This window comes from Thalassolituus alkanivorans, from assembly GCF_020447205.1.
GTDB lineage: Bacteria > Pseudomonadota > Gammaproteobacteria > Pseudomonadales > Oceanobacteraceae > Venatoribacter > Venatoribacter alkanivorans.
The window spans coordinates 331,142-382,146 of record NZ_JAJAEL010000035.1; the positions used below are offsets into that span (position 1 = coordinate 331,142).

The 51,005-nt window shown below is 55.0% G+C and carries 47 protein-coding genes (1 of these 47 cut by a window edge); 27 read left to right on the forward strand and 20 right to left on the reverse strand.

Features of this window, described 5'->3' with window-relative positions:
• Nucleotides 1-99, reverse strand: partial view of a DNA/RNA nuclease SfsA gene (sfsA, locus tag LGT44_RS12055; RefSeq protein WP_230332641.1) — the start only. It extends 660 nt beyond the left edge of the window; 99 of the gene's 759 nt are visible here — the first part of the coding sequence; it begins with the start codon at nt 97-99; its stop codon lies off the left edge, out of view.
• The gene (locus LGT44_RS12060; protein ID WP_230332640.1) at nt 99-1,307 is read right to left on the reverse strand and encodes a pyridoxal phosphate-dependent aminotransferase; all 1,209 of its coding nucleotides are present in this window, start codon (nt 1,305-1,307) and stop codon (nt 99-101) included. Before LGT44_RS12060 ends, sfsA begins: the two co-directional genes overlap by 1 nt.
• Before the next feature lie 254 nt (nt 1,308-1,561).
• Here LGT44_RS12060 and dksA point away from each other — a divergent pair, with 254 nt between their 5' ends.
• From dksA to sph, 17 genes are all read left to right on the forward strand, one after another.
• Nucleotides 1,562-1,996: an RNA polymerase-binding protein DksA gene (gene dksA, locus LGT44_RS12065; RefSeq protein ID WP_145469840.1), complete on the forward strand. Its 435-nt coding sequence runs from the start codon at nt 1,562-1,564 to the stop codon at nt 1,994-1,996.
• A gap of 66 nt (nt 1,997-2,062) precedes the next feature.
• Complete coding sequence (gene gluQRS, locus LGT44_RS12070; RefSeq protein WP_230333616.1) at nt 2,063-2,989, forward strand: tRNA glutamyl-Q(34) synthetase GluQRS; 927 nt, start codon at nt 2,063-2,065, stop codon at nt 2,987-2,989.
• 45 nt (nt 2,990-3,034) lie between these two features.
• Complete coding sequence (locus LGT44_RS12075) at nt 3,035-3,211, forward strand: hypothetical protein (protein ID WP_186435975.1); 177 nt, start codon at nt 3,035-3,037, stop codon at nt 3,209-3,211.
• Entirely contained in the window at nt 3,201-6,131 is a 2,931-nt protein-coding gene (locus LGT44_RS12080; protein ID WP_145469842.1) for a sensor histidine kinase, read from the forward strand. Before LGT44_RS12075 ends, LGT44_RS12080 begins: the two co-directional genes overlap by 11 nt.
• A complete protein-coding gene (locus tag LGT44_RS12085) occupies nt 6,128-7,525 on the forward strand; it encodes a sigma-54-dependent transcriptional regulator (RefSeq protein ID WP_145469843.1) in 1,398 nt (465 codons plus the stop codon). The genes LGT44_RS12080 and LGT44_RS12085 overlap by 4 nt, the downstream gene beginning before the upstream one ends.
• A gap of 1,435 nt (nt 7,526-8,960) precedes the next feature.
• Nucleotides 8,961-10,337 (forward strand): polynucleotide adenylyltransferase PcnB, encoded by a 1,377-nt coding sequence (pcnB, locus tag LGT44_RS12090; RefSeq protein ID WP_268866452.1) that lies wholly within the window; start codon nt 8,961-8,963, stop codon nt 10,335-10,337.
• An 18-nt stretch (nt 10,338-10,355) separates the two neighbouring features.
• Nucleotides 10,356-10,850 carry a 2-amino-4-hydroxy-6-hydroxymethyldihydropteridine diphosphokinase gene (folK, locus tag LGT44_RS12095; protein WP_230332638.1) on the forward strand — a complete coding sequence of 165 codons (495 nt, stop codon included), beginning with the start codon at nt 10,356-10,358 and terminating at the stop codon, nt 10,848-10,850.
• Between the two features lie 88 nt (nt 10,851-10,938).
• Complete coding sequence (gene panB, locus LGT44_RS12100; RefSeq protein WP_230332637.1) at nt 10,939-11,748, forward strand: 3-methyl-2-oxobutanoate hydroxymethyltransferase; 810 nt, start codon at nt 10,939-10,941, stop codon at nt 11,746-11,748.
• Nucleotides 11,745-12,605 (forward strand): pantoate--beta-alanine ligase, encoded by an 861-nt coding sequence (gene panC / locus LGT44_RS12105; protein ID WP_230332636.1) that lies wholly within the window; start codon nt 11,745-11,747, stop codon nt 12,603-12,605. Before panB ends, panC begins: the two co-directional genes overlap by 4 nt.
• Before the next feature lie 110 nt (nt 12,606-12,715).
• Nucleotides 12,716-13,096 (forward strand): aspartate 1-decarboxylase, encoded by a 381-nt coding sequence (panD, locus tag LGT44_RS12110; protein WP_145469848.1) that lies wholly within the window; start codon nt 12,716-12,718, stop codon nt 13,094-13,096.
• Nucleotides 13,097-13,261: 165 nt separating this feature from the next.
• The gene (pgi, locus tag LGT44_RS12115; RefSeq protein WP_230332635.1) at nt 13,262-14,920 is read left to right on the forward strand and encodes a glucose-6-phosphate isomerase; all 1,659 of its coding nucleotides are present in this window, start codon (nt 13,262-13,264) and stop codon (nt 14,918-14,920) included.
• 178 nt (nt 14,921-15,098) lie between these two features.
• Nucleotides 15,099-16,715 (forward strand): methyl-accepting chemotaxis protein, encoded by a 1,617-nt coding sequence (locus LGT44_RS12120; protein WP_225692126.1) that lies wholly within the window; start codon nt 15,099-15,101, stop codon nt 16,713-16,715.
• A 92-nt stretch (nt 16,716-16,807) separates the two neighbouring features.
• Nucleotides 16,808-17,824 carry an S-methyl-5-thioribose-1-phosphate isomerase gene (gene mtnA, locus LGT44_RS12125; protein ID WP_230332634.1) on the forward strand — a complete coding sequence of 339 codons (1,017 nt, stop codon included), beginning with the start codon at nt 16,808-16,810 and terminating at the stop codon, nt 17,822-17,824.
• 9 nt (nt 17,825-17,833) lie between these two features.
• On the forward strand, nt 17,834-18,457 hold the full coding sequence (locus LGT44_RS12130) for a methylthioribulose 1-phosphate dehydratase (protein WP_230332633.1): 624 nt from the start codon (nt 17,834-17,836) through the stop codon (nt 18,455-18,457).
• 9 nt (nt 18,458-18,466) lie between these two features.
• On the forward strand, nt 18,467-19,012 hold the full coding sequence (locus LGT44_RS12135; RefSeq protein WP_230332632.1) for a 1,2-dihydroxy-3-keto-5-methylthiopentene dioxygenase: 546 nt from the start codon (nt 18,467-18,469) through the stop codon (nt 19,010-19,012).
• 12 nt (nt 19,013-19,024) lie between these two features.
• Nucleotides 19,025-19,735, forward strand: a complete 711-nt coding sequence (mtnC, locus tag LGT44_RS12140; RefSeq protein WP_230332631.1) for an acireductone synthase — start codon at nt 19,025-19,027, stop codon at nt 19,733-19,735.
• 99 nt (nt 19,736-19,834) lie between these two features.
• Nucleotides 19,835-21,340, forward strand: coding sequence for a sphingomyelin phosphodiesterase (sph, locus tag LGT44_RS12145; protein WP_230332630.1), 1,506 nt, complete (start codon nt 19,835-19,837; stop codon nt 21,338-21,340).
• A gap of 107 nt (nt 21,341-21,447) precedes the next feature.
• Here sph and LGT44_RS12150 read toward each other — a convergent pair whose 3' ends face one another.
• The 13 genes from LGT44_RS12150 to LGT44_RS12210 all read right to left on the reverse strand — a co-directional run bounded on the left by LGT44_RS12150 (nt 21,448) and on the right by LGT44_RS12210 (nt 34,988).
• Nucleotides 21,448-21,900 (reverse strand): acyl-CoA thioesterase, encoded by a 453-nt coding sequence (locus tag LGT44_RS12150; protein WP_225692121.1) that lies wholly within the window; start codon nt 21,898-21,900, stop codon nt 21,448-21,450.
• A 262-nt stretch (nt 21,901-22,162) separates the two neighbouring features.
• A complete protein-coding gene (locus LGT44_RS12155) occupies nt 22,163-23,455 on the reverse strand; it encodes an adenylosuccinate synthase (RefSeq protein ID WP_225692120.1) in 1,293 nt (430 codons plus the stop codon).
• A 24-nt stretch (nt 23,456-23,479) separates the two neighbouring features.
• A complete protein-coding gene (locus LGT44_RS12160; RefSeq protein ID WP_230332629.1) occupies nt 23,480-24,646 on the reverse strand; it encodes an ATP phosphoribosyltransferase regulatory subunit in 1,167 nt (388 codons plus the stop codon).
• A gap of 11 nt (nt 24,647-24,657) precedes the next feature.
• Nucleotides 24,658-24,855 (reverse strand): DUF2065 domain-containing protein, encoded by a 198-nt coding sequence (locus LGT44_RS12165; protein WP_145469859.1) that lies wholly within the window; start codon nt 24,853-24,855, stop codon nt 24,658-24,660.
• 114 nt (nt 24,856-24,969) lie between these two features.
• Nucleotides 24,970-25,839, reverse strand: coding sequence for a protease modulator HflC (gene hflC, locus LGT44_RS12170; RefSeq protein WP_225692118.1), 870 nt, complete (start codon nt 25,837-25,839; stop codon nt 24,970-24,972).
• The gene (gene hflK, locus LGT44_RS12175) at nt 25,839-27,020 is read right to left on the reverse strand and encodes an FtsH protease activity modulator HflK (protein ID WP_225692117.1); all 1,182 of its coding nucleotides are present in this window, start codon (nt 27,018-27,020) and stop codon (nt 25,839-25,841) included. The genes hflC and hflK overlap by 1 nt, the downstream gene beginning before the upstream one ends.
• Before the next feature lie 97 nt (nt 27,021-27,117).
• A complete protein-coding gene (gene hflX, locus LGT44_RS12180) occupies nt 27,118-28,428 on the reverse strand; it encodes a ribosome rescue GTPase HflX (protein ID WP_145469862.1) in 1,311 nt (436 codons plus the stop codon).
• 17 nt (nt 28,429-28,445) lie between these two features.
• Nucleotides 28,446-28,700: an RNA chaperone Hfq gene (hfq, locus tag LGT44_RS12185; RefSeq protein WP_230332628.1), complete on the reverse strand. Its 255-nt coding sequence runs from the start codon at nt 28,698-28,700 to the stop codon at nt 28,446-28,448.
• Nucleotides 28,701-28,805: 105 nt separating this feature from the next.
• Nucleotides 28,806-29,765, reverse strand: a complete 960-nt coding sequence (gene miaA, locus LGT44_RS12190; protein ID WP_230332627.1) for a tRNA (adenosine(37)-N6)-dimethylallyltransferase MiaA — start codon at nt 29,763-29,765, stop codon at nt 28,806-28,808.
• Nucleotides 29,765-31,648, reverse strand: coding sequence for a DNA mismatch repair endonuclease MutL (gene mutL, locus LGT44_RS12195; protein ID WP_230332626.1), 1,884 nt, complete (start codon nt 31,646-31,648; stop codon nt 29,765-29,767). The genes miaA and mutL overlap by 1 nt, the downstream gene beginning before the upstream one ends.
• Nucleotides 31,649-31,666: 18 nt before the next feature.
• A complete protein-coding gene (locus LGT44_RS12200; RefSeq protein ID WP_145469866.1) occupies nt 31,667-32,995 on the reverse strand; it encodes an N-acetylmuramoyl-L-alanine amidase in 1,329 nt (442 codons plus the stop codon).
• A complete protein-coding gene (tsaE, locus tag LGT44_RS12205; RefSeq protein WP_230332625.1) occupies nt 32,992-33,468 on the reverse strand; it encodes a tRNA (adenosine(37)-N6)-threonylcarbamoyltransferase complex ATPase subunit type 1 TsaE in 477 nt (158 codons plus the stop codon). The genes LGT44_RS12200 and tsaE overlap by 4 nt, the downstream gene beginning before the upstream one ends.
• Nucleotides 33,468-34,988 carry an NAD(P)H-hydrate dehydratase gene (locus LGT44_RS12210; protein ID WP_230332624.1) on the reverse strand — a complete coding sequence of 507 codons (1,521 nt, stop codon included), beginning with the start codon at nt 34,986-34,988 and terminating at the stop codon, nt 33,468-33,470. Before LGT44_RS12210 ends, tsaE begins: the two co-directional genes overlap by 1 nt.
• Nucleotides 34,989-35,053: 65 nt before the next feature.
• Between LGT44_RS12210 and queG the strand changes: the two genes are divergently transcribed.
• Complete coding sequence (gene queG, locus LGT44_RS12215; RefSeq protein ID WP_230332623.1) at nt 35,054-36,151, forward strand: tRNA epoxyqueuosine(34) reductase QueG; 1,098 nt, start codon at nt 35,054-35,056, stop codon at nt 36,149-36,151.
• A gap of 112 nt (nt 36,152-36,263) precedes the next feature.
• Nucleotides 36,264-37,313, forward strand: a complete 1,050-nt coding sequence (locus LGT44_RS12220) for a sensor domain-containing diguanylate cyclase (protein ID WP_230332622.1) — start codon at nt 36,264-36,266, stop codon at nt 37,311-37,313.
• A gap of 77 nt (nt 37,314-37,390) precedes the next feature.
• Here the strand turns inward: LGT44_RS12220 and orn are convergent, their stop codons facing one another.
• Entirely contained in the window at nt 37,391-37,933 is a 543-nt protein-coding gene (orn, locus tag LGT44_RS12225) for an oligoribonuclease (RefSeq protein WP_145469871.1), read from the reverse strand.
• 99 nt (nt 37,934-38,032) lie between these two features.
• On the opposite strand from orn, the gene rsgA reads away from it, so the two are divergent.
• Nucleotides 38,033-39,064: a small ribosomal subunit biogenesis GTPase RsgA gene (rsgA, locus tag LGT44_RS12230; protein ID WP_230332621.1), complete on the forward strand. Its 1,032-nt coding sequence runs from the start codon at nt 38,033-38,035 to the stop codon at nt 39,062-39,064.
• 71 nt (nt 39,065-39,135) lie between these two features.
• Here the strand turns inward: rsgA and motB are convergent, their stop codons facing one another.
• Complete coding sequence (motB, locus tag LGT44_RS12235; protein WP_145469873.1) at nt 39,136-40,161, reverse strand: flagellar motor protein MotB; 1,026 nt, start codon at nt 40,159-40,161, stop codon at nt 39,136-39,138.
• Nucleotides 40,161-41,012, reverse strand: a complete 852-nt coding sequence (motA, locus tag LGT44_RS12240) for a flagellar motor stator protein MotA (protein WP_145469874.1) — start codon at nt 41,010-41,012, stop codon at nt 40,161-40,163. The genes motB and motA overlap by 1 nt, the downstream gene beginning before the upstream one ends.
• A 205-nt stretch (nt 41,013-41,217) precedes the next feature.
• Between motA and LGT44_RS12245 the strand changes: the two genes are divergently transcribed.
• From LGT44_RS12245 to LGT44_RS12265, 5 genes are all read left to right on the forward strand, one after another.
• Nucleotides 41,218-42,846: an HDOD domain-containing protein gene (locus LGT44_RS12245; RefSeq protein WP_145469875.1), complete on the forward strand. Its 1,629-nt coding sequence runs from the start codon at nt 41,218-41,220 to the stop codon at nt 42,844-42,846.
• Between the two features lie 82 nt (nt 42,847-42,928).
• Nucleotides 42,929-43,765: a sulfurtransferase gene (locus tag LGT44_RS12250; RefSeq protein WP_230332620.1), complete on the forward strand. Its 837-nt coding sequence runs from the start codon at nt 42,929-42,931 to the stop codon at nt 43,763-43,765.
• A gap of 8 nt (nt 43,766-43,773) precedes the next feature.
• Complete coding sequence (gene asd / locus LGT44_RS12255) at nt 43,774-44,631, forward strand: archaetidylserine decarboxylase (RefSeq protein WP_145469877.1); 858 nt, start codon at nt 43,774-43,776, stop codon at nt 44,629-44,631.
• 145 nt (nt 44,632-44,776) lie between these two features.
• On the forward strand, nt 44,777-45,643 hold the full coding sequence (locus LGT44_RS12260; protein WP_230332619.1) for a DUF2167 domain-containing protein: 867 nt from the start codon (nt 44,777-44,779) through the stop codon (nt 45,641-45,643).
• 220 nt (nt 45,644-45,863) lie between these two features.
• Entirely contained in the window at nt 45,864-46,334 is a 471-nt protein-coding gene (locus LGT44_RS12265) for a GNAT family N-acetyltransferase (protein ID WP_230332618.1), read from the forward strand.
• 1 nt (nt 46,335) lies between these two features.
• On the opposite strand, the gene epmA is transcribed toward LGT44_RS12265, so the two are convergent.
• Together epmA and efp are read right to left on the reverse strand one after the other, a co-directional pair.
• Complete coding sequence (epmA, locus tag LGT44_RS12270; RefSeq protein ID WP_230332617.1) at nt 46,336-47,259, reverse strand: EF-P lysine aminoacylase EpmA; 924 nt, start codon at nt 47,257-47,259, stop codon at nt 46,336-46,338.
• Between the two features lie 86 nt (nt 47,260-47,345).
• Nucleotides 47,346-47,912: an elongation factor P gene (gene efp / locus LGT44_RS12275; RefSeq protein WP_145469881.1), complete on the reverse strand. Its 567-nt coding sequence runs from the start codon at nt 47,910-47,912 to the stop codon at nt 47,346-47,348.
• Nucleotides 47,913-47,959: 47 nt separating this feature from the next.
• Here efp and epmB point away from each other — a divergent pair, with 47 nt between their 5' ends.
• Both epmB and LGT44_RS12285 read left to right on the forward strand, forming a co-directional pair.
• Nucleotides 47,960-48,982, forward strand: coding sequence for an EF-P beta-lysylation protein EpmB (gene epmB, locus LGT44_RS12280; RefSeq protein WP_230332616.1), 1,023 nt, complete (start codon nt 47,960-47,962; stop codon nt 48,980-48,982).
• A gap of 133 nt (nt 48,983-49,115) precedes the next feature.
• Nucleotides 49,116-50,933 carry a GTPase gene (locus LGT44_RS12285; protein ID WP_230333618.1) on the forward strand — a complete coding sequence of 606 codons (1,818 nt, stop codon included), beginning with the start codon at nt 49,116-49,118 and terminating at the stop codon, nt 50,931-50,933.
• Nucleotides 50,934-51,005 lie beyond the last annotated feature (72 nt).

Genomic DNA, 51,005 nt, shown 5'->3' on the forward strand with positions numbered 1-51,005 from the left:
GGCGGTAATTTCCTCACCACTGTCGAGCACGATATCGGCCAGAAAACGTTTATAGCGTTTGATTAAACGCCCGCCGACCAGCGCTGAATCGTAACGCATCAGCGTACTCCGCCGGCCGCAGTGAGCCAGTTCTGCAGGCGGGCAACCGCTTCCTGTAAACGCTCAAGGCGGGTGGTAAAGGCAAAACGCACATGGCTGCCGGCTTCGTGTTCACCAAAGTCGACGCCCGGCGTAATGGCCACGCCGGTTTCACGCAGCACCTGTGAACAGAAGCTCAGGCTGTCGCTGGTAAAACGGCTGGCATCGGCATAGATATAAAACGCGCCGTCGGGTGCGACCGGCACGCCAAAGCCCAGTTGCGGCAGAGCTTCAAGCAGATAATCACGGCGTTCGGCCAGCTCCGCCCGGCGCTGCTCAAGAATCGCCATCGTCTCCGGCTCAAAGGCCGCCAGCGCTGCGTATTGCGCCGGTGTTGGTGGCGCCAGAAAGAGGTTCTGCGCCAGGGTATCCAGATCCGGCACCCAAGACTCCGGCACCACCGCCCAGCCCAGACGCCAGCCGGTCATACCAAAAAATTTGGAAAAGCTGTTCAGCACCACCGCATCCTCCGCCACCGACAGGACCGTCTGCGGCGCACTGGTGTAATTCAGCCCCTGATAGATTTCATCCACCCAGAGTTCGCCCTGCTGCTCACGTACAGCCGCCGCCAGAGCGCTGAGTTCATCCAGCGACAACACGGTGCCGGTCGGGTTGGCCGGTGACGCCACCAACGCCACTTTGGTATCGGCCGACCAGTGCTGACGAATATCGGCCGCCGTCAGCTGAAACTTCTGCGCCGCACCACAGGGCAGCAGTTGCCCGCGGCCTTCAAACACCCGGGCAAAATGACGGTTACAGGGATAACCCGGATCGGCCAGCAACATCTTCTGCCCCGGATTCAACCGTGCCGCAGTTAACAGCAGTAAGGCGCCGGAGGCTCCCGGTGCCAGCACAATACGCTTCGGGCTGATGCTGACACCAAAACGGCTGTAGTAATAATCCGCCAGTTTCTGGCGTAATTCGGGCAATCCCAGCGCCGGGGTATAGCCGGTTTTGCCAGCGTTCATCGCTTTGATGGCGGCATCAATCATCGGCTGTGGGGTCGGGAAGTCAGGCTCGCCAACCTCCAGATGAATAATGTCCTGCCCCTGCGCCTGCAGCGCCTGGGCTTCGGCCAGAATGGCCATTACCTGAAAGGGTTTGATATCCGCACAACGGCGGGCAGACGAAGAGAAATCAGGGGTGGCCGGGGCCTGTTCGGAGGACATAACAACTCAACTATCAATAAATACAGATAAAAACGGCTAAAGAAGACAACAAAATAACCGGCCTATTGTGCCAGATGACTGACTGGCAGCAACCAAAGCCAACAAAACCCTGCGGAAATAGTTGGCGCTTGGCAGGTTATCTGATAGTTTCCCCGCCTTATCATTTGGAGCCTAGGGAAGAAAAGTGTTGTTTTCCCGGGGCGCATGGACCCGATGTCCGGTTAAACCGGTTTACCAGGTGAGGCAGTAACGCAATGCCGCAAGATAAAAAAGAATTTGCCCTGTCCGATTTCACTCCTTACGAAATTGGCAAAGATGAAGAATACATGAGTGATGCTCAGCTGGAGCACTTCGCAACTATCCTGCGCAACTGGAAACAGGAGCTGATGGAAGAAGTGGATCGCACCAAAGAGCACATGCAAACCGAACTGAATAACTACGCCGATCCTAACGATCGTGCCAGCCAGGAAGAGGAGTTCAACCTGGAACTGCGCACCCGTGACCGTGAGCGTAAGCTGATCAAAAAGATTGAGAAAACCATCGACCTGATCGGCAAAGGTGACTACGGCTACTGCAGCGCCTGTGGCGTAGAAATTGGTATTCGCCGTCTTGAAGCCCGCCCTACCGCCGATCTGTGCATCGACTGTAAGACGCTGGCTGAAATCAAAGAAAAACAGCTGGGCGTCTGATCCGGCTGAATGCGCGACCGCCAGCGGCGGTCGCGCTTTCTTTTTCCTCTGATGACTGACCCTTTCATGTCAGACACTGCCGTCATGGCCAATCCCCTTTCTTCTGTTTCTTATACCGGCCGCTTTGCGCCTTCTCCCACCGGACCATTGCACTTCGGCTCACTGCTTGCCGCAGTGGCCAGCTATGTCGATGCCCGTGCTAATAACGGCCGCTGGCTGGTACGCATCGAAGATCTCGACCCGCCACGCGAAGACCCCTCTGCCGCCAGTGCGATTCTGCATATTCTCGATGCCTACGGCCTGCACTGGGATGGCGAGGTACGCTATCAGAGCGAACGTCATGACGCCTACCAACAGGTACTGCAGCAACTGATCAGCAACGGTCTGGCGTTTCCCTGCCAGTGTTCGCGCAAGCAACTTGGCGGCCTGCCGCATCAGGGGAATTGCCACTGTCAGGCAACAACGGATATCGCCTGGCGTTTTCTGTGCCCGGCAGGTGAGCTGTGCTTTGACGATGGTTTACAGGGCTGCTGGTGCAGCGATCTGACACAGGATATTGGCGATTTTGTTATCAAACGCCGCGATGGTCCCTGGTCGTATCAGCTCGCGGTGGTCACCGATGATATTGATCAGGGCATTAGCCATATCGTGCGTGGTATCGATCTGATCGACTCCACCGCACGCCAGATCCTGCTCTACCACGCGCTGCAGCACCCCCTGCCGTGCTACAGCCATATACCGGTGGCGCTGGAGGCTAATGGGCAAAAGCTGAGCAAACAGAATCTGGCACAGCCGCTGACCACAGAAAATATCAGCCAGACCCTGTGGATGGCGCTGAGCTGGCTCGGCCAGCAACCCCCGCCGCAACTGCAGTCATGCCCGCCCGGCGAACTGCTGCACTGGGCAACACAACACTGGCAACCACAGGCACTGACCGGCCAGCGCGAGCGCCCGGCCCCCGAGAGCTTTCAGCGCGAAGCGTCTGCCGGCTGAGAACTTTGTGGTACGCTTGCCGCTTTCATTTACGACGGCCTGGTTATGTACGATTACCGCCTTGGATTGGCACTGTTGGTGGGGATTTATCTGTTTTCCCCCATCATGATGGACTGGTGGCTCGATGACCGCGGCGCCTGGTATCGCCCCTTTGCAATCTGGTTGTTACTGATCGGCTTTTATATCTGGCTGAATCATAAGCGGGGTGACGATGAGCTTTAGTCTGGGTCAGCTGGGGCTGATCGTTTTAGGCTACCTCGGCGCACTGTTTACCACCGCTTATGCGGTTGAACGCGGCTGGGTCCCGCGCCGCTGGGTACGTCACCCACTGGTGTATATTTTCTCGCTCGGCGTGTATGCCAGCGCCTGGGCGTTTTATGGTTCGGTGGGCATGGCCAACCAATACGGCTATGGTTTCCTGGCTTATTACCTGGGCATCTCCGGCGCCTTTGTCATGTCGCCAATCCTGCTGCGTCCCATTCTGCATATTGCCCGTATTTATCAGCTGGGATCTCTCGCCGACCTGCTCGCCTTCCGTTACCGCTCGCGTCTGGCCGGTATGCTGGTATCAGTGTTTACCCTCGCCGTCGTTATTCCGATGCTGACGCTGCAGATCAGTGCCATCGCCGATACCCTGCATTTGCTCAACAGCGAGTGGCCGGTGACCACGCTGGCATTCGGCTTCTGTGTCACCATGATTATCTTTGCCGTACTGTTCGGCGCGCGTCATGTTTCACCGCGGGAAAAACACGAGGGGCTGGTCTTTGCCCTGGCCTTTGAATCGCTGCTCAAACTAACCGCCATTCTGGTGCTGGCCGGTGTGGCGTTGTTTGGTATTTTCGATCAGGTCGGTGGTCTGGAGCAGTGGCTGATCGATAATCAGGACCGCCTGTCCAACCAGCAGATTACCCTGCAGGAAGGGCCGTGGCGCACGCTGCTGCTGGTGTTTTTTGCCGCGGCCATCGTCATGCCACACATGTTCCATGTGACCTTTACCGAAAACGTCAACAGCGATGCACTGAAACCGGCAAGCTGGGGGTTCCCGCTGTTTCTGCTGGCGATGAGCATGGCCGTACCGCCGATTCTGTGGGCCGGTATTTACCTGAATGTACAAACACCGGCCGAGTACTTTGCCATAGGTATCGGCCTGAAACTGGAATCGCCGTTTCTGGTCATCCTGACCTTTGTCGGCGGTCTGGCCGCCGCTTCAGGCATCATGATTGTGATAACCCTGGCCACCGCCGCCATGTTCCTCAACCATCTGGTGCTGCCTTTCCACAAGCCCAGTCCGCGCCATGATTTTTATCGCTGGCTGCTGTGGATGCGGCGCTCGCTGATCGCCGGCATTCTGCTGCTGGCTTACGGCTTCTACCGTTCCGTCGGCGCCGATCTGGATCTTAACCGCCTCGGTATTCTTGCTTTTGTCGCCGCGCTGCAGTTTTTACCCGGCGTACTGGGATTGCTGTACTGGCCCAAGTCCAACCGCAAAGGTTTTCTCGCCGGTCTGATCGCCGGTATTCTGGTATGGATCTACGGCATGCTGCTGCCGTTTTCTGAGCTGGCGCTGGGCTGGAACGTACCGCTGCCACTGGCGGCCATTGATGAAAGCAACTGGCATCTGGCCGCGCTGTCAGCCTTTGCCATCAACCTGTTGCTGTTTGTTTTGGTGAGTCTCAGCAGCAAACAGAAGGCCTCGGAAATGTCGGCTGCCGAAGCCTGTTCCATTGACACCGTCTCACGCCCCAGCCGCCGGCCTTTGATTGCCGGCAACTCCAACGATGTGATTATGTCGCTGAGCAAACCGCTTGGACGCTACGTCGCCGAGCGCGAGGTCTATCAGGCCCTGACCGATCTCGACCTGCCTTCTTACGAAGACCGTCCCTACGCCCTGCGCCGTCTGCGCGCACGTTTAGAGGCAAATATTTCCGGCCTTATGGGACCAACCGTGGCGCACGATATCGTCAGCCGCTACCTGCCGTTTCAGGAAAATGCCGAGCTCAGCGAAGACATTTATCAGATTGAACAGCGTCTTGAAGGCTTCCATGACCGTCTCAGCGGTCTCGCCGGCGAACTGGATAACCTGCGTCGCTATCATCGGCAGACACTGGAGCGTCTGCCGATGGGGGTATGCTCACTGGCTGACGATGGTGAGATTCTGATGTGGAATCAGGCGATGACTGAGCTGACCCAGATCGATGCCGCTCAGGTCACCGGCTCACATCTCAGCCGTCTGCCACCACCGTGGAATACGCTGCTGCAGGATTTCGTTCTTAACGAACCCATGCACGAACACAAAAAGCGTGTCGATATCGGCGCCCGTCCGCGCTGGTACAGTCTGCATAAATCGGTAATCAAGCCCAGTGGCGGCCAGCCCGGCGGTATTGTCGTGCTGATGGAAGATCAGACTGAAACTCAATTGCTGGAAGACGAGCTGATGCACAGCGAGCGTCTGGCATCCATTGGCCGTCTGGCGGCCGGTGTGGCCCACGAGATCGGCAACCCCATTACCGGTATCGACTGTCTGGCGCAGACGATCCGCTACGAAACCGACAACCCCGAACTGCTGGAAATGGCTAACCAGATTCAGGAGCAGACCAAGCGGGTTACCCGTATCGTGCAGTCGCTGATGAACTTTGCCCACGCCGGCCACCACTCCACCGAACATGAACCGGTCAGCCTGGCGCATGTTATTGACGAAGCCATGCAGCTGTTGCGTTTAAGCAAACGCAGCCAGGACATTGCCTTTATTAATGAGTGTGCCGGTGACGTGATGGTGCTTGGCGATGATCAGCGCCTGGTTCAGGTATTTGTGAACCTGTTAAGCAACGCACGCGATGCCAGCGGTCCCGGTCAGAACATCCGCGTTACCGCCGATACCGACGAACATCAGGTGATATTAAGAATTATCGACCAGGGGCACGGCATTCCCGCCGATAAAGTCGACCGTATTTTTGAGCCTTTTTTCACCACCAAAGACGTCGGTAAAGGCACTGGACTGGGGTTGTCACTGGTGTATTCCATCATCGAAGAACACTATGGCCACATCGCCATTGAAAGTCCGGTCGCCGACGGCCGCGGCACTTGTGTTAAAGTCAGCCTGCCACGTTATCATCACATTGAAGAATCGGAACCCGTTGCATGAGTCACATCCTGGTTGTTGAAGACGAAGCCATTATCCGTCAGTCCGTGCGCCGCCTGTTGCAGCGCCACGACTACGAAGTCACCGATGTGGATTCCCTTGATGCCGCCAAAAATGAAGACCTGAGCCGCTACAGCCTGATCATCAGCGATCTGCGCCTGCCCGGCGGCATGGGCACCGAACTGGTCGAGCTGGCCGGAGACACCCCGGTACTGATCATGACCAGCTACGCCAGCCTGCGCTCGGCGGTTGATGCTATGAAGATGGGGGCCGTGGATTACATCGCCAAACCCTTCGACCACGACGAAATGATTCAGGCGGTACAGCGCATTCTGAAAGAATCCAGCCTCAGCCATAAGCCAACCAACACCGATCTGCGCAAAGAAGTCAGCAAAGAATATCCGGTCAGCGGCATTATCGGCAGCTGCGAGCCTATGCTGCTGCTGTTCAAAAAAATCAGCAAGGTAGCCCCCACCGACGCCACCGTCCTTATTCAGGGCGAATCCGGTACCGGTAAAGAGCTGGTCGCACGGGCGCTGCATAATCAGAGCCGTCGCCATAACGCGGAGATGATTTCGGTTAACTGTGCTGCCATTCCTGAAACCCTGATTGAATCGGAACTGTTTGGCCATGAAAAAGGCGCCTTTACCGGCGCCAACGCCATGCGTCAGGGTCTGGTCGAAGCCGCCGATGGCGGCACCCTGTTTCTTGATGAGATCGGTGAACTGCCACTCGAAGCCCAGGCGCGCCTGCTGCGCGTATTGCAGGAAGGTGAAATCCGGCGCGTGGGTTCAGTACAAAGCAGAAAGGTCGATGTTCGCCTGGTTGCTGCAACCCACCGCAATCTGAAAGATCTGGCCAGTCGCGGCGAGTTCCGTGAAGACCTTTACTACCGTCTGAATGTTGTTGAGCTGCATCTGCCGCCACTGCGCGAGCGTGGCGACGATGTGGTCGAAATTGCCAATGCCATGCTGACCCGTGCCTGCGAGAAAATGCAGCAACCGCCGATGCATTTTACCGCCGAAGCCACCCAGGCTATCCGCCAGTACAACTGGCCGGGTAACGTGCGCGAGCTGGAAAACGCCGTCGAACGTGCTGTGATCCTTGCCGATGATGACAGCATTCAGGCTGATCTGTTGGGTATTGATCTGTCACCGGATCGTTATGTCAGCCCGGCGATGCGTGAAAATCTGCTGCAGAATGAACAATATGGGCCAGTTGATGGTCAACCCCAGCAGGGCGATCTATCTTTGGACGACTACTTTGTGCACTTTGTGCTGGAAAACGAACACAACATGACCGAGACCGACCTGGCGCGTAAGCTGGGCATCTCACGCAAAAGCCTTTGGGAGCGCCGCCAGCGTCTGGGCATTCCACGCAAGAAGAGCGGGAAATAAACACCGCTTCCGCCAGCATCACCACGATGTCATCTGTATCACAAAGTGTAACCTTCGGGTTACACCCCTCTCAAAAATCAGTCATTTACCGCCACCACTGGTAACACTTTAGTGGAACGCAATTCGGGCCAACGTTCTTAACAATCCATAAGCTACTGATTTTAAAGGGTTTTCAAAGAAACCAATTAGTTGGCACGGCATTCGCTATATAGTGATCAAAGCAATAAAAAATGCGCCTCATAAAATAAAAATAAAAAAACGAGCGCGACAGGCCAGACAATAAAAATAAAAACGGCCGCTGAGTTAAAAACAATAATAACAAGCCCCGACTCACTGAAAGACGATTGCTTTGCCCGCGACGCAGCCGGCAAAGCAATCATCTCTCTTATCTGCAAGACCCCAGTACTTCTGCCAACTCCCCTCTGAAACAGCCCCGGTAACAAAATTCTGTAACAGGCCCGGACAATCCCACCCGTCCTCAGCTCTCGTCAGTATTTTCAGCGCAACCAGCAATAAACCGTAAAAACCAATACTTTCCCCTGACTTAAAAAGCGTCAGCCTCGACCAGAAGCGACGTCGCCCCCAATAAGGTTACACACTGTTACCCAGAAACATCTTTTGTTACCTCAGGCCTCGCTCCAAGTAACACTTTAGTCGAAGTCTCGGGTAACAAACGTCACGTAAAATGCATAAAGCATTGATATTAAAGGACTTTTAAAAACTGGCACGACGAATGCTATATAGATATCAGAACACTGAGGCGAACAATAAAAATAACAAACGTCCTGAGTGTAAAACCGGCGACTTATAAAAATAACAAAGCGCCGGGCAAAACGGTCTTCGATAACAACAACAATAAAAGACCGGTGTTATGAACACGCTGTTTTGAATGCACAGCTCTTGGCTGTGAAGAATAAGAAAAATAAAGGGCAGGAACCTGTCCATTCAAAACAGTCGGTTCGCCTGGTTGAAAAATAACAATAATAAAAAGAGAAGACTCACAAAGCCGCCAATGCGGCTTTTTGTTTATCTGCCCCCCGCAAACAGACTTCGCGGCCATTGCTGGCAGACGAGACTATTCAGAGGTTCCTTAAATTCAGGTGAACCGTTACACTCGCCTGCTTATCTGCAAGATCAGGGCCTGTTAACACTAAGTGAACAGGGCCTGCTGAGAACCAGCTTTTCTCAGAACAAGGAGAGAGGAGTGATATTAGCGGGCTAAATGAATGACGAACGACGACGTTAATGGGGAACACTGGCCTCAGCCCGCAGGGTTATGGCTAAAATTCCCTCATACTGCGTTACTGTTCGTTCGCTTAACCCGTTAGGCCACACTCTCAGTGCCTTGTCTGAGGAAATTTTAGCCAATAACAGGCCTGTTTAATTAGTGTTAACAGGCCCTAAGACTTCTGAATCCGTGAAACGGCCAACCAATTTGATCAAATCTGTTATCCGCCTGTTCGGCAAAAAGAAACCACGTACCGATGTGCAGCTGACCATCGTGCCACGTGACGAGCACAGCATCAGTCGCAGCAACATCAGCGAAAATGCCCTCAAAGTACTGTACCGGCTGAACAAAGCCGGACACCAGGCATTGCTGGTTGGCGGTGGCGTTCGTGACACCCTGCTGGGCCTGCATCCAAAAGATTTCGACGTAGCAACCGATGCCACCCCTGAACAGGTTAATCAGCTGTTCCGTAATTCCCGTCTGATCGGCCGTCGTTTCAAGCTGGTGCACGTGGTCTTTGGCCGCGACGTGATTGAAGTAGCCACATTCCGCGCCCCGCCCACGGAGGAACACTCCAGTAAGATTGCCGCCAAGGGCGATCAGGGCATGATTCTGCGTGATAACGTTTACGGCAACAAAGACGAAGACGCCGTACGCCGCGATTTCACCATCAACGCTCTCTATTACGACATTGCCGACTACAGCGTGCATGCTTATGCCGGCGGTTGGGATGACCTGCAAAACCGTCGTCTGCGCCTGATCGGCGATCCGGAAACCCGTTACCGCGAAGATCCGGTGCGTATGCTGCGCGCCATCCGTTTTGCCGCCAAACTGGATTTCAGCATTGAGGCGCATACCGCCGAGCCAATCCCGGTGATGGCGCCACTGCTGGAACAGATTCCGGCCGCACGTTTATTTGAAGAAATTCTCAAACTGTTTCTGCACGGCAAGGCGCTGGATACCCTGCGCCTGCTGCGAGAGTACCAGCTGTTTGGCCCGCTGTTCCCGGCCACCGAGCAATGCCTGCGTGATGATCCGCAGGCACTGATCATGGCAGAGAACACCATGCGTAACACCGATGAGCGCATCCGTGCGGGTAAATCGGTAACACCTTACTTCTTCCTCGCTGCTCTGCTCTGGCCACCACTGGCACGTATCCAGAAAGAATTCGAGGCCAAAGGCATGCCACCGCATCCGGCACTGCAGAAAGCGGCTGACCGGGTTCTCGCACAACAAATTCAGAGCACCGCCATTCCCAAGCGCTTTTCCATTCCGATGCGTGAAATCTGGGAGATGCAGTTACGTCTGGCACGTACCCAGAGCCGCAAGGCTGAAGACCTTCTGACCCACCCGCGCTTCCGTGCCGCTTACGATTTTGTACTGCTGCGCGAGCAGTCCGGCGAAAACCTGAATGGTATCGGTGGTTTCTGGACACGCCTGCAGCAGGAGCATCCGGATCTGGTACAGAGCCGTCCGCCACGCGATTTCGAACGCACGGGCGACGCTGACGGTCAGGGCGAGTACAAAAAACGCCGCCGCCGTTCACCGCGTAACCGCAACCGCCGTCCTCCCCAGGCGAACTGACGACGGCCGTTCATCCTTATGATTCGCTGCTTTATTGGCCTCGGTGCCAACCTTGACGATCCTGCCGCGCAGATCACTATCGCTCTGCGCGCGCTGGCTGCATTACCGCACAGCCGCCTGCTGCGCTGCTCCTCACTGTACGGCAGCAAACCATTAGGGCCGCAGGATCAGCCGGATTACGTAAATGCCGTTGCTGAGCTGGAAACCAGCCTCGAACCTCTGGCCCTGCTGGATGCCCTGCAGGCTCAGGAACGCGAGCAGGGCCGCATCAAACGCCGCCACTGGGGAGAGCGCTGTATCGATCTCGATCTGCTGCTGTATGGTGATCTGACCATGCGCAGCGAACGCCTGAATATTCCCCATCACGAGATGCATAAGCGCAGTTTTGTACTGTTGCCGCTGACTGAAATTGCCGCCGATCTGCACCTGCCCGATGGCCGCGCCATTGCTGAGCTGACGCCGGAATTCGGTGGCGATCTGCAACGCATCGGGCCACCGCCACAGGTTTGTTGACTGCTCTGACAGTTGACTTATAAGCGCCAATCCGCACCATACGCCCCAGATTTGTTTCTAAACGAAACGCTGTAACCGGAGAATGACCATGAGTCCCATCAGTATCCGCTCACTGCAGGCAATGAAAGCCGGGCAGGAAAAATTTTCGGTCCTGACCGCCTACGACGCGACCTTTGCCCAACTGGCAGCCGATGCCGGTGTCGAAGTGCTGCTGGTCGGCGACTCCCTCGGCAATGTGATTCAGGGCCAGGACAGCACACTGCCGGTCACGGTTGAACATATGGTTTATCACACTGAGGCTGTTGCCCGTGGTAACCGCCGCGCCAAGCGCCCGGCATTCATTATGACCGACCTGCCGTTTATGAGTTACGGCACGCTGGAACAGGGGCTGGAAAGCGCCCGTAAGGTGATGCAGGCCGGTGCCCATATGGTCAAGCTGGAAGGCGATGACTGGCTGATTCCGCTGGTCGAATCTCTGGGCCGTCAGGGTGTGCCGGTGTGCGTACACCTTGGCCTGACACCGCAATCGGTGAACAAATTCGGTGGTTACCGCGTACAGGGCCGTGAAGACGATAAAGCCGAAGCCATGCTGGCCCACTGCATCGCGCTGGAAAAAGCCGGTACCGACCTGCTGCTGCTCGAATGTGTCCCCAGCGCCCTTGCTGCGCGTATCAGTGCCGCAGTATCCATTCCGGTGATCGGCATCGGCGCCGGTGCCGATACCGATGCGCAGGTTCTGGTGATGCACGATATGCTGGGTCTGAATTCCGGTTTTACTCCTAAGTTTGTGAAAAACTTCCTCACCGATGGCCGCAACGTGCAGCAGGCCTTTGCCGCTTATGTTGAAGAAGTTAAATCCGGTCAGTTCCCGGCCGCCGAACACGGATTCAGCGCATGATTACCGTTCATACCATCCGCGAACTGCGCGAACATGTGCGCAATGCCCGCAACAGCGGCCGTCGTATCGGTTTTGTACCTACCATGGGCAATCTGCACGAAGGCCATATCAGCCTGATCGAACGCTCTCTGACGGCGGACTGCTTTACCGTTTCATCCATTTTCGTCAACCCGCTGCAGTTCAATGATAAGAGCGATCTGGCACGCTACCCGCGCACCCTGCCTGCCGATCAGGAAAAGCTCGCCGCCGCCGGCTGTGACCTGCTGTTTGCGCCCGATGTCGATGAAATGTACCCCAACGGCCAGGACGCACAGAGCATCGTGCATGTACCGGTCGTATCTGAGGGGCTGTGCGGCGGCAGTCGTCCTGGCCACTTTGATGGCGTATCGACGGTGGTCAGCAAACTGTTCAATCAGGTACTGCCGGATATGGCCTTTTTCGGTGAAAAAGATTTTCAGCAGGTAGCGGTAATCCGCAAGATGGTGAACGACCTGTGCATGCCGGTGGAAATCGTCCCGGTACCGACCAAACGCGCAGCTGATGGCCTCGCCTTAAGCTCCCGTAACGGTTATCTGAGCGCTGAAGAACGGGCGCTGGCCCCGGGCCTGTATCAGACCCTGAGCGAGATCGCTGACGACTTCAAAGCCGGAAAAGACCTTTCCGACAGCCTGAAAAATGCAGAAGAACGCCTGAATCAACGTGGTTTCCGTACCGATTATCTGGAAATCCGCCGTACTTCAGACCTGGCTCCGGCAACACTCAATGACCACTCTGTAGTCGTTTTAGGCGCGGCTTTCCTTGGCTCAGCACGCTTAATTGATAATCTTCAGGTGACATTGAATCAGGCGAATGATTGAGGCATACTTCGCCGCCTTGCGCCCATATGGGTGATAAGTGAACAATTCCGGCGCTGCAGGACCTGCTCCCACAGTGAAGAATCGTCCGAATAGTAAAGAAAGGGTTTACCATGCAATCCATCATGCTCAAAGCCAAGCTTCATCAGGCTCGGGTTACGCACTCGGTGCTGAACTATGAAGGCTCTTGTGCCATTGACGGCAAATTGCTGGATCTCGCGGGTATGCGTGAGTTTGAACAGATCCAGATCTATAACATCAATAATGGCAAACGCTTCACCACCTATATTATTCGTGGCGAAGATGGTTCAGGTATCATTTCCGTAAATGGTGCTGCAGCGCATATGGCTGATGTGGGCGACCGCATTATTATCTGTGCTTACGCTAACTATGACGAAAAAGAGCTGGCCACGTTCAAGCCTAAGATGGTGTACCTGAACGCCGATAACAGCGTCAGCCATACCAGCTTCGATATTCCGGTCCAGGTGGCCTGAGCCCGGCTCACTGCCAGACCAATAAACGCCGCTTTATGCGGCGTTTTTTTATGGGCCATTGCCAACCCAGCCCTCAGCGCAAGTTTTTTGCCCGTTGTTGCCGCCTTCCGTATACTCGCCGCATCTGACTTGTCGTTGTCATCCGACCGTATTTAAGGAAAGTTCATGGCCGTAACAGGAAGCCTGACCCAGTCTGAAATCTGGAAATCGTTACAACAGCATCATGCCGGAATCAAAGACCAGCATATGCGTGACTGGTTTGCAGCAGACCCTTACCGCTTTGAGCGCTTCCATATTCAGGCCGCTGGTCTGAGCCTGGATTACTCCAAAAACCGTATCACCGAAGAAACCATGCGCCTGCTGCTGCAGCTCGCCAATGAGCGGGAACTGCCTCTGCATATCGACAGTATGTTCAGCGGCGAAGCCATTAACCGCAGTGAAAAGCGTCCTGCCCTGCACACCGCCCTGCGTAACTTCAGCGATCGCCCGGTGCTGGTTAACGGCCAGGACATCATGCCGGAAATCAAAGACACCGTACGCCGCATGGAAGAGTTCTGCTGGAAAATCCGCCGCAACCAGTGGCGCGGTTACACCAACAAAGCCTTTACCGATGTGGTCTCCATCGGCATCGGTGGTTCTTTTCTGGGCCCAAAGCTGGCATCCGGTGCGTTAAAACCCTACTGGGACAGCCGCCTGACTATTCACTATCTGGCCAATATCGATGGCTCTCATATCACCGAGATCCTGAAGCGCCTCGACCCGGCCACCACGCTGTTTATCATCCAGTCGAAGTCATTCAGTACTCAGGAAACCCTGAAGAATGCCATGGCCTGCCGCCAGTGGTTCCTGGATAACGGTGGTAACGAAAGTGACCTGGCCAAGCACTTTACCGCGGTGTCTTCCAATATTGAGAAAGCGGTTGAGTTTGGCATTGCCGAAGAGAATATTTTCCCGATGTGGGACTGGGTGGGCGGCCGTTATTCGCTCTGGTCAGCCATTGGTTTACCGCTGGCACTGGCGATTGGTATCGACAATTTCCGCGACCTGCTGCGCGGCGCCTTTGAGATGGACGAGCATTTCCGCACTGCGCCGCTGGAGCAGAATATGCCGGTGATCATGGCGTTACTGGGAATCTGGTATGTGAACTTCTTCGGGGTGAACTCCCACGCCATTCTGCCGTACGACCACTACCTGCGTACCCTGCCGGCCCACCTGCAGCAGCTCGATATGGAGAGTAATGGCAAGTCGGTCACCGCCGATGGTTATCAGGTCGATTATCAGACCGGCCCAATCATCTGGGGCGGCGTTGGCACCAACGGCCAGCATGCTTTCCACCAGTTGCTGCATCAGGGCACGCATTTTTCTCCCTGTGACTTCATCATGCCGATGTGCAGCCACAACCCGATCGACAATTTCCACGCCATGCTGGTCTCCAACTGCCTGAGCCAGAGCCAGGCGTTGCTGCAAGGCAAATCGGAAGACGAAGCCATCGAAGAACTGATCGCCGCCGGTATGAGCAAAGCTGAAGCTATCGTACTGGCACCGCAGAAGGTCATTCCCGGTAACCGTCCGAGCAATACCCTGTACTTCCCCAAATCCAAGCCGCAGACCATTGGCGCACTGATCGCTCTGTACGAGCACAAGGTCGCGGCCCAGGGCATGCTCTGGGGCGTAAACTCCTTCGATCAGTGGGGCGTGGAACTGGGTAAACAGCTTGGTAATAAAGTACTGGAAGCACTGGAATCCCAGCGTATTCCGCAGCATTTTGACGGTTCTACCAACGGCCTGGTGCGCGCTTACCAGCAAATGCAGGATATGCTCTGATCCTGTCTGATGCCGGGGTATGAGCCTTCATTCATACTCCGGCATGACTTCCGACTCTTGAGTGTGGGTGCTTTCAGTTATTCCCATAAGGACGTACTGACTATCAGGTCAGGCAACTTGTCGCATTCCGACTCCTAAGCTATTCCTAATCCTGAGTTTTCAATCAGGATGATGCTGAATGACGCTGTTTAACGGACTATCCCTGCGCTACAAAATTTTTGCCATTGCCCTCACCGGTGCCGCCGGTTTTCTCATTTACCTGGGTTATTCACTGCTCGCGCAGCAGCGCATAGAATCCAACCTGAAGCATATGGAGCAGGTTGCTTTCCCGTTAACCGAAAAAATCGACCGCAGCGGCCTGCTGCTGTTTAAAGTCCGCAATGAGCTGGCCAATGCCGTCGCCGATCTGGATGAAGACCGCATAGCCGAAGCCCGCCGTCATCATCAGGATATGCTGACAACACTGGATGCTATCCGCCAGCTGCTGCCTCAGAACCAGCAAATCCAGCAACTCAGCGATGCCTATAAACAGTACTGGCAAAGCGCCAGTCAGATGGCTGAGGGCATGATTAAAGGCTCTATAGAGCTGGCCCAACTGGCACAACGTGCTCAACAGGCAAACCAGACTTACGATGCTTTCAGCACCATGCTGGAGCAGCTGCGCCAGCAGAATTACCAGAACTTTTCTGCAGAAATTCAGGCTACCAGCGATGAAAGCTCGCGCACCCTCAAGGTCGGCCTGATGATTGCGCTGATTATGATCGCCATGCTGCAGTTCACCGCCTGGTACATCTCCAGCCTGATTACCCGGCTGGTTAACCGTATTGTTCACTCACTGGGCTCAATGGCTACCGGCCACGGCGATCTGACCATCCGCCTGCAAACCCGCGCTACCGATGAAATCGGCAAACTGGTCACCAACTTCAATGGTTTTATCAGTCACCTGCAGCTGCTGGTACGGGTAATGGCTAACTTAAGCCTTGGTGTGTCTGCCGGTTCAGAAAAAGTACTGACCATCGCCACCGCGACCCGCCGTGGCATCCAGCATCAGCAGGATGAAATTGAACAGGTAGCCACTGCGGTCAACCAGATGTCCGCCACCGCCTCCGAAGTCGCCGAGAGCGCCGAGTCCGCCGCCGATGCCACACGCAAAGCCAGTGAAGAAACCAGCGCCTCGCAAAAAGTGATGGAAGCCAATATCCGCGCCATTACCGAGCTGGTGCAGGATGTACAGCGCGCCCGTGACGTTATCCAGACGCTGGCGAAAGAAAGCGAACAGATCGGCAATGCCTCCAAAACCATTCAGGGCATTGCCGAACAAACCAACCTGCTGGCGCTGAACGCCGCCATTGAAGCCGCCCGCGCCGGCGAACAGGGTCGTGGTTTTGCCGTGGTCGCCGATGAAGTCCGCGCACTGGCCGCCCGCACCGAAGAAACCACCAGCGATATCCAGAGTGTTACCGAACGACTCAACCGCAATATGAAGGAAGCCGTTCAGGTGATGGAGCTCAGTCAGGGCAATGCTCAGAAAGCAGTGGAACAATCACGTCAGGCCGAAAACTCACTCAACAGCATTATGCAGCACGTTGCCACCATCAATAATATGAACGCTCAGGTTGCCACTGCCGCGGAAGAACAAAGCCAGGTGGCAGCCGAAATCAGCGCCAATATCGTGCGTATCAATGAGGTGTCCGAGAATACCGTACGCGAGGCCAGCAACACCGCCAGCGCCTCCGAGCAGCTGGCCGAGCAGGCCGAACAACTGCGCAGCATCGTAAACGAGTTTAAAGTTTAGGATCAGGTGCCATTCAGCTAGAATAGCCGCCTTATTTTAAGTGTGTGGCAGAGTGTTACTGCTGCCCGCACCTTGTTATCAGGACGGCCATCATGTCTGCACATTCTGCATCCGCACACGCTTCTTTCCATACCATCGAATGGCGCCAGCAAAGCCTGCATCTGCTTGATCAGCGCGTACTCCCGCACGAACACCGTGTACTCGAATACACCACTGCCGCCGAAGTCGCCGATGCCATCCGCGCCATGGTCGTACGCGGTGCCCCGGCCATTGGTATTGCCGCAGCCTATGGCTATGCCCTCGACGCTCTGGCCGGCCGCGATCTGCAGCAGGCTTACCATGTTCTGGCAGAATCCCGTCCGACTGCCGTTAACCTGTTCTGGGCACTGGAGCGCATGGCCGCGCTGAACACCGCCGATGCGCACACACTGGTGGCCGAGGCCCGCAAGATTCACGAAGAAGATATCGCCGCCAACCTCGCCATGGGCGAGTTCGGTGCCTCGGTGCTGCCGGAAAATGCCGTGATCTACACCCACTGCAACACCGGCGCACTGGCCACCGGTGGCCACGGTACTGCCCTTGGCATTATCCGCAGCGGTTACGCCGAAGGTAAGGTTACTCAGGTATACGCCGGAGAAACCCGCCCGTGGTTACAGGGCGCGCGTCTGACCGCCTGGGAACTGATGCAGGATCAGATTCCTGTCTCTCTGGTATGCGACGGTGCCGCCGCACAGCTGTTCCGTCAGGGCAATGTCGACTGGGTGATTGTCGGCGCCGACCGTATTACCGCCAACGGCGATGTAGCCAATAAAATCGGCACTTACAGTTTGGCGGTACTGGCCAAACACCATGGGGTCAAAGTGATGGTTGCCGCCCCGACCACCACCTTCGACTTAACCCTCGAAAGCGGTGAAGATATTCCGATCGAGCAGCGGCCGCAGAAAGAAGTCACCAGCCTCTTTGGTCAGCCGATTGCACCGGCCGGCTGTCAGGCCATTAACCCGTCATTTGATGTTACCCCGGCTGGCCTGATCGATGTCATCGCCACCGAAAAGGGCCTGATTATGCAACCCGACCGCGACAGCGTTGCGCTGCTGCTGGCACGCTGAGGAATGGCCATGTTTAATCAGCAGGATTTTGCCCGTGCCGCCCAGGCGCTGTGCGATTATGGCCGCATCCTCTACAGCCGTGGCTGGTCACCGGCCACCAGCTCCAACTATTCCGTACGCCTGAATGAGCAGTGCTGTGCACTGACCAGCTCCGGTAAGCACAAAGGCGAGCTGACCCCGGCGGATATTCTGGTGGTCGACTGGAATGGCCACGCCCTGACTCCGGGCAAGCCTTCCGCCGAAACCCTGCTGCATACTCAGCTGTACGAACGTGATCCGGCTATTGGTGCCGTGCTGCATACCCACTCGCCGGTGGCAGTGGTACTGTCGCAGATCTGGCCACAGGATCAGCTGCAGCTTAACGGCTGGGAACTGCAGAAAGCCTTCGCCGGAGAAACCACCCACGAAGACACCATAAGCTTCCCGCTGTTTGCCAACGATCAGGATATCGCCCGTCTGGCTGCTCTGGTCGAACAGCATATGAGCACTCAGGGTCAGGGCCACGCCTATCTGATACGCGGTCACGGCGTGTACACCTGGGGCAAAGATCTGGCGGAATGTTTCCGTCATCTGGAAGCGCTGGAAAACCTGTTAGGCTACCAGCTCGAATTGCTGAAACTCCGTCAACTCTAAGGGACTGCCATGAGCATTATCCGCATCTATACCGACCACGACACAACGAATCTGTTGTTTACCAGTGATAACAGCAGCAAGATTCAGGCGCGACTGGCAGAGATTGGCGTACGCTTCGAACAGTGGCAGACCGGCAGCGATCTGAGCGCCGGCGCCCAACCGGAAGAAGTTATCAGCGCCTACCGCAAAGACATCGACCGCCTGATGCAGGAAGACGGCTATCAGACCGTTGATGTGGTCAGCCTCAGCGCCGACCATCCGCAGAAAGCCGAACTGCGGCAGAAATTTCTCAGCGAACACACCCACAGCGAAGACGAAGTGCGTTTCTTCGTCGCCGGTGAAGGTCTGTTCACCCTGCATGCCGACAATAAAGTGCTTGAAGTCCTGTGCAAGAAAGGCGACCTGATCAGTGTGCCGGCCAACACCCCCCACTGGTTTGATATGGGCCCGAATCCGGGCTTTATTGCCATCCGTCTGTTCAACAACCCTGACGGCTGGGTCGCCAACTTCACCGGCAGCGACATTGCCGAACGCTTTAACCGCCTGGAAAACTGAGCCGCCACCCTGATGACCGTAAAACTGATTCTGACCGATATTGAAGGCACCACGTCTTCCATCTCTTTTGTCAAAGACGTGCTCTTCCCGTACGCCGCACAGCACCTGCCGGATTACGTGCGCAGTCATCTGCAGGATGCTCAGGTGCAGCAGCAACTGGCACAGACGGCGCAGCTGGCTGCCGCCGAAGGCATCGACGTTGACACCAAAGATCATGAAGCGCTGATTGCGCTGTTGCTGCAGTGGATCGCCGCCGACCGCAAAGTAACACCGCTGAAAGCCCTGCAGGGACTGATCTGGGAAGCCGGCTACAAAAACCGCGACTACGCCGCGCACATGTATGCCGATGCCACCGAATACCTGCAGCGCTGGCATGCCAGCGGCATTCCGCTGTATGTCTATTCTTCGGGCTCAGTACAGGCACAGAAGCTGTTTTTCGGTTATTCACAGGACGGTGATTTACTGCCGTTGTTCAGCGGTCATTTCGATACCCTGATCGGCGGCAAACGGGAGGCCGACTCCTACCGTACTATCCTCGCCGAACTGCAGAAGCAGCATGATATTCAGGCGGCGGATGTGCTGTTTCTGTCGGATATCGCTGAAGAACTGGATGCCGCGCGCGCAGCCGGACTGCAAACCTGCTGGCTGGTACGTGATGGTGCCCTACCGCAGAACCCCACTCATACCGCCGTCAGTAGTTTTGCGGATATTGTTTTAAACTGATCGCTTAAGACAAACATGGCATCTGGCCCGATACGCCAGATGTCAGAATTATCCCCCTCCGTTAAAGTGGTACGATCTTACAATTATAACGAGCTCACCATGAAATCCGTTCTTCCTCTGTTGTTTCTGCTGTTGTTGGGCATGCCCGCTCAGGCCAGCTACAACGATCTGCGTGTTCTGACCCATAACGTGTATCTGCCGGTCTTCCTCTGGGGACTGGGCACCGGCCCAGGTACCGATCAGCGTGCAGCGCTGGTCGCCCAGGCAGACTATATCCGCGGCTACGATGTGGTCGCGCTGAATGAACTGTTCGAACTGAACTACGACGGCAGCGGCCCGGCCAATGTTATTCTGCAGGGGCTGGCAAACGACTATCCGTATCAGACGCCGGTGATCGCCTCCGACCTGAATGCCAGCCAGTGGGATGACAGCATTGGTTATATTGATCCGGTTAAAAAGAATGGCGGTGTTGCCATCCTCAGCCGCTGGCCGATTGAGTATCAGGCGCAGGTGATGTTTAACAACAGCTGCGGTGACGACTCTCTCGACAACAAGGGCTTTGCCTATGCGCGCATTCTGCGTAACGGCGAACGCCTGCACCTGATCGCCACTCACACCCAGTCAGAATCATCCAGCTGCGGCGGTACGCCAAAAGGCTCGGCGGAGCGTCTGGCACAGTTCGGAAAAATCCGCGATTTTATTGCTGCTCAGAATATCCCTGCACATGAACCCGTGATTATCGCCGGCGACCTGAATGTTAAAACCCAGGGGCCGGAATATCAGAACATGCTCAGCGCACTGAACGCCCGTGCTCCGCAATACCTGAATGATATCCCCAGCTGGAACCCTGAGCAGAACGACCTCGCGGCCAAACAATACCCGGGCTACGCCCCTGAGCACCTGGATTACCTGTTGCTGTCGGCCGCCCATGCAGACATCCCGGGCTGGGGCAACGCCACCCTGCCGGTTGCGGCAGCCAGCACCTGGCGGGATACCGTCATTATTCCCGACAGCTACCATTATGAATCGGATGAATATTCCGACCACTTCCCGGTGGTGGGTTTAGGCGCCGCTGCCAGCCAGCCGGACATCAGTCCGCGTCAGGAGCGTTATCGTCAGGTGCGCTTCAAAGCGCTGAACAGTGGCGGCTATCTGGGTCTGAGCAATAACAGCGACGGCTGGCTGACCACCAATCACAGCGCCAGCGATGCCAGCAGTAGTTTCAGTATTGAAGGCTGGGGAGCTCAGTTTACCGACCTCTATTGCCTGACCAGTAATAACTATAAAGATGTCGGCGGCTGGCCCGGAGCCTATATCAAGCTGCGCAGCAACCAGAACGGCCGCTATATGAATTACTGGCGCGGCGGCGATGGCGACTACGGTTATTACGCCGCCACCAGCCCGTCGGAGAACCTGTATTTACGTAAAGTCGGACCCGTCAGTGATGGTTGCCTGAAAGACGGCGATGAAGTGGTGTTCGGTGATTTCGGCGGCAGTTTCTGGTACTACGTACGCAACTGGCAGGGTGGTAACTGGCACAACCACCTGTTCCTGTGGGATCGCAGCTACGGTAACGATCACCGCTTCCGCGTTGAAATAGATTAAGCGCCAAAGAGTGCCATGCGGTTATTCCGCATGGCACTGTTTTTTTAAGGCATGTTCTCTTTAAGACAAATTTCCCTTACGGAGCCTGCTCTTTACAGAACGCTCCCTCAGGAAGGAGCTTTTATCCCGGCTGCCAGATAAGGCTCCAGTGCCAGAATACTGTCTGCCAGCCCCTGCGGGATATCACAGGGCTGTCCGGCCTTGTAATCAAAGAACACCAGCAGACTCTCACCTTTCGCCACCAGGCGTGAGGTTTCATGACTCCAGACCGCGTACTCCTGGGTAATACGCCCGCTTTCCAGACGCAGACTGCGGATACCGACACTCAGTGTATCCGGGTACTTTACCGGCGCCAGAAACTTAGCATTAGTGGAAGCCAGAATCGGCCCGCGGGCATAGTTGTTCATATAATCGAGAATCTTCAGATTATCGAAATACTGCACTCTGGCGCTTTCAAAATAGCGGAAGAACTGGGTGTTATTCACATGCTGAAAAGCATCCATTTCCCCCCAGGCTACCGGTACTTCAATGACGACCGGATATTCATACAAATCCTGCATAGCATTTTCCTGTAGTTAACGTGGTGACGACCGGCCTCTCTGTGCCGGTTTTCTGACAATCATCAATGTCTAAAAAGTCAGAAAAGACACTTTAGCAATAGACATGCCTTTATTGCCGTTAAATCATCTAAAATACTAAAACCATGAAATTGATGAATATTATTCAGCTCATTTAAGGACCGGTGGCACCAATCATAAACAGCAGGTACAAAAAAACCCCGGAGCCTGAGCTGCGGGGTTTCTTTGCTGCACCAGATGCGGATTACAGCTCGAAGCTGTGACGCAGAACGATGGTTTCTACACGGTCAGGACCGGTGGAGATAATATCGATCGGTGCATTAATAGCCTGCTCGACAAAACGCACGTAGGCACGGGCATTTTCCGGCAGATCATCAATGCTCTTGGCACCAAAGGTCGATTCCGTCCAGCCTGGCAGCTCTTTGTAGACCGGTTTGATCTTATCGAACTGATCAGCACTGGCCGGTACATTCACAGCATTGCCATCGGCATCTTCGTAACCAACACAGACTTTGATGGTTTCCAGACCGTCCAGCACGTCGAGCTTGGTCAGACAGATGGTGTTGATGGAGTTTACACGGATCGCGTGTTTCACCAGCATCGCATCGAACCAGCCACAACGACGGTCACGGCCGGTGGTGGTACCTTTTTCTTTACCAACAGTCGCCAGGTGTACACCCACCTCGTCGAACAGTTCGGTCGGGAACGGGCCAGAACCTACACGGGTGGTGTAAGCCTTGGTGATACCCAGAATCTGATCCAGATACAGCGGACCAACACCGGAACCGGTCGCTACGCCACCGGCAGTGGTGTTGGACGAGGTTACGAACGGATAAGTACCGTGGTCGATATCCAGCAGAGTGCCCTGCGCACCTTCGAACATGATGTCGCCACCACTTTCGCGGATCTCGTGCACCAGGTTCACAGCGTCAACAACAACGTCTTTGATCTGTGCTGCCCAGTCCATGCAGGACGCCAGGGTTTCTTCGTAGCTGACTTCGTCAACGCCGTAGTAATTTTTCAGCGAGAAGTTATGGTATTCCATCACTTCTTTCAGTTTGTCGGCGAACTCCGGCTGATACAGATCGCCAACGCGCAGGCCGCGACGGGATACTTTATCTTCGTAAGCCGGGCCGATACCACGACCGGTGGTACCGATCTTGGCATTGCCACGCTTGATCTCACGAGCCTGATCCAGAGCGCAGTGGTACGGCAGAATCAGCGGACAGGCATGGGAGATACGCAGACGTTCCATTACCGGTACGCCACGCTCTTCCAGTGCCCGGATCTCTTTCAGCAGAGCATCCGGTGCCAGCACCACACCGTTACCGATGATACAGGTCACGCCATCACGCAGGATGCCGGACGGAATCAGGTGCAGTGCGGTTTTCTCACCGTTGATTACCAGTGTATGACCAGCATTGTGACCACCCTGAAAGCGCACTACAGCGGCGGCTTTTTCAGTCAGCAGGTCAACAATCTTACCCTTACCTTCGTCACCCCATTGGGTGCCCAGAACAACAACGCTTTTGCCCATCGCGGTATCAATCACTCTAAAAAATTAAGCTTCGACCAGCTGCCACTGGCCATCCAGTTTTTTCAGATACAGATCCGCCCGGATCGCATCATCGTTCAACGGCACCAGAACCCGTTTGCCCTGCTCGCGCAGTTGCGCAATCAGTTGCCATAAGGCCGGGTCATTATCATTGGGTGCAACTACTGTCTGTTTTGCTTCTGCCTGATAGGTTCCGAAACGGGCCAGTACCTTCAGATCAGCACTGAAGCCGGTTGCCGGACGGGCACGGCCGAACACCGCGCCGGTTTCGTCATAACGGCCACCCTGAGCGATGGCATCGCCATAGCCAGGAATATAAGCAGCAAACACCAGACCGGTGTGATAGTTATAGCCGCGCAGTTCGGTCAGGTCGAAATACAGCGACGTCTGCGGGAAACGCTGCGCCAGCTGCTCTGCAACCTGCTGAATATGCGCCAGTTCGGCGGAAGTTTCCGGTACCAGCTCTGCCATACGGCTGATGGCGGCATCCAGTTTCTGACGGTCGCCCTGCAGGCGGATCAGCAGTGCAAAGGCTTCAGCCAGTGCAGCATCCTGAATTTCGCGCGCGGCCCAGGCTTCAAGGTCGGTGGCGCATTTCAGTTTCAGCAGATCAAACAGCTCGCGCTGCTGTTCAGCGCTGATGCCGGCTTTGGCTGCCAGCGCACGGAATACGCCGACATGACCCAGATCCAGATGCACCTGTTGCACACCGGCGGACTCAAGCAGGGTCAGCATCAGGCTGATGATTTCAACGTCGGCGCCAACACCGGCTTCGCCGTACAGTTCAGCACCAATCTGCGTCGGGGTGCGGCTGGCCAGCAGTGAGCTGGCCTTGGCATGGAATACGGTACGGCAGTAGCTCAGACGGCTGATGCCTTCCGGAGCCAGACTGTGGGCATCGATTCGGGCAACCTGAGGCGTGGTATCGGCACTCAGTCCCATCAGACGGCCAGACAGCTGGTCGGTCACTTTAAAGGTACGCAAATCGAGATCTTTGCCAACACCGGTCAGCAATGAGTCCAGATATTCAAGCGCCGGTGGAATCACCAGGTCATAGCCACAGTTATCCAGCAGGTCGAGCAAACGGCGACGCAACTGTTCAATCCGCCGCGCCTGTGGCGGCAGCACTTCTTCAATACCATCCGGCAATAGCCAACGGTCAGCGCTAGTCATCGTCCAGCCTTTTAATTGATTACGTAAAGTAAACCCAGCCCGATCAGCATACTGATCAGACCGGTCATGCGCATCGTGCGATCATCGACTGTGGCCAGCTGAGCGACCAGCTTGCGCCACCGGGCGGGGTAGAGAAACGGCATTACCCCTTCAAGAATAAACACCAGGCAGAGGGCGATAGCGAATTCGCGCCATAAATCAGGCTGCACCGGAGGTCCTCAAAAGAAAATCGCACAAAAAAACCGGGCACCAGGCCCGGTTGCAGGATTCTACCAAAGCCGCTGCGCCTTGAACATGGTTAAGGCGCGGGCATTGGTTATTGCTTACTTGCCTTTTGCGTCCTTCATATAACGGAAGAAGTCGCTGTCCGGCTCCAGCAGCAGCACATCGCTCTGGCTGAAGGTCTGGGTGTAAGCTTTCAGACTACGGGTAAAGGCATAGAACTCAGGGTCTTTGTTGTAAGCAGACGCATAAATACGCGCAGCCTCAGCATCGCCCTCACCCTTGGTGCGTTCAGCATCACGGTAAGCTTCAGCTTCCAGAACAGTTTTCTGACGATCGGCATCGGCCTGAATACCTTCTGACAGCTCTTTACCCTGTGAGCGGTGTTCGCGGGCTTCACGCTCACGTTCCGCCGACATACGGTTATACACCGAGGCACTGAGGTCATCCGGCAGATCGACGGCTTTAACGCGCATGTCGAGAATCTCAATACCCAAGTCATCCTGAGTCTGAGTATTCAAGGCAGCAGTCAGCTTGGTCATCAGCTGATCACGCTCACCGGATACCACTTCATGCAGGGTACGGTTGGCGATTTCATCACGCAGACCTTTGTTGACCAGGTTAGCCAGCAGGTTAGATGCTTCCTGACGGTTACCGGAAGTGGCTTTGTAGTAGGAATTCACATCCTTGATACGCCACTTGGTGAACGAATCGACGATCACATATTTTTTACCGGAGGTCAGGAAGTGCGATGGATTGGTATCCAGCGTCAGTACCCGTGCATCAAAACGCTTAACGTTCTGCATAAAAGGCACTTTCCAGTGCAGACCCGGTTTGATGTCATTGTCGACCACTTCACCGAACTGCAGCTTGATCGCGCGTTCAGTTTCGTTGATGACGTACAGGCCCTGACTGGCGACCAGCAGCAGCACACCCAGAACGATCAGACTCAATAAAGCTTTCGGAGACATTAACGACCCTCCCTGCGAGTAGTGTTGCCAGTGCTGTTCTGACGGGTGCGGACTTCATTCAGTACCTGATCAGTCAGACGGGAAATATCACCGCTGCTCAGAGACGCGCCGTCGCCCTTGGCTGTCGGCAGGTTCTGCATCAGTTTATCCAGCGGCAGATACATCATGTTATTGCCGCCCTTAACATCCACCAGCACTTTGCTGGTATTGCTGTACACATCAGACAACGCTTCGATATACAGACGCTCGCGGGTAACCGCCGGCGCTTTTTTGTATTCGGAATAAAGATTGTTGAAACGGGCTGCCTCACCCTCTGCGCGGGCGATGATGCGGTCTTTATAAGCACTGGCTTCTTCCAGCTGACGCTGGGCGCGACCACGGGCTTCCGGTACAACCGCATTGGCGTAGGCTTCAGCTTCGTTGATAAAACGTTCTTTATCCTGTTTGGCTTTCTGTACGTCGTCGAATGCCGCTTTCACCTGAGCCGGTGGGCGGGCATCTTTAATGTTGACGTTGGTCAGCACCATACCGGTCTGGTAACGGTCGAGGTAATCCTGCAGACGGATCTGTACTTTCTCAGCCAATACCGCACGGCCGGTGGTCAGGATTGGGTCCATCGCCGCAGAACCGACTTCATGACGCAGCGCACTTTCCGCCGCAGACAACAGGGTACGCTCCGGCAGCTCAACACGCAGGGCGAAAGCAATAGGATCGGCCACACGGTATTGCGCGTTCAGTTCCACTTCGACGATGTTTTCGTCTTCGGTAAGCATGCGCTCTTTAATTTCGGCTTCACGCACCTTGGTGGTGTTTACAGGAATCACCTGATCAACCAGAGGCACTTTAAAGTGCAGACCCGGATTCTCAGTTTTCAGGTATTTACCCAAACGCAGTACAACACCACGCTCCTGTTCATCCAGGGTGTAGAAGGAGTTAAAAGCCAGCATAACAACCAGAATCGCCGCAGCAATACCAAAGAAACCGCCGGCACCACTACCGCTGTCACCGCCGTTATTGTTATTGCCATTTCCCTTGCCGAACAGACCATTAATCTTGTCCATCAGCTGTTTCAGGGCATCATCCAGATCCGGTGGCTGATTGCCGCGATTTTTATTACCGCGGTTGTTGTTACCCCAGGGATCATTGGGATTGCCCTTTCCGCCGGGCTCATTCCAGGCCATAAGTCACTCCAGTTAGGCAGACAATTCGATGCGCACGTCCGTATGACAACGCATCCTGAAAAATATCAGAACCGGTTGCATTGAGTAACATCGTCACTCAGTGCCAGGCTTCCTGTACCGGTTCAAGAAAACGGCTTTCGGCCATATCAGCGCGCGCCAGAGCACGTTTGAAATCCTGACGCTGCATTCTCAGGGTCAGTACCATATCACCGTTTTCAGCATAGTGTTCTTTCTGTATCGCACCCAATTCGTAAAGAATTGCACGTAACTTGGCTTCCGCCGGGTGCAGACAGATATCTTCATTGAAGACTTCCGTACTCAGCAGTTCGCCAATAGCCTGGTTCAACAGATCCAGTCCAAGGCGCTGCTGTGCCGATACCCACACCGCCACCGGCTTGCCCTGATCGTCGCGGTCAATACGGGCTTCGCCGTGTTCCAGCAGGTCAATTTTGTTGTAGACCCGCAGTTGCGGCACCACATCGGCTTCAATTTCTTTTAATACCAGCTCAACCTGCTGAATATTGCCTTCGCGTTCCTGTGCCGCACAGTCGATCACATGCACCAGCAGATCCGCTTCGGCCGCTTCCTGCAATGTGGCCTGAAAGGCCTCAACCAGTTTGTGTGGCAGGTGGCGAATAAATCCCACCGTATCGGCCAGTACCACTTCGCCGACGTTATCCACCGCAAAGCGGCGCAACGTTGGGTCAAGGGTGGCAAACAGCTGATTGGCCGCATACACATCGGCGGTGGTCAGGGTATTAAACAGGGTTGATTTACCAGCGTTGGTGTAACCGACAATGGCCACACTGGGAATCGATGAACGCTTACGCGCACGGCGGTTCTGATCGCGCTGGGCATGAACCTTGTCCAGCCGGGCGTTGATATTTTTTACCCGCTCACGCAGCAGACGACGGTCGGTCTCAAGCTGGGTTTCACCCGGCCCGCGCAGACCAATACCACCTTTCTGGCGTTCAAGGTGAGTCCAGCCACGGATCAGACGAGTCGACTGAAACTGCAGCTGCGCCAGTTCAACCTGCAGCTTACCTTCGTGGGTACGCGCACGCTGGGCGAAAATATCGAGAATCAGACCGGTACGGTCGAGAACACGGCACTGTAATGCCCGCTCCAGGTTACGCTCCTGGCTGGGTGACAATGCGTGATTGAAAATAACCAGTTCTGCGCCATGCAGGCGCAGAGCCTGACCGATTTCCTCCACTTTACCTTTACCGATAAAGGTTTTGGGATCGGGGGTTGAGCGTTTGGTGGTTACCAGATCCACCGGATCGGCACCTGCCGAAATAACCAGTTCCCTGAACTCGTTAAGGTCCTCACGGTTGAGGCCCTCAGGAAAATCAATATGAACCAGTACTGCGGTTTCGCCGCCATTATCCGGGCGTTCAAAGAACAAATCAGCGGCTCCTGCGTTTACTCGTCGCTGCTGCCATCAACGTCGCCGGTATCTGCAGGCTGCAGACGCACATTGCGGGATGGTACAACAGTAGAAATTGCGTGTTTATAAACCATCTGACTGACCGTGTTTTTCAGCAGAATAACAAATTGGTCGAATGATTCGATCTGACCTTGCAGCTTGATGCCGTTTACCAGAAAGATAGACACTGGAATACGTTCTTTGCGCAGCTGATTGAGGTAAGGGTCTTGTAGAGAATGCCCTTTTGACATAATGGTCTCCTTAAATGAAGGTGTGCCGTCCAATGTGGGGACAGCCAAGAAAAATAATAAGCCCCAGTTCGTCCGGAGCGACGCGAATGCGATAAAGCTGCGAAATCAGGACGATGCGCTAAATATGGCGTTGGCATGCAGGATTTTCAAGGCGCTTTGCAGAAGATTACTATCCTCTGTCTCCAGCCAGTACAGATCGGGCCAGCTGCGCAACCAGGTTACCTGCCGCTTCGCCAACTGGCGCGTGGCTATAATGCCACGCTCAATCATTTCCTCATAATCATATTTGCCGTCCAGATAGTCCCATACCTGGCGGTATCCGACGGCCCGCACGGAAGGCATATTGACGTTCAGATCACCGCGCGCATGCAGCTTTTTTACTTCATCGATAAAGCCCTGCTCCACCATCTGGCGGAAACGCAGCGCAATGCGTTCATGCAGGGTACTGCGTTCGCGCGGACACACGGCCAGATTGACCACATGATAAGGCAGTGGTTCGCTCTGCTGCTCAGCCCAGAACTCGGTCAGGGTTTTGCCCGATACTTCATACACTTCCAGTGCGCGCTGAATACGCTGTGAATCCATCGGCTTTAACCGTTCCGCCGATTGCGGATCGATGGCAGCGAGTTTTTCGTGCATATGCGGCCAGCCATATTGCAGCCCTTCTGCCAGCAGACGCTCACGAACCTCTTCATCGGCCTGTGGCAATTGCGCAGCGCCATCACGCAGAAATTTAAAGTACATCATGGTGCCGCCGGTCAGCAGTGGTACCTTGCCGCGGGCGGTGATATCAGCCATTTCGCGCAGCGCATCCTCACGAAAATTTGCCGCGGAATAACTCTCTGCCGGATCAATCAGATCAATTAACCGGTGCGGCGCACGCCTCTGCATGTCTGCATCGGGTTTGGCGGTACCGATATCCATCCCCTTGTACACCAGCGCCGAATCAACGCTGATAATTTCGCACGGATATTTTTCCACCAGCTCCAGTGCCAGTGCGGTTTTGCCGGAAGCGGTCGGCCCCATCAGAAAGATGGCCGGCGGTAATTCATGCACAGTGCTCATCAGCGGCCCCGTAAAAACAGTTTATCCAGTTCACCCATGGTGAGCTGAGTCCAGGTCGGACGGCCATGATTGCACTGGCCACTGCGCTCAGTGGCTTCCATATCGCGCAGTAAGGCGTTCATTTCCGGAATACTGAGTTTGCGGTTTGCACGTACCGAGCCATGACAGGCCATGGTGCCGAGTAATTCGTTGCGGTGCGCAAGAATACGGTCGGAGGTGCCGTGTTCAAGCAGGTCGCCCAGCATGTCAGTGATCAGCCGTGGTACTTCCGCCTGCTGCAGCAGCACCGGAATCTGGCGTACAACCACGCTTTCCGGCGCTACCCGCGCAAGCTCAACGCCGAGCAAGCGGAATTCATCGGCAAACTGCTCGGCGGCATCAGCTTCGCGCTCACTCACCGCCAGCGTCACCGGCACCAGCAGCGGCTGACTCTGCACCCCCTGCTGATCAACGGCGATCTTTAACCGCTCATAGGTAATACGCTCATGGGCCGCATGCATATCAACCACCACCATACCCTGTGCGTTCTGCGCCAGAATATAAATGCCGTGCAGCTGAGCAATGGCATAACCCAGAGGAGGCATATCGGCGCTGGGCGTTTGTGGTAACGGCTGTGGCTGACCCTGCCGTACTTCCTGTCCCCAGGGCGCAACATCGAGCGGCTGACTGAGCGAGCGCAGGCCGTCCAGTTGCGCACTGACTGCCCCCTGTTGCGGCACGGCATTAAATGCAGGCTGATAGCTGCCGGCATTTTCCTGTACCGCCTGCGCCTGCCAGTCGAGGCGTGCCTGCTCCTGAAATTCACCGGCCTGCACACCACTGAGCGGCGCCGTCTGTGGCACCAGCGTCGCCGGTGTGCTGCCCGCCAGACGATCATCCGGACGCACATCACCCAGCGCTTTATGCAGGGTACGGAACAGGAAATCGTGTACCAGCCGGCCATCGCGGAAGCGTACTTCATGCTTGGTCGGATGCACGTTTACATCCACCAGTTTCGGGTCCAGCCAGAGGTAAAGTACAAAGGCCGGATGACGACCGTGATACAGCACATCGCGGTAGGCTTGTTTAATCGCATGCACTACTAATTTATCGCGTACCACACGGCCATTAACAAAGAAATACTGCATATCCGCCTGCGAACGCGAGAAGGTCGGTAAGCCGACCCAGCCCTGCAGTTGCAGACCCACCGCTTCGGCGTCGATATGCACCGCGCTGTCGATAAAATCTTTATTGAGCAGGCTGGCAACGCGCTTTTCGCGATCAATAGTGCGCTCGGCACTGCGCAGCTGGTGAATCACCCGGCCATTATGGCGCAGCGAAAATGCCACATCGTAACGGCTTAACGCCAGCCGCTTAACGGTTTCTTCCAGATGGGAAAATTCGGTTTTTTCAGTGCGTAAAAACTTCCGCCGCGCCGGGGTATTAAAAAATAAATCACGTACCTCAAGCGTGGTGCCCACCGGATGCGCCGCCGGAGCGACACTGGCGGCCATATCACGGCCTTCGGCATGCACACTCCAGGCGTCTTCTGCGCCCTGCGCTCTTGACGTCAGGGTTAACCGGGTGACCGAGCTGATACTGGCCAGCGCTTCGCCGCGAAAACCAAGACTGGCAACCGCTTCCAGATCGTCCAGCGTGGTGATTTTACTGGTGGCATGACGGCTCAGCGCCAGCGGCAGATCATCGTGTTCAATGCCGTGGCCATCATCGCGGATACGCAGCAGCTTGACCCCGCCCTGCTCAGCATCAATTTCGATGCGGGTTGCACCGGCATCCAGGGCGTTTTCCACCAGTTCTTTAACGATATTGGCAGGACGTTCGACTACCTCACCGGCGGCGATCTGGTTCGCCAGGCGCGGTGACAGCAGATGAATTCGACTCATAAAAATACAGCCCGGAAATCAGGTATTAGGAATTTTGATACGCTGGCCGATGCGCAGCTGATCATTTTTCAGTTCGTTGACGCGACGCAGCTCATTAATCGCCACACCATTTTTAACGGCAATATCCGACAGGGTATCGCCACTGCGGATTACATAGGTATTAAATACCGGCGCACTGCTTTTCTGCACGGCAAGCAAGGTTCCCCGTGGCGGATGCTCACGGAAATATTCGGTAATACCGGCAAAAATCGCCCGTGCCATTTTTTTCTGATAATTACTGGTGGCCAGCTTACGCGCTTCATCCGGGTTGGAAATAAAACCGGTTTCTACCAGCAGCGCCGGCATATCAGGAGCTTTTAACACCACGAAGGCCGCTTCTTCCACATGGTTTTTGTGCAGCCGGGAAACGTTACCGATATTGTCGAGAATATGGGTGCCGAGTTTCACGCTGGAATTGCGTTTGGCGGTCATGGATAAATCCAGCAGCGTCATCGCCAGATGATCTTCTTTATCTTCCAGACTGACACCACCGATAAGATCCGATTCGTTTTCTTTATCGGCCAGCCAGCGCGCCGCCTCTGAGGTTGCGCCACGTTCCGACAACACAAATACCGAGCTGCCATGGGCGCTCGGATGTTTGAACGCATCAGCATGAATCGACACAAAAAAGTCGGCATTGGCTTTACGTGCTTTTTCTGTACGTTCACGCAGGCCGATATAGTAATCGCCGGTACGCACCATAAAAGGGTGGAAACCGTGTTCTGCGATTAACAGTCGCTGTAATTCTTTGGCAATGGCCAGTACCACGTTTTTTTCCCGCGTGCGGCCATGACCAATCGCGCCCGGATCTTCGCCACCGTGACCGGCATCGATAGCAATAATAATGTCGCGTTTATTGTCTGTATAAATATCGGCTTTTTTAACCGGCGCCACGACCTGAGCACCGACCTCACGCTCCAGATCAACCACCAAACGGTGATTGGCATACACATTATTCGGCGCCAGCGGAAAGCTTTTCGGGTTCAGCGGTTCCGTTACATCGAGCACGATGCGCACGTCATTACCATTGCGCTTGCCACTGCGGATACCGCGGATGGACGTGGACTGCAGATCAACTTTCGCCAGATCGTTCAGCACCTTGGAGTCGGCCAGATCGATCACGACCCGGTCAGGATTGCTGAGGGTAAATATTTTATGTTCCGCCGGGCTGGATAAATCAAACACCAGACGGGTTTTATCCGGCGACTGCCAGACCCGCACATCTTTAACGTCGGCATGCAGTGCCGGGCTGAGCAACAGCGGCAATATCAGCCCCAACAGGAAAACAGGCAAAAAAACAGGTTTCATGTCTGCTCAAACTCCTGCGCCAGCGTATCCAGAGACTGCACCCAGCGTTGACCACGTTCACTGCCGGCCTGCCAGCTCAGTTCGCGGCTGTCGCCCAGATCATCAATATGCAGCACCAGATCGGCCGCAGGCAGAACACCGCGGCCTTTTTCGGCCCACTCAATTAAACACAGCGCCTGGTTATCGAGATAATCGCGTATGCCCATAAATTCCAGCTCTTCAGCATCGCCCAGACGATACAGATCGAAGTGGCAGACATGACAGGCCGCCAGCGGATAATCCTCAACCAGAGTGTACGTCGGGCTTTTCACCGCGCCCTGATGTCCCAGCGCCTGAATCAGGCCACGGCTGAAGGTGGTTTTACCCGCCCCCAGCGTACCTTCCAGAAACAGCAGGCCGCCTTCGCTTAATACCGGCGCACAGGCCGCCGCAAAGGCCGTCATGGCGGATTCTCCGCACAGGCGAATGGTCATCAGTTAATCAGCTCCCGCAACATCATCATTAAATCGCTGGCCAGTAAACCACGCTGACCGTAACGTGCCGCCACCATATCAGCCGCAGCACTGTGCAAACAAACGCCATAACGCGCCGCCGCCCAGGGAGTCATGCCCTGCGCCAGCAACGCGGCAATCACGCCACTGAGCACGTCGCCCATACCGCCGCTGCTCATCCCCGGATTGCCGTCGGTACACAGCGCCAGACGACCATCAGGCGCGGCAATCAGTGAGCCCTGTCCTTTGAGCACCACCACCGCCTGATATTCCTGCGCCAGCTTGCGGGCCGCAGCAAAACGGTCGGCCTGCACTTCGGCAATGCTGCAGCCAAGCAGCCGTGCCGCTTCACCCGGATGCGGTGTGAACACAGCATCACGTCCGGCAAAATCACAGCGCCAGCCCGGTGATGCAAGAATATTCAGGGCATCGGCATCCAGCAGCAGCGGTCGTTCATCACCTAAAACCTGCTGCAACAACAACTCTGACCAGCTGCTCTGCCCCAGCCCCGGCCCGACCGCCAGTACCGCGGCACGGCTGAGCAATGGCTGCAGCTCCAGACCGGATTCAACAGCACGAACCATCACTTCGGGACGGCGCATCAGCAGTGGCGCCACATGTTCGGTACGGGTCGCACAACTGACCAGACCCGCACCGCAGCGGACTGCCGCTTCAGATGCCATAGCAGCAGCACCGCCCATGCCCTGATCACCACCGATCACCAGCACATGGCCGAACTCACCTTTATGGGCATTGCCGAGCCGCGCCGGTAAGCGCTGACCCAGACGGTCCAGGCGATCCCAGCTGATACGTTCGGCATCGGCCGGCAACTGGCGGTACAGCAGCGGATCGACGGCCAGTGAAGCAAAGGCGATCGCGCCACAGACATCCGGTCCGGCCGCGGTCAGCATGCCGCGCTTCATGCCGATAAAAGTCACCGTCAGGCTGGCTTCCACCGCATTACCCATAATGCGGCCAGTATCGGCATTCAGGCCGGAAGGCAGATCCAGCGCCAGTACATCAGCCCAGTGTTGGTTGATAGCGGCAATGGCCTGAGCATAATCACCACGAACTTCGGCATTCAGTCCGGTGCCCAGCAGCCCATCAACAATGACCCGCCCTTCGTACTCCAGTTCCCCACTGAAGACCTGCGGTTGCACGCCGGCATCCAGTGCCATTGTCCGCGCCTGTTGCGCGCTGTCCGACTGCCGTTGCAAATCACCCAGGGTATAAAAGCAAACATCCATGCCGTGGTAACAGGCCAGCGCTGCCAGTACCCAGGCATCACCACCGTTATTGCCCGGTCCGGCAAAGACGCAGATTTGCTGCTCATCCGGCCAGCGTTCCAGCAGGCAGGCAAACGCCGCTTCACCGGCACGCGACATCAGTTCAAAACCACTGATGTTTTCCTGTTCTGTTGCCAACCGGTCAAGCTCGCGCACCTGATCGGCGCGGTAGAGTTCACCCGGCAGATGATCCCTGGCGGTGTAAGGTCGATTCATCCCTTGGCTGCCTAATATGTTAAATTGCGCAAAATTATATAGAAGCTGAGCCTGAAGACGAACCCATGACAGAAAGATCGTCGGACAACGCACCGGATTGCACAGATTTATCGCCGTCATGGGCCACATTACGCGCCCAGCTGCACAGCTGGGCAGAAGAACTCGGCTTTCAGCAACTGGGCATTACCGGGGTCGATCTGGGCGAGCATGAACAGCGCCTGCAGCAATGGCTTGCCGCCGGTTATCACGGTGAAATGGGCTATATGGCCGACCATGGCAATATGCGCTCACGTCCGGCGGAGTTACTGCCCGGTACCCTGAGGGTAATCAGCGTACGTATGGATTATCTGGCGCCGGATATCCGCATCACCGATCAGCTGAGCGATAAAAATCAGGCCTATATTTCGCGTTACGCCCTCGGCCGCGATTATCACAAGCTGGTGCGCAAGCGCCTGACCGAACTGGGTAAGCGCCTGCAACAGGCCGCCGGCGAGATGGGCTTCCGCGCCTTTGTCGACAGCGCGCCGGTACTGGAGCGGGCGCTGGCCAACCGCGCCGGACTCGGCTGGATCGGCAAGAACACCATGCTGATCAACCGCAAAGCCGGCTCGTATTTTTTCCTGGGCGAAATCCTCACCGACCTGCCGCTCCCTCTGGACGAGCCCTACACACAGGATCATTGCGGACGCTGCACAGCCTGTCTGGATATCTGCCCGACCCAGGCTTTTGTCGGCCCCCACGTGCTGGATGCCCGGCGCTGTATTTCTTATCTGACCATCGAGCTGAATGGGCCGATTCCTGAAGACCTGCGACCGGGCATCGGCAACCGTATCTTCGGCTGTGATGACTGCCAGATCGGCTGCCCCTGGAACCGTTTCAGCAACGCCAGCAAAGAAGGCGATTTCAGCCCACGCCATCAGCTCGACAAGGCCAGTCTGTTGCAGCTGTTCGCCTGGGATGAAGCCACTTTTTTAAACCGCACCGAAGGCATGCCCATCCGCCGCACCGGTTACGAAAACTGGCTGCGCAATATCGCCGTTGCCCTGGGTAACGCGCCGCGCAGTCTGGAAGTGGCCGACGCCCTGCAACGCCGGCGGCCGCAGGTCAGCGCCCTGGTGCAGGAACATATCGACTGGGCGTTACAGCAACAGCAAAACCCATGATGAGCCACACAATAAACCCGTGGGCAAACAACACCTGTCTGATACCGTCAGACTGTCTAAACTTCAGAATTACCGGGCGATTTTGCAGACGCCTCAGCTGTTGGAGACCTTTATGACCGTTGCCTCACATCCGGCCCGCGAACATCAGCGCCTCCAGGCATTAAAGGAACTGGATATTCTCTACCTGCCGTTGGAAGACCGCTTTGATCGTATAACCCGGACACTGTGCCGGTTATTTGATGTCCCGGTTGCGTATCTGTCGCTGATTGATGACGAAACCCAGTGGCTCAAGTCGATTCATGGCCTCGACCTGATCAGCACGCCGCGCTCTGATGCACTCTGCCAGCACACTCTGCTGGAAGACGAATATCTGATCTGTGAAGACATGACTCAGGACCCGCGCTTCGCCGACAACCCCTACGTTACAGGCGCGCCTTATGCGCGTTTTTATGCCGGTTACCTGCTCAAAAGCCGCGAACAAAATGTCGGCACGCTGTGCATTGTTGATACCAAACCACGAACTTTCAGCGAGGACGATCTGTCTGCCCTCGCCGATATCGCCAGCTGGGCGCAAACCGAACTTAACCTGACCCAGATAAGCGATGCTCAGGTACAGCTGATCAGCGAGCTGGACGAAGCCTATCAGCAGGCGCGGATCGACAGCCTGACCCGGCTGTGGAATCAGGGCACCATCAAACAGATTCTGCACCGTGCCTTTCAGCGCCACCTGCTGAATCTTACGCCGCTATCGGTGCTGATGATCGATGCCGATCACTTCAAAAAAGTGAACGACACCTACGGCCATACTACTGGCGATAAAGTTCTGCAGAACATCGCTTCAGCCTTGCGTCAGGCATTGCGGCCGCAGGATGCGATTGGCCGTTACGGCGGTGAAGAATTTCTGATTATTCTGGATGACTGCGAACCACGACAAGCCGCAGAGTTGGCCAAACGCATCCTCAGCCGGGTGCGTACTCTCCGTTTTCCCGATGTTGCTGCGAATCTGAAAATCACCCTCAGCATCGGCATTGCCGGCTCATCGGCACGCGGACTGGAGAGCGAAACCGATCTGATGGATCTGGCCGATCGGGCGTTATACCGGGCCAAAAATAATGGCCGGGATCAGATCTGCCTGCTGCATAGCACAGAGGCGCAAGACTGAGCGCTCCTGCCGGTTATAAAAAAGCCCCGCAATCGCGGGGCTTTTTTTTATTGCACAGGATCTGGCCTGCCAAGCTCTTACAACGCCAGAAAGTGCTCACGGTAGTGCTGCATTTCAGCAATCGACTCTTTGATATCATCCAGCGCCTGATGGCTGCCTTTCTTCTGGAAAGATGACACCGCCGACGGTTTCCAGCGCTTGGCCAGCTCTTTCAGCGTGGACACATCAATATTGCGATAGTGCATATAGGCTTCCAGCTCCGGCATATATTTCACCAGAAAGCGGCGATCCTGATGAATGCTGTTGCCACACAGTGGTGAAGTGCCCGGTTTCACATGCTGACGCAGGAATTCCAGCGTTAACCGTTCGGCTTCACGGGCATTGGTACTGCTGTTGCGCACCCGCTCGGTCAGGCCAGAGTTGCCGTGGGTTTTGGTATTCCACTCATCCATGGCATCGAGCAATACATCGGGCTGATGAACCGCCAGCACCGGGCCTTCGGCAATAATGTTGAGGTTGCTGTCGGTGACTATGGTCGCGATTTCGATAATCACATCCTGCTCTGGCTCCAGACCGGTCATTTCCAGGTCCATCCAGACTAAATTTTCGTTTTGGCTCATAACGGCTTGCTCATAGATACATAGCGGCAGTTTAGCAACTTGCACCAGCCCCGGCCAACACGGACAATGGCCGCCTTGCCCTCACTACAGCGAAGATTGATGAGCAAACGTAAACTGACCAAACGCCAGGCCTGGCGCGTGGAGAAAATCCAGGAAGAAAAAGCCAAGCGCGCCCAGCAGAAAGAAAGCGGAATTGCCGAGCAGCTGAACGCCGGCGAACTGGGCGATGAATGCGAAGGTCAGGTGATTGCGCACTTCGGCACTCAGGTGGAAATCGAAAGCCGCGCAGAAGGCGCTCAGCGTTATCGCTGCTACCTGCGCGCGAATCTGGGCTCTCTGGTCACCGGTGACCGCGTAGTATTCCGCCCGGGCGCTGAGCATAACGGCCTACACTCCGGGGTTGTCGAAACGGTACTGAAGCGCAGCTCCGAATTATCCCGCCCCAACCCTTATAACGAAATTAAGCCGGTAGCGGCCAATATCGACTTTATTGTGCTGGTTGTGGCACCGGAACCTGAAGCACACAGTAACCTGATTGACCGCTATCTGGTGGCCGCCGAAAACTGCGATATCGAGCCCATTATTCTGCTCAATAAAACCGACCTGTTGAATGACAGTAACCGTGGTCATTTTGACCAGCTGCTCGGTGCTTATGAAGATCTGGGCTACCGCACTCTGCGGGTATGCAGCAAAGACGACAGCAGTCTGGGCGAACTGAAAGAATTCCTGAATGGCCGCATCAGTGTTTTTGTTGGCCAGTCGGGGGTTGGTAAGTCTTCATTAATTGCCACCCTGCTGCCGGGTGAAGAATTAAAAGTCGGTGCCTTGTCAGAAAATACCCGCAAGGGGAAACACACCACCACCACCGCGCGCCTGTATCACTTTCCGGCTGGCGGTGATCTGATTGATTCCCCGGGAATCCGTGAGTTTGGTCTGTGGCATATGAGTGAAGATGAAGTCTTGTATGGCTTCCGCGAATTACGCCCACTGGCCGGTTATTGCCGCTTCCGCGACTGCGCCCATAATCAGGAGCCGGGCTGTGCGATCCGTACGGCGGTTGAAGAAGGTAAGGTAAAACCCGAACGTTTCCAGAGTTATCAGCGTATCCTGCAAACACTGACCGAACTCTGAGTATGCAATGCATATAAAAAACGGCAGCCTCAGGCTGCCGTTTTTTTATATTGTTTCTGATGGCTCTGTAACTACCAGAACGCCTCATTTTTATTCGGTGGATTATCGTAGGTATTATCTTTTGATTCGCGTTTTTTACGCAGCTCTTCCAGTAATGACCCCGCTTTATTAATAACCGGCTGACGGGCGTCACCCGGAGCCTGATTATTGCTGTCGATAAATTCCACCTGTGGCTCACCACCGGAACGGTCACGCACAGTCTCTTCCGATTTTCTGTTCAGCAGTGTAATGGAAATACGACGATTCACTTCATTACCCGGATCATCCGGTTTCAGTGGTGCGGTATCCCCCATACCAATCACCTGCGCGATCTGCGATTTAGGTACGCCAGCTTCCATTAATGCCCGGCGTGCCGAATCTGCCCGCAGGGAGGATAAACCCCAGTTAGCATCATCTTCATCGCGGGTACCGCCGGCACGGGATGAATCGGTGTGACCGGCAATGGATAAACGGTGCTCCATGGTGGCCAGTAACGGCGCCAGTTCCCACAGAATATCTTCAGAATAATATTTAAGCCGTGCACTGCCGGGATCAAACATCGGACGTTTGGTCTGATCGACAATCTGCAGACGCAGACCTTCGGTGGTGATATCCAGCAGCAGCTGATTTTTGAACGGACTGAGAGTAGGACTGGCGTTAATCTGCGCTTCAATCTGCGCTTTCATATCTTCCATCCGTTTTTTCTCAATCGCTTCGGCCAGACTTTCAATTTCTTCGGCCTGCAGAATATCTTCCGGATCGATGGTTTCCGATTCAGAGACGTTATCCGACACAGAAGGTGAACCACCCAGATCGATGACGTATTTAGACGGCACTTTTTTGCCATCTTCAAAGGCCTTCGGATCCTGAAAATACCCAGAGATAGCCGCGCGTTCCTGCTCATTGGAGGAGTTAATTACCCACAGCACCAGAAACAGCGCCATCATCGCCAGAGCAAAGTCAGCCATAGCGACTTTCCAGGCGCCGCCATGGTCGTCATGCCGGCCCTTTTTCTTACGCCGGACAATAATATTCTGGTGAGGACCTAGATTTTCCATCAGCGACCACGAACCTTGCTTTCAACTTCGGTAAAGCTCGGGCGGCCATGGGTAAACAATGACTTACGTCCAAACTCAACCGCAAGCTGTGGTGGCAAGCCGTTAAGAGAAGCAATGATGCAGGACTTACTGGCTTCGTAGAGTTTAATTTCTTCTTCTGCCAGATGACGCATCACCGCGCTCACCGGGCCAACAATACCGTACGCCAGAAATACCCCACTGAAAGTACCGACCAGTGCGGCGGCTACGTGCGCACCAATCTCACTGACCTCGCCACCGATGGCACCCATGGTGATTACAATACCCAGTACTGCCGCCACGATACCAAAGCCCGGTAACGCATCGGCAACCTTACCCACTGCATTACCCGGTAATTCCAGTTCGTGCAGACGGGCATCAATTTCCTGATCCATCAGAGCTTCCAGTTCAAATGAAGTCAGGTTACCGGCCGCAATAATACGGAAATAATCGGCAATAAAATGAGCCAGTTCTTCGTTCGCCTGGATCGCCGGATAACGGGAGAACACTGCGCTGGACGCCGGGCTTTCCACATCAGCTTCAATCGCCATAATGCCTTCACGCCGGGCTTTATTCAGGATGTCATAAATCAGGCCGAGTACATCCATATACATCGCCTTATTGACCTTGCTGCCCATAATGACCTGTGGTGTCAGTTTGAAACACTGCAGTACCACATGCCACGGATTCGATAGCAAAAAGGCTCCGAACGCGGAACCACAAATAATCAGAATTTCGAAGGGCTGCCATAGCGCTAGCAAATTGCCATGAGACATGACATAGCCGTACAGCACACTTCCGATTACGATCACCAGCCCAATTAAAAACAGCATTCACTAGAGTCCTTGGTGCAACAACTCCCGGAGGGAAAGATTAAGACTACAGGAGTCTCTGAATAACCCGGAAAGACTCGTACACGACGGCAGAGATACAGGATGCCGAGCAAAGCCGAATGCCAGAGCCGAGAGCTGTGCAGGTTTATTCAGACACTTCTATAGTTAAGTAAAGGCTACAAACGGCTGTTACACAAACAGGGTCATGACACACTTATCGATAGCAAAACCACCGGCAACACTCTGGCAGACGCTCGCAGACTGTCATGACTTTCCCGTTCTGGAGGAATCGCGTGAGCGTATCCGCCAGCAAATGCATAACCGCAGCGTCAGCTTTGAAGACCTCGCCAGCTCAATTGAGCGCGATCCGGCGCTTTGCCTGCATTTATTACGCCTTAGCGTGGAGCGCCATCCCGGCTGCAACGAACAGATTTCAGGGGCTGCCAGCTGCCTGTCTCTGCTGGGTATGCAGGAACTGGTTAAGCTGATGAAGCAGCTGCCTGTCGTCTCAGCGGAGACTGAAGATCCCGCCGCTCAGCTTTACCGCAATGCACTGTTAACGGCCCAGCTGGCGGGCAATCTGGCCGCAGTATGGGCCGCCAGTAAAGGTAATACCTCCGTCAGCTATGCCCGCTGGAGCACCATGCTGACCTCTGCTCCGCTATGGCTGGCACTGCTGAACTACAAACCGGCGCAGAACTGGCTGCACCTGCTAAGTCGTGGCTGTGAGCTGGCCGAAAGTACCCGGGCTATTTTCGGCAGCCAGCTTTCTGCCATACAGAAACTGAATAAACAGCTGTCGCTACCCGTTATGGCCACGGCAGTATTCAACAAAGAAAACTGGCCAGATGCCGAACAATGGCGGGTTTTGCGTCATCATGACCCTCGCGATCTGGACAATCAGCGCCCGCTGCTGCATCACTGCCAACAACCAGCGATGATCAGCCTGATGGCAAACAGCCTCGCCTGGCATTGGCATATTGCCCCTGACGGTCGTCACAGCAAACGCTGGCAAACTCTGGTCAGCCATTGGCTTGGCAAACCGCAGCACATGCTGCAACCGGAACTGCGCCAGCTGCAGGTGCAAACCAGCAAGCAACAGCACAGCGGTATTTCTACCGGCCTGCAGCTGCTGCTCAGCCCGCAACCAGCCGTCCACGAATACCCCTGGATTGATACAGAAAATGCCGCACCTAAGCAGCCAGTGCACGAGGAGCAGGCACAGCCTTATCATGAGCGCAGGGCAACACCAGCGGTTAATGCAGAGCCTGAAGAGCGCCACAGCGACGATAAATATATGAAGAAACTGCTGCGCCAGCTGCAGCAGGAACCGGACAGCTTCGGCGACTGGCACTATCTGATGCGTGGCATGCTGAAAGGGGTTTGCGAAGGTATCGGTCTGTCGGCGGCCTGCATTGCTTTGCTGAATAAAGACAAAACCGTACTGAAGGTGTTTTATGCTGAAGGCATGAGCGAACAGGCGCCGATGCGGCGTTTTGTGGTCGACCTGCGTAAGCCTTCGTTGTTCAACAAATTGCTGGAAAAACAATCCAGCCTGTTGCTTAACAGCGACAACCGCCAACGTTTTCTGCAGCATCTGCCAGCTGCCACCAGCGAGCTGATTCCACAGCAGACCATGATGATGTCGATTGACGCCGGCGCAGCTCCGATAGGTTTGGTAATGGGTTTTGCCGCCGAACATCAGCCGGAATTATCCCAGGCGGAATACATCAGCTTTAAAAACCTCTGTCAGGTTACCAGCCAGAGTCTGGCAACCCTGAAAGCCAACACCGAAAAACGGCGCCGCGCAGCCGCAAACCACGGTCAGCCATAAGCGCTGACGCAAGCGGCGCCTGACATCCGTCCCCGGCTTGGATAAACTCTCGCCTTTATTATTCACACTGGCGGAGTTTTCCATGGCAGATTTTCCTCTGTTGCTGGAACCGGAAGCGCTGGCGGCGCAATTACCCCTGACGCCGGCCCAGGGCAAAGTACTGATTATTGAGCAGGCGAAATACGAAGATTACCTGCAGCAGCACATCACCGGTGCCGTGCATCTGGATTTCAAACGTCTGCAATGCAGCGGCCAGCCGGTCCCCGGCAAGTTACCACCGGTTGAGCAGCTGTCCGAAGTATTCAGTGAACTGGGGCTGACCCCGGATACCCATGTTATCTGCTCGGACGATGAAGGCGGCGGCTGGGCCGGACGTCTGATCTGGGTACTGGATATGATCGGTCACCAGCACTATTCCTATCTCAACGGCGGCATTGTTGCCTGGCGTGAAGCCGGTCTGCCGACCGAAAGTGGTGAGCATAAAGTACAAGCGTCCGGCTATCAGGTGGGCGCACTGCACCATGAATTTGCACTGGACAAAGATCAGATTATTGCCCGTATCGGCCAGCCGGATTTTGCTATCTGGGATGCCCGCTCTGCAGCGGAATACAGCGGCGAAAAAGTGATTTCACAACGCGGCGGACATATCCCCGGCGCGGTGAACTACGAGTGGACGCTGGGAATGGATAAATCCCGCGGTCTGCGCATTAACGAACTGAACGGCTTCCGTCAGTTACTGGCAGAGATGGGCATCGATAGCAGCAAAGAAATCGCCACCCACTGTCAGACCCATCACCGTTCCGGCTTTACCTATCTGGTCGGAAAAATTCTTGGCCTGAACATCAAAGGCTATGCCGGCTCCTGGTCCGAATGGGGCAACGACCCGGCCACTCCTGTCAGCACTGGCAGCCAACCCTGAGGAATCCCATGTCATTTAAAGATCAAGCCTTTATCGGCGCCCAGTATCTGTTACCACAACACCTGTTATCCCGTGCAGTTGGCTGGCTGGCCAGCTGCGAAACCAGCTGGATCAAAAATCCGCTGATCCGTGCCTTTATCGATCAGTACGACGTCAACATGAACGAAGCGCAGCGTAAAACCGCCGAGGAATTCCGCTGCTTTAACGACTTCTTTACGCGCGAGCTGGAAGACGGCGCACGCACCATCGCCAGCGGTGATGATGTGATTGTTTCTCCGGCCGATGGTGCGGTGTCCCAGCTGGGGCCCATTGAAAACGGCCGTATTTTCCAGGCCAAAGGTCAGGACTACTCGCTGATCGAACTGCTCGGTGGTGACACCCAGCGTGCAGAACCCTTTATGGGCGGTGAGTTCGCGACTATTTACCTGTCGCCAAAGGATTATCACCGCGTGCATATGCCGGTGACCGGCACCCTGCGTGAAGTGGTTTATGTGCCGGGCGACCTGTTTTCAGTGAACAAAACCACCGCCGAAAATGTTCCGCGTCTGTTTGCCCGTAATGAGCGTCTGGTTGCCATCTTCGATACCGAGCATGGCCCGATGGCTATGGTTCTGGTTGGAGCCATGATTGTGGCCGCGATTGAAACCGTCTGGGCCGGACTGATTACCCCGCCGAAACGTCAGCTGAAAGTCACCGACTTCACTAACCCGCAGCCTGTTACCCTGCAGAAAGGTGAAGAAATGGGTCGCTTCCTGCTCGGCTCGACCGTTGTTCTCTGCTTCGGCAAGGACAAAATCGACTGGCTGGATCAGCTCAAAGCCGACTCGCCGCTGCGCATGGGCGAAGCCATCGCCAAAGCCGACTGATATATCTGTCAGCTCCGGGTTGCATAAAACCCGGAGCTCCCTGACAATTCCTTACATTGCCGGATACCGGCATATCCTTCCAGCCGTGGTTAACACCGCCGAAATGGATCTTCTGACTTTAACTATCTCCGTGTAAGGAAATACGATGTTTAACCGTCTGCTTGCCAGTATCGTACTGCTGGCTGTATCCCTGTTTGTCTGCGCTGAAGAAGAAAGCGGCATGACTGCCCAGCAATTCTGGGACTCCCTTAACCGCCAGCAAGGCGACATTCCTCTCTATGGCGCCGGCGCCACCCTGCATGTACCGGAAGGTTTCTACTTTCTTGATGGCAATGACAGTGAGCGTGTACTGGTAGATGTCTGGGGCAATATTCCGGGCCAGAATGTTCTCGGCATGCTGTTCCCTGCGGATCAGACGCCGTTTGATGACAATTCCTGGGCAGTAATCATTGAATATGAAGAAGAAGGCTACGTTTCTGACGAAGACGCTGCCGACATCGACTACAACGAACTGCTGCAACAGATGAAGGATGATATCCGCGCAGAAAACAAAGAACGCGCCGCTATGGGTTATGAATCCATTGAGCTGATCGGCTGGGCTGCCGCGCCCTATTACGATGCCAGCGCAAAGAAACTGCACTGGGCCAAAGAGCTGCGCTTTGGTGATGAAGAGCTGCACACGCTGAACTACAACATCCGCGTGCTGGGCCGTAAGGGCGTTCTGGTGCTGAACTTCATTGCCAGTGTCGATCAGCTGACAACCATCGAGAGCAACCTGAGTGCCGTGCTGAACATCGCTGAGTTTGATCAGGGCTCAACCTATGCCGACTTTAACCCGGATATGGATAAAGTAGCCGCTTACGGTCTGGGCGCACTGATTACCGGTAAGGTACTGGCCAAAACCGGTTTCCTGGCACTGACGCTGGTGTTCCTGAAGAAGTTTGGTGTCTTTATTGTGCTCGGTCTGGCCGCTCTGGGCCGCAAGATGTTCAGCCGCAATAAAGAAGCCTGATGCTTTCCGGGCAGCGCTTCTGTGCGCTGCCCTCAATTTTCTGGCCCGATTGGACAAATTGCGAAGTTCAGCACGGCTTCTCCAATATCACCGCGATATTATGACCAACGGCAACAATGCCTACACATTTATCAGCAATTGTCTGGGCAAGCACCTTTTATCCGGGGTAAGCTTCTGCATTCCTGATCAGTTTATGAATTACTGCAGCGGTGGGTAGACGATGTATATCGATACGGCTTCAACTTCAGATATATCTGCACTTTGTGACCTGGCGTCGCTGCTGGAAACACAGGAAGGTGACTTTTTTGGCCGCCGCCATCAGCAGGTACGCCGTCTGGGTAATCTGCTGCTGGCAAAAGAACATGCCCTGGTACTCTGCATCCGCGATCAGGAAGAAGTCATTGCCATGCTGACCCTGAGCAGCCTCAATCCCGGCAGCGACCAACCGGCCATTATGCGGCTGAATGATATGGCGGTACTGCCGGCGTATCAGGGTCAGGGAGCAGGCAGTATGCTGTTACAGGCCGCGATCAATCAGGCACGCCAGGCTGGCTGGAGCAAAATTGTTGTCCATCAGACCGATATAAACCCCACCATACAGCAGCAGCTGTCACGCTTTGGCTTCAGCCCTGCCGGTCAACAGATACAACTGAGCCTGAGAGCCGATAAAGCTTCTCTCTCTGTTGCCTGATTCAGGCACGGCTCCAGTCAAAACTCAGCACATCGGCAATATTGCCGCTGTCCTGAACCAGCATTAATAAACGGTCGAGCCCCATTGCCACGCCGGCACAGTCTGGTAAGCCATGCTCCAGTGCCGCCAGTAAATATTCATCAATCGGACGGCCGCCGGCCTCCTGCACAAAACGCCGCCGCTGCTCTTCTGCATCGGTCAGTTCGTGGTAACCATTAGCCAGCTCAGCACCGTTGAAATACAACTCGAAACGCTGTGCCACCGCGACACCCTCAGTGTTGTTACTGACCCGCGCCAATGCCGCCTGTGAGGCCGGAAAATCATCGATAAACACCAGAGTATCTGCCGGCAGAGACGGTTCGACCTGATGACTCATAATCACATCCAGCCAGCCATCGCGGCTGAGCTGCAGATCCTGTCCTGCCAGTTGCTGACCCAGCACAGCAATCTGCTCATTACTGGCAGAATGAACGTCCAGCCCGGCGTAACCTTTCATGGCCTCGTCATAGCTCAGGTTAAGCCGTGGCAGTTGCGGGTAACGGGCTGACAATAACTGCGTTACAAGCTCGGCAACTTCATCCATCAGCCGACGATGATCAAAGCCTACCCGGTACCATTCCAGCATGCTGAATTCCGGGTTATGACGCCGCCCGGCTTCACCACGGCGAAACACCCGCGCAATCTGAAAAATATCGCCACTGCCGGCACACAGCAGGCGCTTCATCGCATATTCAGGGGAAGTCTGTAGCCAGCGCTGTTCGCTGGTGCACATGGGCTCGATATTCGGATCAGAGACCGGTGCTGAGGCCAGCACCGGGGTTTCGACTTCGAGTACATCGCGGGCAGCAAAAAACTGCCGGATCTGCTGATTCATCCGGGCGCGGGAACGCAGCGCATGCATTTCGGCAGAAGGTTGCCAGTTCATGGGTTACCTGTTGATGTCGGTATAAAAACATAAAAAAGACATAAAAAAGGGAGCGTAAAGCTCCCTCCTGTAACAGCGCCAAGGACTCAGGCGCGGCTGACGTAGTCGCCGCTGCGGGTGTCGATACGCAGCTTGTCACCAATATTAATAAACAGCGGCACTTTAACCACAGCACCGGTGGTCAGCGTGGCCGGCTTGTTACCACCCTGAGCAGTATCGCCTTTCAGGCCCGGATCGGTTTCCACCACTTCCAGCTCAACAAAGTTTGGCGGAGCGACAGTCAGTACAGCACCGTTGAACAGAGTAATGGTGTAGATTTCCTGTTCTTTCAGCCACTTTACCGTATCGCCCAGCGCTTCCTGAGAGGCAGCATGCTGTTCAAAAGAACCGTCGGTGGCCATGAAATGCCAGAATTCACCGTCGTTGTAGAGATATTCCATCTCCAGTTCCATCACATCGGCGCCTTCCAGCGAATCACCCGACTTGAAGGTTTTTTCCACCACACGGCCATTACGCAGGTTGCGCAATTTAACGCGGTTAAACGCCTGGCCTTTACCCGGCTTAACGTATTCGTTATCCAGAATGGAACAGGGCTCGCCATCCAGCATGACTTTAAGACCTGATTTAAATTCGTTGGTAGAATAATTCGCCATGTAATAACCCGTTTTAAATTAATCGCTTCTTAGGAATTCATATCAAGTTGCCTATCATAACGCGATCTGCCGCCGCTGTTGAGGGCGAAGACTGGCAGCAGATTCTGGCCCAGGCATTCCGCCGCCCACAAGAACTGCTGGAATACCTCGATTTGCCACTGTCAGAGATGCCAGAACGCCTGCAGGCCTGTCAGGAATTCAGCATGCTGGTACCCCGGACTTATGCCGCACTGATGCAGAGCGGCAATGCAACCGATCCATTACTGCTGCAAGTGCTGCCGCAGGCAACGGAAAACGAACACCGGCCGGGCTATATCACCGACCCACTGGCGGAAAAAGACACCAATATCCAGCCAGGGATTATTCACAAATACCGCGGCCGGGTACTGCTGCTGGCCACCAGCGGTTGTGCCATTAACTGCCGCTATTGTTTCCGCCGCCACTTTGCCTATGGCGACAACCGCATCAGCCGCAAGCAGTGGGCAGAAGCGCTGAATTATGTCGCGACGGATAGCAGCATCAGCGAAGTGATCCTCAGTGGCGGCGATCCTTTACTGCTGCAGGATGATGCCCTGCAGGAACTGGTTACCCTGATAGAAGCCATTCCGCATGTACGCCGTCTGCGCATTCACAGTCGCCTTCCAGTCGTGATTCCGCAGCGTCTGACCCCGGCACTGCAAAGCCTGCTGAGCAACAACCGTCTGCAGGTCAGCATGGTTCTGCATATCAATCATCCAACCGAACTCAGTGACGCCCTGCGTCTGCCATTACAGGCACTTCGTCAGAGCGGTGTTACCCTGCTGAACCAAGCCGTATTGCTGAGAAAAGTGAACAACACGCTCGGTATTCTGTCTGATTTAAGCGAACGGTTGTTTGAATTTGGGGTGCTGCCTTATTACCTTCACCTGCTTGATTCAGTCCGGGGGGCTCATCATTTTGATATCAGCGAGCAGGAGGCCGTGTTTTTGTACCGGCAACTACTGGCTGAATTACCCGGATACCTGGTTCCACGCCTGGTTCGCGAGGAAGCAGGCAAAGCGAACAAGTCCCCAATCAACCTCGACAGGTAAACGGATATTGCCTATAAGGAAGTAGGCTTTTGCTATGAATCACATGCACTTACGGCAAAGTCGCTATACTGTGTATGAGGTTCGGCAAAAATCCGCCGGATGAAAAACTTTGGTTTAATCACAGCAGGATTGCATGGAAAGCCCGAAAACACCGATAAAACTGCACATACCGACAACGCCTCTCGCGCAGCCATCATTTTGTGCGGGTAATGTTGAGGGCGTTACCCAGTGGGCCAAAGAATTACCTATGGCCAACACCGGTGAAGCTGCACGTCAGTTATATCAGGCTATCCGCGAGCTGAATCAATGGAACACCGACCCGTTGCTGCGCTTTAAAGTGCTGGAAGTGGTGCGGCCTTACATCTATTCCATCTGCACCCTGCTGAATAAACACTTTCTGCAATCGTCCATATCACTGAACGATAAACAGCTGAAAATCGCCAATCTCAGTCAGGCGCTGCAGGGACATCTGGCCACCGGTTATAAGATGGTTGTGGCGCACAGCATCAGCCGTGTTGCACCGGCAGACAAGCCCTCCAAAGTGGTTACGCTGGCGATCCACCGCGCGATTTCCGATACCAATCAAACCATACTGCGTGCTTTCCAGCTGTATTGTCAGCCGCCGGAGCACGCCTGGCTGGAGATCAACCAGCTTTATCTGCTGGCAGAAATGCACAAATTGCTGACCTATAAAGTCAGTGACCGCCAGACCCGTTTCTTATCCACATCCACTATTCAGGATGTGTATATCCGCGCTCACCTGCTCGGAACCGCCAAGCCTAATAACCTGCGCCAGCAGGATCTGGCTCAACTGTACGATGCCAGCGAGCTGTGGGCGGAATCTGCTTCTCTGTCTGCCGCCGACGATGAGAGCGCTCTGTTTATTATTAACCTGCACCGTGATCGTCCGGGACAGTACCGCCAGCACCTGCGAGATGCACAAAAGCCGTTGTTCCGCAGCCTGAATACCGCGCAGCTGGTACAAGCACTAAAACACTGGGCAGCCAATCCTAATGGCACCCATCAGATTACCGTTCCCGGCAAACTCAGCGACAACCTGCTGTCCCACGCCATTCAGTCCTGGGGAATCCACTGGCAGCGCTCCTTCCGCCGGGCACAGACTGAAGGCCAGCTGCGTATTTGCATCGGACTTTCTGCAACCCACTATTACAGCGGTGGTCAGCAGGATTTCGAAAAGATGCTGGCCTCAGTGAAACCCAAGACTCTGGAAGGCGAGGTTGAGCGCAGCGTTGATGTCGGCAAAGCCAGCAGCGAAGGCGATGTCTGGGCTAATGCCTTCGATGCCGGTGGTGCCCGTATTGCCGAAAATACCGCACTGAATATTGATGCCATTGAGTTCATCAATAAACACAAAGCGCAGGAAGAAAGCAGTGACGAAGTCACCACAAAATACCCTGCACATCAGGTTGATCTGATTAATACCAGCCCGGGCGGTTACTGTATTCACTGGAACGGAGAAGTGCCGGCCAGTATTCAGGCCGGAGAATTATTAGGCATTCAGGAGCGCGGAGTTAAACACTGGTCCATCGGTGTGATCCGCTGGATTCGTCACCTGCGCGATCAGGGTACACAGCTCGGCGTTGAACTGTTAGCCCCAAAAGCCGAAGTCGGCGCAGCGCGGTTACTGCAGAAAACCGGCAGCAACGGTCCTTATATGAGAGCGTTGCTGTTGCCCGCAATCAAGGCCATTGCTCAGCCTGCAACACTGCTGCTGCCGCGCATCCCCTTCCGCACAGGCAATAAGGTCGAATTAATGTATCCTGAATTACAGGGTCGTTATCAGCTGACCAAGCGACTGACATCAACCAGCAGTTTCAGTCAGTTTCAGTTCCGCAGTGCCGGTGCAGCCAGTCAGGCTCAGTCATCAGGGATGCAGCAAACGCCGGGACTGGGTGAAGATGACTTTGATTCCATCTGGAACAAACTCTGATCCTATATACCACCATCTGATCGTTTTAAAATGCCCTTCTGACCGTTTTGTCACACCCGGTCATTTTTTTTT

Excerpts from the sequence above, each read along its gene's own strand:
- LGT44_RS12080 (WP_145469842.1), top strand. The coding sequence starts at position 3,201 with ATGAGCTTTAGTCTGGGTCAGCTGGGGCTGATCGTTTTAGGCTACCTC.
- panD (WP_145469848.1), top strand. The coding sequence starts at position 12,716 with ATGCAATCCATCATGCTCAAAGCCAAGCTTCATCAGGCTCGGGTTACG.
- LGT44_RS12210 (WP_230332624.1), bottom strand. The coding sequence starts at position 34,988 with ATGAATCGACCTTACACCGCCAGGGATCATCTGCCGGGTGAACTCTAC.
- mtnC (WP_230332631.1), top strand. The coding sequence starts at position 19,025 with ATGACCGTAAAACTGATTCTGACCGATATTGAAGGCACCACGTCTTCC.
- folK (WP_230332638.1), top strand. The coding sequence starts at position 10,356 with ATGATTCGCTGCTTTATTGGCCTCGGTGCCAACCTTGACGATCCTGCC.
- gluQRS (WP_230333616.1), top strand. The coding sequence starts at position 2,063 with ATGTCAGACACTGCCGTCATGGCCAATCCCCTTTCTTCTGTTTCTTAT.
- motA (WP_145469874.1), bottom strand. The coding sequence starts at position 41,012 with ATGCTGTTTTTAATTGGGCTGGTGATCGTAATCGGAAGTGTGCTGTAC.
- LGT44_RS12075 (WP_186435975.1), top strand. The coding sequence starts at position 3,035 with ATGTACGATTACCGCCTTGGATTGGCACTGTTGGTGGGGATTTATCTG.
- dksA (WP_145469840.1), top strand. The coding sequence starts at position 1,562 with ATGCCGCAAGATAAAAAAGAATTTGCCCTGTCCGATTTCACTCCTTAC.
- hflC (WP_225692118.1), bottom strand. The coding sequence starts at position 25,839 with ATGTCTCCGAAAGCTTTATTGAGTCTGATCGTTCTGGGTGTGCTGCTG.
- LGT44_RS12250 (WP_230332620.1), top strand. The coding sequence starts at position 42,929 with ATGGCAGATTTTCCTCTGTTGCTGGAACCGGAAGCGCTGGCGGCGCAA.
- queG (WP_230332623.1), top strand. The coding sequence starts at position 35,054 with ATGACAGAAAGATCGTCGGACAACGCACCGGATTGCACAGATTTATCG.
- LGT44_RS12085 (WP_145469843.1), top strand. The coding sequence starts at position 6,128 with ATGAGTCACATCCTGGTTGTTGAAGACGAAGCCATTATCCGTCAGTCC.
- asd (WP_145469877.1), top strand. The coding sequence starts at position 43,774 with ATGTCATTTAAAGATCAAGCCTTTATCGGCGCCCAGTATCTGTTACCA.
- motB (WP_145469873.1), bottom strand. The coding sequence starts at position 40,161 with ATGGAAAATCTAGGTCCTCACCAGAATATTATTGTCCGGCGTAAGAAA.
- rsgA (WP_230332621.1), top strand. The coding sequence starts at position 38,033 with ATGAGCAAACGTAAACTGACCAAACGCCAGGCCTGGCGCGTGGAGAAA.
- efp (WP_145469881.1), bottom strand. The coding sequence starts at position 47,912 with ATGGCGAATTATTCTACCAACGAATTTAAATCAGGTCTTAAAGTCATG.
- hflK (WP_225692117.1), bottom strand. The coding sequence starts at position 27,020 with ATGGCCTGGAATGAGCCCGGCGGAAAGGGCAATCCCAATGATCCCTGG.
- LGT44_RS12130 (WP_230332633.1), top strand. The coding sequence starts at position 17,834 with ATGTTTAATCAGCAGGATTTTGCCCGTGCCGCCCAGGCGCTGTGCGAT.
- LGT44_RS12155 (WP_225692120.1), bottom strand. The coding sequence starts at position 23,455 with ATGGGCAAAAGCGTTGTTGTTCTGGGCACCCAATGGGGTGACGAAGGT.
- orn (WP_145469871.1), bottom strand. The coding sequence starts at position 37,933 with ATGAGCCAAAACGAAAATTTAGTCTGGATGGACCTGGAAATGACCGGT.
- LGT44_RS12260 (WP_230332619.1), top strand. The coding sequence starts at position 44,777 with ATGTTTAACCGTCTGCTTGCCAGTATCGTACTGCTGGCTGTATCCCTG.
- LGT44_RS12265 (WP_230332618.1), top strand. The coding sequence starts at position 45,864 with ATGTATATCGATACGGCTTCAACTTCAGATATATCTGCACTTTGTGAC.
- hfq (WP_230332628.1), bottom strand. The coding sequence starts at position 28,700 with ATGTCAAAAGGGCATTCTCTACAAGACCCTTACCTCAATCAGCTGCGC.
- mtnA (WP_230332634.1), top strand. The coding sequence starts at position 16,808 with ATGTCTGCACATTCTGCATCCGCACACGCTTCTTTCCATACCATCGAA.
- tsaE (WP_230332625.1), bottom strand. The coding sequence starts at position 33,468 with ATGACCATTCGCCTGTGCGGAGAATCCGCCATGACGGCCTTTGCGGCG.
- epmA (WP_230332617.1), bottom strand. The coding sequence starts at position 47,259 with ATGAACTGGCAACCTTCTGCCGAAATGCATGCGCTGCGTTCCCGCGCC.
- pgi (WP_230332635.1), top strand. The coding sequence starts at position 13,262 with ATGGCCGTAACAGGAAGCCTGACCCAGTCTGAAATCTGGAAATCGTTA.
- LGT44_RS12220 (WP_230332622.1), top strand. The coding sequence starts at position 36,264 with ATGACCGTTGCCTCACATCCGGCCCGCGAACATCAGCGCCTCCAGGCA.
- LGT44_RS12135 (WP_230332632.1), top strand. The coding sequence starts at position 18,467 with ATGAGCATTATCCGCATCTATACCGACCACGACACAACGAATCTGTTG.
- LGT44_RS12245 (WP_145469875.1), top strand. The coding sequence starts at position 41,218 with ATGACACACTTATCGATAGCAAAACCACCGGCAACACTCTGGCAGACG.
- sph (WP_230332630.1), top strand. The coding sequence starts at position 19,835 with ATGAAATCCGTTCTTCCTCTGTTGTTTCTGCTGTTGTTGGGCATGCCC.
- LGT44_RS12200 (WP_145469866.1), bottom strand. The coding sequence starts at position 32,995 with ATGAAACCTGTTTTTTTGCCTGTTTTCCTGTTGGGGCTGATATTGCCG.
- LGT44_RS12285 (WP_230333618.1), top strand. The coding sequence starts at position 49,116 with ATGGAAAGCCCGAAAACACCGATAAAACTGCACATACCGACAACGCCT.
- LGT44_RS12160 (WP_230332629.1), bottom strand. The coding sequence starts at position 24,646 with ATGACTAGCGCTGACCGTTGGCTATTGCCGGATGGTATTGAAGAAGTG.
- panC (WP_230332636.1), top strand. The coding sequence starts at position 11,745 with ATGATTACCGTTCATACCATCCGCGAACTGCGCGAACATGTGCGCAAT.
- LGT44_RS12060 (WP_230332640.1), bottom strand. The coding sequence starts at position 1,307 with ATGTCCTCCGAACAGGCCCCGGCCACCCCTGATTTCTCTTCGTCTGCC.
- LGT44_RS12120 (WP_225692126.1), top strand. The coding sequence starts at position 15,099 with ATGACGCTGTTTAACGGACTATCCCTGCGCTACAAAATTTTTGCCATT.
- miaA (WP_230332627.1), bottom strand. The coding sequence starts at position 29,765 with ATGAGCACTGTGCATGAATTACCGCCGGCCATCTTTCTGATGGGGCCG.
- mutL (WP_230332626.1), bottom strand. The coding sequence starts at position 31,648 with ATGAGTCGAATTCATCTGCTGTCACCGCGCCTGGCGAACCAGATCGCC.
- LGT44_RS12150 (WP_225692121.1), bottom strand. The coding sequence starts at position 21,900 with ATGCAGGATTTGTATGAATATCCGGTCGTCATTGAAGTACCGGTAGCC.
- panB (WP_230332637.1), top strand. The coding sequence starts at position 10,939 with ATGAGTCCCATCAGTATCCGCTCACTGCAGGCAATGAAAGCCGGGCAG.